We start from the raw sequence: 42,451 nt of genomic DNA, 5'->3' as shown, positions 1-42,451 counted from the left end.
TACCGCCTCGTCGGACACAGCCATTCCCGCAATCTCCCAATCGAATCAATTGGGAACCCACAGATTCAGTACTTGCACCAAATGTCACGCGCCAACTCACCCGATTGCCCTGGACCGACAAGCCTTGCGCCTTGGCAACCGAACGTGCTCCCCTCAAGATGCGACTGCCTCACCGTGCGACGGCCTCACCGTGCGCCTCTCTCTCCCTGCCTCCTGCAGCGCCTCCCCTCATGGGGCGCCTCCCTCTCCCCCTCTTGGTGAGCCGCCCTCTCCCCCCCTCATGGAGAGCCTGTCGAACCACGAGGGGAACGCTCCAACCACCACGCCTGACACCCCTCGTGGTTCGACAGGCTCACCATGAGGGGTTCCGCAAACGCCTGACTCTGCAAAAGCGCGCTGGACACGCCCGGTAGGCACCCAACCCCGCCGCCACACACATGCCCGCCCCAATCCGCCCCTTATCGGAAGTCCTGAACGCGCCGAACGGCTCTTCCCCCACGAAAACCCGCCCCTCTCATCGCGGAACGAACCGCCCGTCGTCCAGCATCCGCAGCGTCATGCCGACATCCATGGCCTGCGTCCCGGCCTCGTCGCGCGCAATCGCCGCCAGCGCCTGCCGCGCGGCTTCGGGAGCAATCGTCAGCGTTGCATGGGCGGCGTTCAGCCGGACCTGCACATTGCCATCCGCCAGCAACGGCAGCAGCGCCCGCCGCCCGTCCCCGGCGCGATCATTCAGCGTCGTCTCATACGCCAACAGCCGCCGCGCCAGCCGGTTGAACGCCCCGGCGTCATCCGCCGCGATCGCCCGATCCTGCGCCAGTCCGGCCTCCCGCCAGGCTGCAACGATCGCCGCAATCTCGTCCGACCCGCCGCGCCTGCCCATTCCCACCTCCCGCACGCGCCCCGTAGGCCCGCACCGAAAACCGAGACTTTCACCCCTCGTGGTTCGACAGGCTCACCATGAGGGGTTCCTGAAACGCTTCACTCTGCGGAAACGCGCCAGACAAACCCACCACCGACAGACACCCAAAACCTCAACGCCGCGCGCCAACTCCTCCCCCCTCATGGTGAGCCTGTCGAACCACGAGGGGAACGCTCCAGCTTGCCCCGAGCGCGCCTCGTCCTTCGACAGGTTCAGGATGAGGGGCTACTCTGCTGGGGCTGCCGATCATCCGCGAAATCCACGAAAGCCCAATACAAACCTGCACCGCCCCATGACCACCATCCACCTCCTCACCCCCGACGACCTTCCCACCATGCGCACCATGCTGGCCCTGTTCGGCAAGGTATTCGACGAGCCGGACACGTACGGTGCGTCCCCGCCGAGCGACGAATGGCTGGCGCAACTCCTGGCGCGCGACACCTTCGTCGCCCTGGCGGCGATCAGGGACGGCGCCGTGGTCGGCGGTCTGGCCGGCTACATCCTGCCGAAATACGAGCAGGCGCGCAGCGAGGGATACATCTACGACTTGGCGGTGGACGCCGCCCATCGACGCCAGGGGATCGCCACGCGGCTCATCGCGGCCATGACGCGTGAGGCCAAGGCCCGCGGTGCTTGGGTCGTCTTCGTCCAGGCCGACCGCGGCGACGACCCGGCCATCGCCCTCTACACCGGGCTTGGGCAGCGCGAGGACGTGCTGCATTTCGACATTCCGGTCGGCTGATTCCCGGCGCGCACGAAACCTCCCCAAAAAAACTTCTCCCCGCCTGTCTCGCCGCGCGCATCATCGCCACACCGCCGGCCCGCGAAACGGGCGCGAATGATCACCGGGATCGTTCGGGGGCCAAGGGAGCAATCCTGGCGGGCGGTGCCGGTTCAGGTCGCGTCCGGAGCGGCGGAACCGGGCCGGGTGACGGCCGAGCCGGCCTTCCGTTCTGCGGGGAAGGCGGCACGCTGCCGGGCGGGGGGTCATGCTCCTGCCGGCAGCTTCCCGGAACCTGGCGCCCCGGCATGGCCGGCGGCGCCGGGGGAATGGTTCGGCGGCGGGCGGGAATCGAGACCTCGCCCGGTCCTGGGAACCCACCGTGCGGAACGCCGGAGGCGGACCGAACACTTGCTATNGGCGCCCCGGCATGGCCGGCGGCGCCGGGGGAATGGTTCGGCGGCGGGCGGGAATCGAGACCTCGCCCGGTCCTGGGAACCCACCGTGCGGAACGCCGGAGGCGGACCGAACACTTGCTATCGGAGGGTCGGCCTCCGGCGTTCCGTCGCCCGTGACCGGGCGGCCAGACAGGTCCCGCCAGCGCCGCCCGGCGGCCGCGGGACCAAACGGCGCCGTCAGGCTCCGGCCCGGTCGATCCGGGCGCGGACATGCCGCCGCGCGTCCGGCCGGCGCCATCGGCTCGCGCAGGGGCCCGCGCAGGAGACCGGCGCCCGCGGCACGCCCCCATGCGCAATCACCCCGAAAAGCGATTCCGGTTTGCCGGCCGATGCTGTAGACACCGCCGCTTCCACCCCTGCCCTGCCCGTGCCCGCCGGCGATCGGCGCGCCGCCCGATTCCCCCCGCGAGTTGTCCATGCCCCGTTTTCCCGGCCTCGATTTCGGCACCACCAATTCCACCCTCGCTCTGGCCGCGCCCGGCGGCGCGCCGGCGCTGGTGCCGGTGGAGGCCGGCAGCCCGACCATCCCCTCGGCGCTGTTCTTCAGCCTCGAGGATGGCGGCACATATGTGGGCCGCGCCGCCGTCTTCGAATATGTCGACGGCGCCGAGGGCCGCTTCATGCGGGCGCTGAAATCGATCCTCGGCACCTCGCTGATGGCCGAGACCACCCCGATCGGGCGCCAGCGCATGAGCTTCGAGGCGCTGATCGGCCGGTTCCTGCGGCATCTGCGCGAAAAGCTGGAGGCCGAGGCCGCCCGCGCCGGCGACGGGCCCGAGGCCGTGGCCACCGACCGCGTGGTGTTCGGCCGGCCGGTGCAGTTCGTCGACGACGATTCGGCCGCCGACCGCGCCGCCCAGGACCAGCTTGCCGCCGCCGCCCGCGCCGAAGGCTTCGGCCATGTCGAGTTCCAGTTCGAGCCGGTGGCCGCCGCGCTCTATTACGAAAGCACCGTCGCGTCGGAAGAGCTGGCCCTGGTGGTCGACATCGGCGGCGGCACCTCGGACTTTTCGGTCGTGCGCCTGTCGCCCGAGCGTGCGCGGGCCGGTAGCGGCGAGCGGCGGGACGACATCCTCGCCTCGACCGGCGTCCATGTCGGCGGCACCGATTTCGACCGTCTTCTGTCGCTGGCCCGTGTCATGCCGCATTTCGGTATGGGCAGCGCCACCGCCGACGGCAAGCGCCGCCTGCCGGTCTGGTACTTCAACGACATGGCCACCTGGCACCGGGTCAACACGCTCTACACCGCCAAGATCCTGCGCGACATTCGGGGCCTGGCCCGCGAGGCGGCCGAGCCGGACAAGCTCGCCCGCTTCGAGCATCTGCTGGTGCATCGCTCCGGCCATCGCCTGGCCGGCGCCGTCGAGGCCGCCAAGATTGCCCTCACCGACGCCGACGGAGCCGTCATCAAGTTGGCCGAGACCGGGCTGATGCTGGAGGCGCCGGCGACCCGCGCCGCCTTCGAGGAGGCCACTGCCGAGCTGGTCGCCCGCATCGCCGCGGCGATCGACGCCGCCCTGGCCAGCGCCGGTGTCGCGCCGGCGGCGATCGAGACGGTCATCCTGACCGGCGGCGGCGCGCAGGTGCCGGCCGTGCGCGCCGCCGCCACCGCCCGCTTTCCGGACGCCCGCATCGCCCGGTCCGATGCCTTCGGCTCGGTCGGCCTGGGCCTGGCCCTCGACGCCGCCCGCCGCTTCGCCTGAGCGGCACCGGGTGTCCGCTGCTGCGGCGGCAGGGCCACAGCGTGCATGTTTCCGTCCGATTTACCCTGGCGGGTCGGCGCCGGTTAACGAATCTCGGCGATGCTGGGCCATCGGAAACATGCGGTGGGATTGATGGGCAGTTTGCTGGCCAGATGGGGCAAGGCGACGCAGTTCCGGGACAAGCGCCGCGCGCGGCGCGTGCGCACGCGGCTGCGGCCCCAGCGCGTGATGACCATGCGCAGGAAAGTATCACCGATTGCGCCATGGTCGACCGCTCCGAGACCGGCGCCAGGCTGCAGTTCCTCGTGGCGGTCGACCTGCCGCGGATCTTCCTGCTGCAGGATCTCGCCGAGGGCACCACCCACGAGGTCGAGCTGATCTGGAGCAGCCCCGGCCAGGCCGGCGTGCGCTACACCATGCACCCGGCCCCCTGACGCCGCGCACGTGACTCCCTGCCCGCCTGTGCTATCTGCCGGGCGCACGCAACGGAGGGAACACCATGCTGACACTCGACAAGGCCCGCATCATCATCGCCGAAGCCATGAAGATGGGCGCCGCCAAGGGCTTCAAGCCGCTCACCATCGCCGTCCTCGACGCGGGCGGCGCACTGGTCGCCCTCGAGCGCGCCGACGGCTCGTCCCGCATGCGGCCCGACATCGCCATGGGCAAGGCCAACGGCGCCATCGCCCTGGGCATGGGCTCGCGGGCGATCTGGAAGCGGGCCGAGCAGCAGCCCTATTTCATCCAGTCGATGAACGCGCTCGCCAAGGGCGTGCTGGTCCCGGTACCGGGCGGTGTCCTCGTCCGTGGTGAGGGCGGCGTCATCCTCGGCGCCGTCGGCATCACCGGCGACACCTCCGACAATGACGAGGCGGCCGCCACCGCCGGCATCGAGGCCGCCGGCTTCCAGGCCGACGGCGGCTGATCGCCGAACGGCTCCGATGCGGTGAAACGTCTTCGCCGCGTCGGAGCTAGCTGGGCCGGAACCCAAGGTTTTCCTCTGGCCGCCTGAAACAATTCCACTCGCCTCACCGAAGCTTGTGTTGAGCGGGCCGCCTCCGATCGCGCACCAATGGGCACGACAAGAGGGATGGCTGCCCGTGCAGCGACCAGCAAGGGAATGAGACCATGGCAGGAAGAACCGGATTTGCGCTGGCGGGGCTGTTCGCCGCCGCACTCGCCGCAGGGGCCAGCCTCATGCCGGGCGGCGCTGCCGCCCAGAGCACCAAGACGGCGATATTCGCCGGCGGCTGCTTCTGGTGCGTCGAGAGCGATTTCGACCATGTGGCCGGCGTCCTCGACACGACGTCGGGCTATATCGGCGGCGAGAACCAGAACCCCACCTACCAGAACCATCCCGGCCACGTGGAGGCGGTGCGGATCACCTATGATCCGAAGCGCGTCAGCTACGACCAGTTGCTGAACGTCTTCTGGCACTCGGTCGACCCGACGGACGCCGGCGGCCAGTTCTGCGACCGTGGCCATTCCTACACGACCGCGATCTTCGCCACGGATCAGGACCAGCTGCAGAAGGCCAAGGCCTCCAAGGCCGCTGTCGCCAAGGATCTACCGAAGGTGGTCACCCCCATCGCATCCGCCCCGACCTTCTGGCCTGCAGAAGGCTACCACCAGGATTACTACAAGAAGAATTCGCTGAAATATAAATACTACCGCTTCAGCTGCGGTCGCGATGCCAGGATCAGGGACGTCTGGGGCGACAATGCCTTCGAAGGCATCAAGGACGCGATGGGGTAGTCGAACCGCTGCACCCGCTTTCAACGGAGTATCCCGAGAAGCCGGTGAGGTTCACCGCGGCGGTCGCTCACCGGACTGAGGACCATGACTTCGGTGAGCGCACGGACAAAGACTTTCCCGCTGCGGGCGGGGCGCCAGCCCCTGCCCGCGGTCGCCTCACCGCTTCATCGGCTCGATCCAGATTTCGCCGGCCAGGACGTTCTCCGGCTGCGAAATGGCGTAGAGAACGGCACCGGCCACATCATCGGCCTGCATGGCGTCCGGCTTCGGCTGGTCGAAGAACGGGGTATCCACCATGCCCGGTTCGATCAGTGTCACTTTGACGCCGTGCTCGCGCAGTTCCTCGCGCAGGTTCTGCCCATATCCGGTGATCGCCCATTTGGTCGCGCCGTAGATCGATCCCGCCAGGACCTTGCGGCCTGCGATCGAGCCGGTCAGGACGTAATGCCCCTTGGCCGCAACGACCGCGTCATGCGTCGCCTTCACCGTGTACATGGCCCCGAGAATATTGGTGGTCACCATCCGATGCCAGTTGTCTACGTCCCCTCCAGCGGTACCGGATGAATTCGAACCGATGCCGGCATTGGCGAACACCACATCGATCCCGCCGAAGCGGTCAATGACCGCCTCCGCCATCGCCTGCTGGGCGCTGTAGTCCGTCACGTCGCAGGCGACCGCCATCGCCTTGTCCTGGCCGATCTCGGTGACGAGCCCATCGAGCTTGTCCTTGGATCGCGCCGCCAAGGCGACCTGATAGCCGGCAGCGACCGCCCGCCGGGCCGTCGCTGCACCGATCCCTGTCGATGCGCCTGTGATGAGCATGGTCTTCATCGAGAGACTCCGTTTGCAAGAGGCGACAGGGGCATCGCATGCGACATGTGCGCAGTTGGGCCGGTCACATCAATCGGGAAGAGTGGGAGTTGATCCGGCATCTTCAAACGGCCCGTTAATCGTCGCGCCAACTGGTCGCAGATGGAACCGTTATGATCACAGGCGATTATGCGGGAGACCCATAATTCTCGGCTCAGTCCTCTACGAAGCGGAGCGGGCCCACCAGAAGGAGCCACCATGGCCAAAAGCGCAAAAACCAAGATGCACAAGACCATGAACCCGATCTCAGAGAACATCCGCGGGACGATGGTCGACCTCCTGCAGAAGCATCTCGCCACCGCAGTCGACATCACCTATCAGACCAAGCAGGCCCACTGGAACGTAAAGGGCATGAACTTCATCGCCGTGCACAAGCTGTTCGACGAGTTGCACGAGCAGACCGAGGCGTATGTCGACACCATCGCCGAGCGCCTCACGGCGCTCGGCGGCCAGGCCCATGGCACGGTTCAGGCAGCGGCGGAGAATTCCCTGCTGGATCCCTACCCGCTGGATCTCGTGAAGTCCGAGGATCACCTCCGGCGGCTGACCGAGAGCTATTCCAAGTGGAGCGCCGCTGTCGAGAAGGGTATCGAGGAAGCCTCCGAAGCCGGCGACCCGTTGACAGAGGATCTGCTGACGGCCACCGGCCGAGGCCTCGATAAGGCGATCTACTTCATGGAGAGCCATTTCCAGGCTTGAGCCTGGACGGCCTGACGAAGCAGAAAGGGCGGTGTCTGCTGGCACCGCCCTTTCTTTATCTGCCGGTACCGCCCGGTCATTCAGCCGATGGTCTGGCCGGTCTTCTTCCAGTCGGCGAGAAAGGTGTCGAGGCCCTTGTCGGTCAGCGGATGCTTCACGAGGGCCTTGAGCGTTGCCGGCGGGACGGTGGCCACGTCGGCGCCGAGCAGTGCAGCCTCGCGCACATGGTTCGAGGTGCGAATCGAGGCGGCCAGAATTTCGGTTTCGAAGCCGTAATTGTCGTAGATGCGCCGGATATCGGCGATCAGCCCCATGCCGTCGATGTTGATATCGTCGAGCCGACCGATGAAGGGCGAGATGTATGTGGCGCCGGCCTTGGCGGCGAGCAGCGCCTGTACGGCAGAGAAGCAAAGGGTGACGTTGGTCTGGAAACCTTCGTCGGTAAGCTCCTTGCACGCCTTCAGGCCCGCCAGCGTCAGCGGCAGCTTGATACAGACATTGTCGGCGATCGCGGCGAGATGCTTGCCTTCGCGGATCATCTCGTCGGCATCCACCGCCGCGACTTCGGCCGACACGGGTCCGTCGACGATCTCGCAGATTTCGGCGATGATGTCCGACATTGGCCGGTCGGCCTTCATGATCAGCGACGGGTTGGTGGTGACCCCATCGATCAGGCCCGTTTCGGAAAGCTCCCTGATCTCGGAGAGATCGGCGGTATCGACGAAGAATTTCATGGCGCCCTCATTCGGCCTCGGGTGAAAATTCGCCGGATGCATATCAGCCCGGCCCCGGTTTGCGCTACATGCGCCCGACCGCGACGCTCCATATAGGTCGCCGCAGCCGGCGAGAACATGCCGCCCGGCCTTGCAGATGACGAAGGATGCGGCCAGATGATGATTCGGGCCGTTTTCCTTGGCCGGGACCTTCGGGTTTCGACGTCGCGCCTCGGTCCCTAGACTGTCGCGAGGCCTTCGCGATTCGCGGCCCCTTCCGTCGTCGCCCCCGCATGACCAATACGTCCGGACCCCTTCATTTGAACCAGACCGGCCAGCTCTTTGCGACGACCACCGTGCCTGTACTGGTCCCACTGCCGGGCAATCGCCCCTATTCCTATGCGGTGCCTGACGGCATGTCCGTTCGGCCCGGTTCGATCGTTCAGGTGCCGCTCGGCCCCCGTCAGGTCGCCGGAGTCGTCTGGGATGGCGCGACGGACGAGGTCGATCCGCGCAAGCTGCGCGCGATCACGCGTGTATTCGACTGCCCACCCCTCGACCACACGATGCGCCGCTTCATCGACTGGGTGGCCGACTACACGCTTTCGCCGCCGGGGCTCGTTGCGCGCATGGCCCTGCGGGCGCCTGCCGCCTTCGATCCAGAGCCCTGGATCGACGGACTCGCGGTGACCGATACGCCGCCGAGCCGTATGACCGAGACCCGTCAACGGGTCATGGCGACGGCTGCCGAGGCGCCGACCTGGGCCCGGATGGGGCTGGCCCATGCGGCCGGTGTCACTGCGTCTGTTGTCGACGGACTGATCAAGCAGGGCGTCTTTGAGCGCGTTCGCCTGCCGCCGCCCGCGGCGGTTGCCGTGCCGGACACCAACTATGACCGTGCGGACCTCAATGAGGATCAGCGGATCGCGGCCGACGCGCTTTCGGCAATGGTCGCGACCGAGGGTTTCAGCGCGACATTGCTGGAAGGCGTCACGGGGTCAGGCAAGACCGAGGTCTATTTCGAGGCGGTGGCGGCAGCGCTGGAGAAAGGCCGTCAGGTACTGATCCTGCTACCGGAGATCGCCCTTACCCAGAGCTTCATTGACCGGTTTCATGCGCGCTTCGGCGCGCCGCCCGCGGAGTGGCATTCCGACGTGCCGCCCCGCCAGCGCGAGAAGGTCTGGCGCCAGCTCGCCGAAGGTCGCGTCCGCATCGTCGCTGGCGCGCGCTCGGCGTTGTTCCTGCCATTTCAGGATCTCGGCCTCGTCATCGTCGACGAGGAACATGACCCCGCCTACAAGCAGGAGGAACGAACCTTCTACCACGCGCGAGACATGGCGGTTGTCCGGGCTTCGCTCGGAGGATTTCCCGTCATCCTCGCTTCGGCCACGCCGTCGGTGGAGACGCGGGTCAATGCCGCCGCGGGCCGCTACGGCCATGTCCGCCTGACCGGCCGCTTCGCCGAGGCGGCAATGCCGGATCTGTCGCTGATCGACATGCGCAGCACGCCGCCCGCGCGGGGTCGATTCGTTTCCCCCATTCTCGCCAAGGCCATTGCGGAGACCGTCGCGAGAGGCGAACAGGCGCTCCTCTTCCTCAACCGCCGAGGCTATGCGCCTCTGACCCTCTGCCGGGTGTGCGGACACAGGTTTCAGTGCCCCGACTGTTCGACCTGGCTGGTCGACCACCGGCTGCGCGGTCAACTCCAGTGCCATCATTGCGGCTTCGCCGTGCGCCGTCCCGAAGCCTGCCCGGAATGCGGGACGCTCGATCATCTGGTCGCATGTGGTCCGGGTGTGGAGCGCATCGCGGAAGAGATGCTGACAGATTTTCCGGAAGCACGGACCATTCTCCTTTCGTCGGACCTGCCTGGCGGGACGCGCCGCCTGCGCCGCGAACTGGATGCCATCGCTGAAGGGGAAGCCGATATCGTCATCGGCACCCAGCTCGTCGCCAAGGGACACCATTTCCCGATGATGACACTGGTCGGCGCGATCGACGCCGATCTCGGTCTGGCAAATGGCGATCCGCGCGCAGCCGAGCGGACCTTCCAGCTCTTGCATCAGGTGACCGGGCGGGCCGGGCGCAGCGGGGGTCGTGCCAGCCGCGGCATGATACAGACCTGGCAGCCTGAGCACCCGGTGATGCAGGCGATCGCCTCGGGCGATGCGACGCGCTTCTACGAACACGAAATCGCCGAGCGTGAGCGAACGGCCCTGCCGCCCTTCGGGCGCCTTGCCAGCATCATCGTCTCGGCTAACAGCCGCAGGGAGGCCGAGGAATACGGCCGCGAACTGCGTCGCGCCGCGCCTCGGGACGATGCGATCGAGGTTCTGGGGCCAGCCGAAGCACCGTTGGCCGTGCTGCGCGGGCGGCACCGCTTTCGGCTGCTTGTTCACGCACCACGCAAATCGCATATCCAGGCATTCCTGCGTGCCATGATCGCCGCTGCGCCCCGGCCGCGCGGATCGGTGCAGATGCAGGTCGACGTGGACCCGCAAAGCTTTCTATAGAACAAATGGGACAGGCGGGGCGATTACGGACATGAGGGAGGCATCGATGCGTTTGCGGGACGGGTACAATTGGTCGACCGCGGCCGTTATGGCGTGTGCGGTTGGCCTCTGGCTTGTCGCTCCAGCCGGGGCGCAGGACAAACCGTCCGAGGGCGCCGTTCGCCTCGAGACTTCGCCCTTCGCACCGCCCAAGCCCGGACAGACGCCTTCGCTGAATGCGGCCGAGACTCCTCGTGAGTTGACACTCGGGCTGATGCATTGGTTCCCGATCACCAGCCGCTGCACCTTCACCGACCCGAATCGTCATGGCGAGGACGAGGTCCGGGGTGAACCGGCTCCCTTCGTCTTCCTGACCATGGTGGACGGCGGTCACACAGGCCTCGAGCGAGGCTACGTGATGGCGAATGGCCTCGTACGCGAGCTTGAGAAGGGCCGCACCGCCGCGACCAAGGACGGCGCCGTGGTAACGGTGTGGCGCTCGGCCGGCGAACCGCGGATCAACGTCAATCTTTCTATCAGCGTCGTCCGCGACCGGGCAAACGAGACACCGGAATACGAGGGCAGCATGACGGTGTTCTGGGGGGACAAGAAGGAACAGGTGAATATTGCCGGCGAGTGCCGCGGCTGACGACCAGTTCAGGCTATGCTCTGGAACTTTCATCGCGGCGCGCCAGCTTTGCGCCTTCGCGGCTGCGGCATTTCTGCTCAGGACGCATGGATCGTGATTTGAGCAAGAGGCGGACGCCGTGAGTATTGGATTGATCGCTCTGATCGACGACGTGACGGCTCTCGCCAAGGTGGCGGCGGCCTCTCTCGACGATGTCGTGGGACAGGCGGCCAAGGCCGGCACGAAGGCGGCGGGCGTCGTCATCGACGACGCCGCAGTCACGCCGCGATACGTCACCGGCTTCGCGGCCGAGCGCGAACTGCCAATTGTCGGCAAGATCGCCCTCGGATCGTTCAAGAACAAACTGCTCTACCTGCTGCCGATTGCCCTGGTGCTGAGCTACTTCGCGCCTTGGGCGATCACCCCCCTACTCCTGCTGGGCGGGCTATATCTATGCTATGAAGGGGCCGAGAAGGTCTACGAAGCGCTTTTTCCTCACAAGGCCCACGCTCATGAGGAAACGATCGGCGAGGCGGTCAGCGCCAAGACGCGTGAGGATCGCAAGGTCACCAGCGCCATCAAGACCGACTTCATTCTTTCGGCAGAGATCATGGCGATCACACTCTCGGACTTGGGGACCGGTGGCTTCTGGACCCAGGTCATCGTCCTTGCAATCGTCGGTATCGGAGTCACCGTCGTTGTTTACGGCAGCGTGGCGATCATCGTGAAGGCCGACGATGTCGGCGTCGCAATGGCGAGCAGCCAGTCCGGTTCGATCTTTGGCAGCCTGTCCCGCAGAATTGGCCGCGGCCTTGTCATCGGCATGCCGATCTTCCTGAAGGTCCTGACCGTCGTCGGCACCGCGGCGATGATCTGGGTTGGCGGCGGCATCATCGTCCATGGGCTCGAGGGCTACGGTCTTCCCTGGATCGGCCATACGATCGAACATCTTGCGGAGGTTGCGGCACACGCGATGCCAGCCCTTCCTGGCACAGTGCACTGGATCGTTTCGGCCACCGGCGCCGGTATCGTCGGACTGGTCATCGGCGCGGCACTGATTCCTGTCATCGGCTACATCGTCGCGCCGGCCTGGAAACGGATCACCGCGCTCTTTCCCTGAGCGCGGACGCATCGGGCGAACGACCTACAGAGTCGCCGGCCAGTTTGCCGTGCCTTCCACCGTCGCCAGCGCATCGGTATAAGCTGCCAGCCTTGCCGATCACGCCGATGGAGACCCGATGGATTTCGCCCTGCCGCAGACCAACGCCGACTTGCTGCCATTCGCGGCAGCCTGCGCCACCATCCTCTTCGGCCTCGTCGCACTTTTCGCGCCGCGAATCACCCTGCGGCTCCTGCGCCTCGAAACCCGTCAGACGCATCCCGAGGCGGTGGCGGAGGCACGCGCCACCATTGCGGGCTTCTGGCTCGGGGTCGGCATCGTCACTGCGGCATTCTACAATCAACCGTTCGTGCAGATGGCGCTGGGTGCCGGCTGGCTGTTCACCGGTTTCGGTCGCTTTGTATCCATCCTGTCGGACCGCGGCGCGACGATCTTCAACTGGGTGATGCTCGTCCTCGCGCTGGCACTGGCCGCCGCTGCCTTGGCGCCGGTCTTCGGGTTCATCCCCAACTGACGGGATAGCGGGCCTAATTGGGGCGCAAAGCCTGCGGAAGTCGTGTTGTGGCCGGGAAAGCCTCATGCTAGAGGGTCCCCTGTCTTCGGAAAGGCAATGCGGCTTGCTCGCTCGCCCTTCGGTATTCAATTAACGGTTTCAAGATTTTGGGGCGATCTCGCTTCGGGGCGCAACGAATAGCTTGAACGGAACGCGAAAGAGAAACGGTCGTCCGTGGCACAATCATCCTCTCCCGTTTCGGGGGTCGCAGACCGCTACGCCCAGTCCCTTTTCGAACTCGCACGTGATAACGGCGCGGTCGAAACCGTCGAGTCCGAGCTCGATGCCTTCCAGGGGCTGATCGACGAAAGCGCCGACTTCCGGCGGCTGGTCGAGAGCCCGGCCTTCACATCGGATGAGCAGTTGAAGGCGATCGGTGCCGTGGTGGCGTCGGTGAAGCCCAGCGAGCTCACCGGCAATTTTCTGCGTGTCGTCGCGGCCAACCGCCGCCTGTTCGCCCTTCCCGGCATGGTCCGTGGCTTCCGCAAGATGGCAGCTGATCACCGCGGCGAGATCGTTGCGGAAGTGACCAGCGCCCACGCTTTGTCCGACGAGCAGCGCAGGCAGCTCTCAGAGGCAGTCGGCTCCTATGCCGGCAAGACCGTGACCATGCGCGAAAGCGTCGACCCGGCAATTCTCGGCGGACTGGTTGTCCGGATCGGGTCGCGCCAGATCGACACCTCGCTTCGCACCAAACTCAATTCGCTTAAGCTTGCACTGAAAGAGGTCGGCTGATGGACATCCGCGCCGCGGAAATTTCCGCAATCCTCAAGGACCAGATCAAGAACTTCGGTTCCGAGGCGGAAGTCTCGGAAGTCGGACAGGTTCTGTCGGTCGGTGATGGCATCGCCCGCGTCTACGGGCTCGACAATTGCCAGGCCGGCGAGATGGTCGAGTTTCCCGGCGGCATCCAGGGCATGGCCCTGAACCTGGAAGCCGACAATGTCGGCGTCGTCATCTTCGGCTCCGACCGGGCCATCAAGGAAGGCGACACCGTCAAGCGTACCGGCAACATCGTCGAAGTGCCGGTCGGCAAGGGCCTTCTCGGCCGCGTCGTCGACGGCCTCGGCAACCCGATCGACGGCAAGGGCCCGATCGAGTCGACCGAGCGTCGCCGGGTCGACGTCAAGGCGCCGGGAATCATCCCGCGCAAGTCCGTGCATGAGCCGATGTCGACTGGTCTGAAGTCCATCGACGCACTGATCCCGATCGGTCGCGGCCAGCGCGAACTGGTCATCGGCGATCGCCAGACCGGCAAGACCGCCATCCTGCTGGACACGTTCCTGAACCAGAAGCCGGCGCACGACGAGAACCGCGAAGCCGACAAGCTCTATTGCATCTATGTCGCTGTCGGGCAGAAGCGTTCGACCGTCGCGCAGTTCGTCCGCACCCTCGAGGAGCGCGGCGCGATGGAATATTCCGTCGTCATCGCTGCGACCGCATCCGATCCGGCGCCGATGCAGTACATCGCCCCGTTCACGGGCTGCGCCATCGGCGAGTTTTTCCGCGACAACGCTATGCACGCCGTGATCGGCTATGACGATCTGTCGAAGCAGGCCGTCGCCTACCGCCAGATGTCGCTGCTGCTGCGTCGTCCGCCCGGCCGCGAAGCCTATCCCGGCGACGTCTTCTACCTGCATTCGCGTCTTCTGGAGCGCGCCGCCAAGCTCAACGACGAGCTCGGTGCCGGTTCATTGACCGCCCTGCCGGTCATCGAGACCCAGGCCGGCGACGTGTCGGCCTATATCCCGACCAACGTGATCTCGATCACAGACGGCCAGATCTTCCTCGAGACGACCCTGTTCTTCCAGGGCATTCGTCCTGCGGTGAACGTCGGCCTCTCGGTCAGCCGCGTCGGTTCGGCGGCACAGATCAAGGCGATGAAGCAGGTCGCCGGCTCGATCAAGGGCGAGCTCGCCCAGTATCGCGAGATGGCGGCGTTCGCGCAGTTCGGCTCCGATCTCGACGCCGCGACCCAGCGTCTCCTCAATCGCGGTGCGCGCCTGACGGAACTGCTGAAGCAGCCCCAGTTCTCGCCGCTCAAGACCGAAGAGCAGGTGGCGGTGATCTTCGCCGGCACCCAGGGTTATCTCGACAAGCTTCGGGTCGACCAGGTCGGTGAGTTTGAGGAGGGTCTGCTCACGTCCCTGCGCAACGAGCACAAGGACGTGCTCGACCAGATCGCCACCGAAAAGGCGCTCTCGGACGACCTCCGTGCCAAGTTGAAGTCGGCGATCGACAGTTTCGCCAAGAGCTTCGCCTGAGCCAGAAAACCTGCCTGAGCTTCGCCCATTCGGGCGAAGCCAAGCCAGCGGGAGATAGCGCCAAGCCATGGCATCCCTGAAGGATCTGCGGAACCGCATCGCGTCGGTGAAGTCCACGCAGAAGATCACCAAGGCCATGCAGATGGTCGCGGCGGCCAAGCTGCGCCGGGCGGAAGAAGCTGCGCAGGCTGCGCGGCCCTATTCCGACCGCATGGCCACGGTCCTCGCCAACATTGCGGGTGCCATCGAGGGCGATGGTCCCCCGCTGATGGTCGGCAACGGCAAGGACGACGTGCATCTGCTCGTCGTCTGCACTGCCGATCGCGGCCTGTGCGGCGGCTTCAACTCGTCCATCGTCAAGCTGGCCCGCGCTCATCAGCGCGAGCTGGAGGCAGCCGGCAAGACCGTGAAGTTCATGGTCGTCGGCAAGAAGGGCTGGGACCAGATGCGCCGCGACCTGGCGTCGAAGGTTGTCGAGCGGACAGACCTGCGCGAAGCCAAGCGCGTCGGCTTCGAACATGCCGAGGCAATCGGCCAGACGATCATCGACCTGTTCGAGAAGGGCGAGTTCGATGTCTGTTCGGTCTTCTACTCGGCATTCCAGAACGTCGTCACGCAGATCCCGAGCCGCCAGCGTCTGATCCCCGCGTCAGTCGACACGGATGCCGCGGACGCCACATCCACAATCTACGAATACGAGCCTGAGCCGGGCCAGATCCTCGAGGAACTGATCCCGCGCAACATCAAGATCCAGATTCTGCATGCGCTACTGGAGAATGCCGCGTCCGAGCAGGGTGCGCGGATGTCGGCAATGGATAATGCTACGCGAAACGCCGGTGACATGATCGACCGCCTTTCGGTCTCCTACAATCGGCAGCGTCAGGCGCAGATCACGACGGAACTGGTCGAAATCATTTCGGGCGCCGAGGCGCTCTAGGTATCTGAGAGGAGGCCACCGATGGCTGACAACACAAATAATACCGGCTCGACGGGCCGCGTCGCACAGGTCATCGGCGCCGTCGTCGACGTCGAGTTCGATGGCAACCTGCCGGCGATTCTGAACGCGCTTGAGTGCGACAACCATGGCACTCGCCTGGTTCTCGAGGTCGCACAGCATCTTGGTGAGAACACCGTCCGCACCATCGCCATGGACCTGACTGAAGGTCTGGTACGTGGCCAGCCTGTCACCGACACGGGCGGCCCGATCGAGGTTCCCGTCGGCGACGGCACCCTCGGCCGCATCATGAACGTCATCGGCGAGCCGATCGATGAGGTCGGACCGATCCAGTACGAGAAGAAGCGCGGCATCCACCAGGAAGCCCCTGCCTATATCGAGCAGTCGCCGGAATCGCAGATCCTTGTTACTGGCATCAAGGTCATCGACCTGCTGGCACCCTACGCTCGCGGCGGCAAGATCGGCCTGTTCGGCGGCGCCGGCGTCGGTAAGACCGTGCTGATCCAGGAACTGATCAACAACGTCGCCAAGGCACATGGTGGTTACTCGGTGTTCGCCGGCGTCGGCGAGCGCACCCGCGAAGGCAACGATCTCTACCACGAGATGATCGAGTCCGGCGTGAACAAGGACCCGCACGAGAACAACGGCTCGGCCGAAGGCTCCAAGGCAGCACTCGTCTACGGCCAGATGAACGAGCCTCCCGGTGCCCGTGCCCGCGTTGCGCTCACCGGCCTGACGATCGCCGAGCATTTCCGCGACCAGGGCATGGACGTGCTGTTCTTCGTCGACAACATTTTCCGCTTCACCCAGGCGGGCTCGGAAGTGTCGGCACTTCTCGGCCGCATTCCCTCGGCGGTGGGCTATCAGCCGACGCTTGCCACCGACATGGGCCAGATGCAGGAGCGCATCACGACCACCAACAAGGGCTCGATCACCTCGGTTCAGGCCATCTACGTGCCTGCCGACGATCTGACCGACCCGGCGCCGGCGACGTCCTTCGCCCATCTGGATGCGACGACCGTGCTGAACCGCGCGATCTCGGAGAAGGGCATCTACCCCGCTGTGGATCCGCTGGACTCCAACTCGCGCATGCTGTCGCCGATGATCATCGGCGAGGAGCACTATGATGTGGCTCGCCGCGTCCAGGAAATCCTGCAGAAGTACAAGTCGCTGCAGGACATCATTGCCATTCTCGGCATGGACGAGTTGTCCGAAGAGGACAAGCTGACGGTGGCGCGGGCCCGCAAGATCGAGCGCTTCCTGTCGCAGCCGTTCTTCGTCGCCGAGGTCTTCACCGGCGCGCCAGGCCAGCTTGTACCGCTGGAAGACACGATCAAGTCGTTCAAGGGCCTCGTTGCCGGCGAATACGACCATCTGCCGGAAGCTGCCTTCTACATGGTCGGCTCCATCGAGATGGCCGTCGAAAAGGCCCAGCGCCTGGCTGCGGAAGCCGCGTAGGACTTCTCGACCGACGTCAGGAAAGCGGGCTTTTGATCCGCTTTCCCCCATCCATGAAGTGCTCTGACGTCGCCGTAGGCGCAGAGCCAGACAGGCAAGCGACAGATGGCTGACAGCTTCCAGTTCGAACTCGTCTCTCCCGAACGGCTGCTCCTGTCGGAAGCAGTGACTGCCGTTAACGTACCGGGTGCAGAAGGCTACTTTACGGTCATGGCGCACCACGCCCCGGTCATGACGACGCTGAAGCCCGGCGTGGTTGTGGCAACGCTCGAAGGTGGCGCGGAACAGCGGATCTTTGTTCGCGGCGGATTCGCCGACGTCAACGAGGCCGGTTTCACGCTTCTTGCCGAGCGCGCCACGCCGGTCGAGGAACTGGACAGCGTCGAGCTCGACAGCCAGATCCGCGACGCCGAAGAAGATGTCGCAGACGCCGAGACGCCGGAAGCCAAGGCGAAGGCTCAGCATGCACTGGAGCAGCTCAGGGAAGCCCGCAGCGCCATCGGCGTCTGATAGGCCAACCGCATACGACAGACATGAAAAAGGCCGGCGCAATGCCGGCCTTTTTCATGTCTGCTATTTGTTCGAGTTTCTTGATGGCGTGAAGCTCAGGCCGTCAAATGCCGGAAGGCGTCGAAGACCTTGCCGTAGACCTCGCGCTTGAAGGGGACGATGAGTTCGAGGACTTCCGCTGCCGGCTTCCATGCCCAGTCGTCGAACTCGGCGGCGTGGGCGTCCGGCGGTGGATTGATGGCGATCTCGCTCTCGTCCCCCTCGAAACGGAACGCAAACCAGCGCTGGGTCTGCCCTCTGAACCGTCCCTTGAAAGCGACTCCGACCAGTTCGGGCGGCAGGTCATAGTCGATCCAGTCAGCCGCCTCATGGAGCAGCGAGACGGAACGCATGCCGGTTTCCTCATAAAGTTCCCGCCTGGCGGCTGGCAGCGGTTCTTCACCCTTGTCGATGCCCCCCTGGGGCATCTGCCAGAGCTGCGTCGCTCCGGACATCTCGCCCTGATCCTCGATCAACCGCCGGCCTACCCAGACAAGGCCTTCGCTGTTCAGCACCATGATGCCGACGCAGGGCCGGTAGGGTAGGTTCTCGAATTCGATCGGCTTCATGTTCACCCGTTCCGCGTTAGCGGGAGCAGCCGCTCCCCTCTCCCGCTGTTATCGTGCGGCCGTCGCAGGGAACAAGGGCTGCCAGAATTGCGCGCTGCGAACGGTGGCGGATTAGGCCGGTGTGATTAACGGTATCAGCGCCGCTCGGGGTCGTTGGCGAGTGCGGAAAGTGGCACGATCTCGACTCCGCGGCCTCTCGCCTCGCCAATCCATTCGGCAATGCTGGCGACACTGACGTCGAAGGCGGAGGCAACACCGATCGCGGCCCCCTCGGCACGAGCAATGCGTTCCAGGGTATCGAGCTGGCCACGAATGTCGACAGGGTTCTGGGTCCGATCGATGACCAGATCGGACACCGCCGACGGCACGTTCTGAAGTTGCGCAGTATCTGTGGCGACCGAGCGCAGGGAAGAGGCATCGTCGAGATACATCAGACCGCGACGGCCGAGCTCCGCGATCAGTTGTTCCATGGCCTCGGGGTCACCGGTGAAACGCCCCCCCATATAGTTCATGACGCCGACATAATTGGTGATGGCGGAGAGTGAAGCGTGAAGAGCCGCAAAGTCGCCGGCGGCGGCGTCAGCCACGGTCAGCGTGTTCTCGCCCGGATCGGCCTGTGGATAGCCCACCGGTTCCAACGGAACCTGCAGAACGAGTTCATGGCCTGTTCGACGAGCCTCCTGCATCCAACGATCGAGACTGTTGCCGGCTGGCGAGAAGCCGAAAGTAACGCCGGCAGGCAGCGTGCCGATGGCGTTCATCGTTCCGGTCTGGCTGATACCGAGACCACCCACCACGATGGCGATGCGGGTGCCGGGCTTGCCGCTCCAGGCGCCCGCATAGACGTCGAAAGGGCGTCGTCCATCCGTGCCTCGAACGGGCAGCGGGCCATAGGCACTGTCTTCGATCAAGGCGTCGTCAGGAAGATGCGCGGTACTCGGGCTCTGCCTGAGAATCTCCGGATCTTCGACCCGAAAGCCGACACCGCCGCGCGGTGACGGCGGGGCAGTATCCAACCCAGAGATCACCACCGGAAGCGGTTGTCGAGTAACAGGTGCAGTCGCCGGCACCGCGGCGCCTGCCGCCTCGGTGGACGGCGCGGCATATCGGTCGACCATCCGCCGCTCGGGCTGGCCGAGGAGCGCGATTGCAACCGAGCCGGCCAGGATCGTCGATGCCAGGCACGCCAGACCCACCGTGGAAGCAGCCGGACGGCGCCGCCGGACGATGCCGTCGTCAAGGTCGAGACCGAGGGGCTGGTAGAGGGAGCCACGCATACCCCCGTCTATCCGGCGAAGCTGGATCGGAGCTCACTGCACTGCAGAACGAGCGGTGTACGGTCCCCCAACCCCATTACGCAGAAGGCCCGGCCGTGCACAACGCACGACCGGGCCTGATCTGTTGCCAGCGCGGCGGCGGTAAGTGCCGCCCGCTATCTACTCAGTTGGCGGCGTTCGCTTCCTGCTTGGGCGGGAACATCGCATTCGACTTGACGCCGTTCAGGAGGTCCAGCGCGTACTGCAACTGCAGATCGTCTTTCTCCTCCGGCGGCACGTAGTCGAGCGAGCCGGAGCCCTCATCGGTTTCCTCGTTGCCGGTGATGTGGCCGCGCAGCGAGGATTCGCCCCGTGTCAGGTCGTCCTCCGCGTCGAGGCCCATCTGCTCGCGGATTTCCGGCGGCAGCGGCTGTTCGACGCCGATGTCCGGATCGATACCCCGTCCTTGGATCGAGCGGCCGGACGGCGTGTAGTACAGGGCCGTGGTCAGCCGCAGTGCGCCGTTTGCGCCGAGCGGGATGATCGTCTGCACCGATCCCTTGCCGAAGGAACGCGAGCCCACGATGGTCGCGCGGCGCTGATCCTGCAGGGCGCCGGCCACGATCTCCGAAGCCGAAGCCGATCCGCCATTGACCAGGACGACCAGCGGCTTGCCGTTGATCTCGTCGCCACTGCGAGCGTTGTAGCGACGGGTCTCGTCGGCGTTGCGCCCACGGGTGGAGACGATCTCTCCCTTGCCCAGGAATGCGTCTGAGACCGATACCGCCTCGTCGAGAAGGCCGCCCGGATTGCGACGCAGGTCAAGGACGTAGCCCTTCACCTTGTCGGCGCCGATCTTCTCCTCGATATCGGCGATGGATTCCTCCAGCCCGATCGTGGTCTGCTCGTTGAACTTCATCAGCTTGATGTAGCCGATGTCGCCCTTCACCGAATGTCGCACGGACGGGACCTTGATCTCGTCGCGGGTGACGGTGAGGCGCACCGGCTTATTGGCGCCTTCGCGGATAATGACGAGATCGACGCTGGTGCCGATATCGCCCTTCATCCGGTCGACGGCCTCGGCGAGTGTCAGACCGCGAACCTGCTCGCCATCAATCTCGGCAATGAGATCGCCAGCGAGAATACCCGCCTTGTCGGCCGGCGTGCCGTCGAAGGGAGACACGACCTTGACCAGTTCGTCCTCCATGGTGACCTCGATACCGAGACCGCCAAACTGGCCTCGGGTTTCGGTCCGCATGTCGGCCGCCTGTTCCGCATTCATGTAGCTCGAATGCGGATCGAGCGAGGTGAGCATGCCGTTGATGGCCGTCTCGACCAGCTTCTGATCGTCCGGTTCATCGACATACTGGGCGCGAACCCGTTCGAACACATCGCCGAAGATCGCGAGCTGCCGATAGGTGTCGGAGCCCGCAGCATTGGCGGCACCGGCATTCTGACCGACCACGGTCATTGCCGTTGCCCCCATCAGCGCCCCGGCAAAGAGTATCGAGAGCTTACGAATCATTCCTCGTCCTTCCAGAGGGTTGGTCGATCCACCATGGTGACGGATCCACCGGCTTTCCGTCTTTTCGGAACTCGACGTAGAGCGCGGGCTCCGAGACGCCGAATTCGGCGACTGCAATACTCGCGAGACGCTTGGCTCCCATCGTCGCGACGGGTTCCCCGGCCGAAACGAACGAGCCCGGTTCCACATCGATCCGAGCCATTCCAGCCAACACCACATGATAGCCATCGCCGGCGTCAAGGATCAATAGCTGACCGTAGGAGCGAAAGGGTCCAGCGTAGAGGACAGTCGCATCTGCCGGCGCGGTGACCACGTCCTGCGTCCGGGCGGCGAATGAGGCTCCTGTGGTCTCGCGACCGATGTCGTCCTTCTCCCCGAATCCGATGAGCTGCTTGCCAGCCACCGGTCTCGACAATCGTTTTTTCATTGTCGAAAATGCGGCAGATGGCGCGAGTCGCGGCGCCTGACGCCGAAGTGAAGCGATATCGTAGCTCGGCGCGGACGAATTGGCGACGCCAGGCCGAGACGCTTGTTGCGTCGAAGGCTCGAGTGCAGCCACTTCCATCTCCTCTTCTGCGCCTTCTTCCAGCACTTCTATCTGGGCGCTCTCCCCCCCACGATGCTGATCGATTTCGGCCGAAGCGAGTGCCGATCCGTCGCCTGGGACCTCCTGCGGCGCTTCGTCGCCGGGCCTCGGCACTTCAGCATCGGCTGTCGCAATCGCTTCGGAGCCCTTGTCAGCGTCCAGCCGGGCCAAGCGCCGGGTCTTCGCTGCCTCCAACTCGCGATCGAGACGCTCCGCCTCGAGCCGAACAGCCTGTTCGCGGGCTTGGCGGTCTGCGGCAAGGCGGGCCGCGGCTTTCGCCTCGGCCTCGGCGGCGAGGCGCTTGGCCTCCGCTACCCGCTCGGCCTCCTCGGTCGCCCTTGCCTGCTCGACGTCGGCTTGCAGCGAGGCGATGAGGTCCTTGAGGTCGGTCGCCTGCGCTGCAAGATCGGCCGCGCGAGTCGCCTCAGCTGCCCGGCGATCGCGATTGGCGGCCTCCAGCCGCTGCTTCTCGGCGATCAGCCGCTCCAGCCGCTGTTCTTCCTCCCGATGTCGGATCAACTGCGAGGCAAACCGCTGCTTTTCAGCGGCGATCGCTGCCCGGACCGTGGCCAGCCGTTCGAGATCGGCGATCAGGACGGTGGTTTGCTCGTGAATGGCAGGAACGACGGCTCCGAGCAGGATGGCACTGCGAACCGAGCCAAGCGCGTCGTTGGGCTTGACCAGCAACGCGGGCGGCGGTTTGCGCCCCATTCTCTCCAACGCCCCGAGCACCTGCGCGAGGAGGCCGCGACGCTCGCGCAGGGAGACCTTGATCGTCCCTTCCTCGGTCGCCAGCGCATCGACGCGCTCTTCGGTTGCGGCGATCTCGCGGCTGACGGTCTTCTGCGCCTCGGCCGCCGCGATCATCGCCGCACGCACTCGGCCCCGGTCTTCGGCGAGCGCTGCAATCTCCGCGTCCAGCGTGCGGATGGTATCCTCTGAAAGCTCGATGCTCTGGGACAGGGCGGCCAGGTCGGCGGCCGTCTGGCGTCGCTGGCGCTCCAGAAGGTCGGAGCTAGCCGGCTTGACCGAGCCGACGTGGACCGGATCCAGGCCAGATCGATCGGATGACGCCGATCCATCCTCCGGCAGGGCAGCGGATGAAATGGGATAGAGCGCAGCACAGGCGCACAGCATCGCGGCAGTGATCCGCCACCACCGGTGCCCGCTTCCCTCAGCGCCTGTCCGTCCTTCGATCAAGACTGCCCTTTCCCACGCGCATCGCTGGAATGTCATAGCTGATTTGGAAGATAGAATCAGGCCGTTAACAAGCGATCAACCATCGTCGCCCGGCTTGGCAGGCGCCGATGTGACGCCACACCTCCTGCGCCGCTGGATCAGCTGCGATGATAGGGATGGCCGGCAAGGATCGTCGCGGCTCGATAGAGTTGCTCGGCAATCAGAATGCGGGCGATCTGATGAGGATAGGTCAGGCGACCGAGCGACAGGGAAAGGTCGGCCGCAGACCTCAGCGTCTCGTCGTGGCCGTCGGGCCCGCCGATGAGGATCGCGGCGTCGCGGCGTCCGGCATCGCGAAAACCGGCCAATGCGGATGCGAATTCCTCCGACGACAGGGTTCTGCCGCGTTCGTCGAGAACGATGCGCACACTGCCTTCCGCTAGAGGCACCGTCAGCCGTCCTGCCTCGTCGCGCTTGCGCTCCGAAACGGTGGACAATCGTGATTCGGGAAACTCCGACAGGCCGGAGAAATCCAGCCCCAGCGTACCGCCAGTTTTTTTGAGACGATCGAGATAGCGATCTGCGAGCTCTCGCTCCGGACCGGCCTTCATCCTCCCGATGGCCGCAATGCTCAGCCGCATCGCCCGAGCTCCCTCTCGGCCGAAGCCTTCTTGTCGTAATACTCCTTGCCGCCGGCAGCGAGCTGCCAGCGTGCCAAGGAACAGCGGCGCCCCGTTCGGGAGGCGCAGAGACTAGTGTACCGTCGATTCCCCAGTGTCGCCGACCGTCCACATCTTCTCGATATTGTAGAAGCTGCGGACTTCGGGACGGAAGATATGGACGATGATGTCGCCCGTATCGATCAGTACCCAGTCGCCGTTCTGCAGGCCTTCGACCTTCATATGTGACCCGAAGCCTTCCTGCTTTAGGTCGCGGAGAAGATTGCCGGCAACGGCGCTGACATGACGGTTCGATCGACCGGAGACGATCACCATGTGATCGGCCAGTGCCGATTTGCCCTTCATGTCGATGGAGACGATGTCCTCGCCCTTCGAATCTTCCAGACTCGAAGTCACGAGATCGATTGCGGACCGGCCAACCGTTGCATCGGTGGCGGGCGCGTCAGAAGGAGAGGTCTGAAAGACGTCCTTCGCTTCAGCCGCAGGTCTCAGTGTCGTTTTCCCTTTCCACGGGCGCGGACCGCAGCCTTGATTGGCCGAGATCTACCCGCATCTATGCAGCCATACGTGTCCGTTTCAAGACGTGGCCCGGAACTTCCGTGCCTATGGTTGCGCTTAGCGTCGATCGGAAACCGATCAGCCATCGTGAGTCTCAGGCAAGGACAACAGCACGTCCCTGCCCCTTCAAGCGGTCAGCCATGTCCGACATGCGTGTCCTCTATCCACCGACCGACACCCTCAAGCCGGTCGCTGACAACCTCTGGATTGTCGACAGCGGACCGGTGAAGCCGTTCGGGCTGGCCCTCCCTGTCCGCATGACGGTCGTCCAACTCGCCGATGACAGCTTGTTACTGCACTCACCGACGCGAGTGACCGACGCCTTGCAGGCGGAGCTGGAGGCGATCGGAGACGTGGCTCATCTGGTCGCGCCAAGCAGTGGACACTGGCTCCATGTGCAGGAATGGCAGAAACGATTTCCAAGGGCCCTCGCCTGGGCGACGCCGGGTCTGCGAAACCGCATTCCGGTCCGCCGTTCGGGGGTGCGTTTCGATCGCGATCTCTCTGCGGGGATCGAAGGTTGGCCGCGTGAGATCGAGCAGATCCTTGTCCCCGGTATTGGCGGCTTTGCCGAAACCGCCATGTTCCACCATGCAAGCCGAACTCTGCTGCTCGCCGATCTCGTCCAGAATCTGCAGGCGAACAGGCTGCAGTGGCTGGCGCGTCCGCTCGCGAAGCTTGCAGGCGTGACCGCGCCCCGTGGCCGGGCGCCGGTCTATCTGCGGGCGATCGTCCGGGCGAAGGGGGAGGTTGCGAGAGAGGCTGCCCGCCGTCTCGTCGACCTCAACCCGGAACGCGTGATCTTTGCGCACGGCGCCTGGTTCGATCGCGACGCGACGGCGCGGCTGCGGCAGGCTCTCGGCTGGCTGCTGTGATAGCTGCATGCATGTTGGACCGGCAGGCGTGCAATTTGTGCCGAAACCGACTATCTGGCGGGAGATGCATGCGCGGATGGCGGCAATCCCGAGGCGACCGGTCGGCTGAACCGAGCGACGATCGACGCGCCATCCCTGCCTTTCATGATCAGCCCTCCCACCATGTGGGCCAACATCGTTTTGACCTGGAGAAGTTTCTCGTGAGCGCGACCGCCGACACCCTGCCGCCTGAGGCCAATGCTCCGGCCATGCGATCCGATCACACGACCCGGCGGACCTTCGCCATTATCTCGCATCCGGACGCCGGCAAGACGACGCTCACCGAGAAGCTGCTCCTGGCCGGCGGCGCGATCGAGATGGCCGGTGCGGTCCGCTCCAAGGGTAACGGCCGTCGCGCTAAATCCGACTGGATGGACATCGAGAAGAACCGCGGCATTTCTGTCACGTCATCGGTGATGACCTTCGAGAAGCACGGGATCACCTTCAACCTCCTCGACACGCCGGGCCACAGCGACTTTTCCGAAGACACCTATCGCACGCTCACGGCCGTCGACAGCGCGATCATGGTCATCGATGCGGCCAAGGGCATCGAGGCACAGACGCGCAAGCTGTTCGAGATCTGCCGCCTGCGCGACATCCCGATCGTCACCTTCGTCAACAAGATCGACCGCGAGGGCCGTGACCCGTTCGAACTGCTCGACGAAATCGAGGAGCAACTCGCTCTCACCGTTGCGCCGGTGGTCTGGCCGGTCGGCCAGGGGGGACTGTTCAGGGGTTGCTACGACCTGGCCGCCAACGACTTTCTCGTCGCCGGTAGCGACAAGACCGTGCATTTCGAAGGTGGGCTCGACGATCCGGGTCTCGCCAAGGTGATGCACCCCGACACCTATGCCGGCTTCCGCGAAGCAGCGGCCCTCGCCTCCGAAGGTTATGCCGATTTCGATCCGGTGGCGTATCGCCAGGGTCACCTGACGCCGGTGGTGTTCGGCAGCGCGCTGCAGAACTTTGCCGTCGACCGGCTGATGGACCTGATTGCCGCCCACGCTCCGGCGCCGCGCCCACAGCCATCGGATCAGGGCCCGATCGCGCCCGACGGGGACAAGGTTTCCGGCTTCGTCTTCAAGGTGCAGGCGAACATGGACCCCAAGCACCGCGACCGCGTCGCCTTCGTGCGGTTCTGCTCGGGCCATTTCAAGCGCGGCATGAAACTCGATCACGTGCGCTCGGCAAAATCGCTGGCAGTCTCCAACCCGATCTACTTCTTCGCCCAGGAACGCGCTTTGACCGAGGAAGCCTACGCAGGCGACGTGATCGGAATTCCGAACCACGGCACTTTGCGCGTTGGTGACACGCTGACCGAGGGCGAGAATTTCCGCTTCACCGGCCTGCCCGCCTTTGCGCCGGAAGTGCTGCGCCGCGTGCGGCTGGAGGATTCCATGAAGCTGAAGCAGCTTCGCCGAGGCCTCGAGGATCTCGCCGAAGAGGGCCTCGTGCAGGTCTTCCGCTCGTCGATCGGTTCGGACTGGATCGTCGGAGTCGTTGGCCCGCTGCAGCTCGACGTCCTCGCATCGCGCATTGCCGGTGAGTACAAGGCAGACGTCAGCTTCGAGCCGGTGTCCTTCAATGTCGCCCGCTGGATCCGCTGCGAAAGTGATGCGACGCTGCTAGCCTTTATCAAGGACAACATCACCCATGTGGCCCGCGACCGCGATGAACGGCCAGTCTATCTGTGCCGCGACGAGTGGGACCTGCGCTACATCATGGATCGCAACAAGGACATCGTGTTCGATTCCACACGCGAGATTGTCGGACAGTAGTTCCGGGGTATTATTCACCGGATGTCGCCGCAGGCATATCCGGCGAGACCTGCCGATCAGCCCATGAACTGGCCGCCATTCACCTCCAGCACCTGACCGGTCACATAGCCCGACAGGACCGGGCTTGCCAGGAAGACGTAGGCCGGCGCGCAATCCTCCGCGCTCCCCAGCCGCTTCAGCGGAATCACGGCAGCCGTGGCGTCGAGCTTTTCCTGCGTCGAGTAGCGACGGTGAAAGTCGGTCATGATCGTTCCGGGCGAGACTGCATTGACGCGGATATTGTCCGGAGCTAGCTCGCGGGCGAGCGCGCGGGTCCAGGTCGATATGAACGCCTTGGAGGCAGAGTAGAGCGACGAGCCAGGACTGCCGCCGATCGTCGCCGAGATCGACGACGTGTTGACGATGGCGGCCCCTTCCGCCGCCTTCAACGCCGGCAGCAGGGCGGTCGTCAGCGTGACAACCGAGCGCACGTTGAGATCCACGACCTGATCATATTGCGCCTGGGTGACTTCGCCCGCCGCGACACGTCCACCCATCGTACCGGCATTATTGACAAGGACATCGATGCGCCCGGCGACTTTTCCGAGGACTGCACGCGCCAGCGTGTCCGCACCATCATGCCCGGACAGATCTGCCGTCAGCAGTATCAGCCGGGCCCGATGCGCCTCAGGCAGCCCGGCAAGAAGATCAGCCTCGGCGTGTTCCATGCTGCGGCCTGCATGGGCGACGACTGTCGCTCCCGTTGCAAGAAAGAGGCGAGTGACCGCCGCGCCGATTCCCCTCCCGGCGCCGGTCACGACAATGGTCTTGCCCGAAAATAGTGCCTCGTCGAATCCGTTCATGGCGATCCCTTCCCTGTCTGTCGCATCATGGCGCAGCGCGCTGGAAAGCGCCGTGACCCCCTCAGGGCGTCGCCTTGAACCCCGTTCGCCGTACGGCGAGGATGATGCCCGCTACGGCCACCACCATCCAGCTGAGGATCAGAAGCGAACCACCGATCGGCGCGGCATTGGTGAAGAGCCGATCGTCCCAGGCGACGCGCGCCGCAAGGTCGCCGGAAAAGCACAGCGTCCCAATGATTGCCAGGAATCCCGCTGACCCTGCGAGGCGCGGCAGGTAGCTTCGCAGCCCAGCGAGCGCGAGTAGCGTCGGCGCATGGACGACCGCAATGGCTGCTGCGATGGCAGCAAGTTGCGCGTCTCCGCCGCCATGCGCAGCAACGGCCGCACCGGCGATGCCTGCCGCGCCGAAGAGGCCGGCGAAGACGACAAGGATTCCGGTCAGCATGCAGGCTCCGCTCGTCCCGACTTCAGGCCTGCCCGTCAGCGCGATCGGCCGGATCTTGCGTGTTCGGCCGAGCCGAACCTTTCGAGTGTGGCCGGATCGGGGGCATCTCGTCCAGCACCGACTGCGACCAGAGCGGGTAACCCACGGCGTAAGACGCCTTGGCGAGGAGGTGCGCCGACAACGGCGCGGTGAGGAGGAAGAACGCCACCGCCATCAGCGCCCGCAGCGCCACAGGCGTCGAATCCGCCGTGAGTGCCAAGGCGATCAACAACATGCCCGATCCGACTGCGCCGGCCTTGGAGGCCGAATGCATGCGCGTGTACAGGTCCGGAAGCCGCACGATACCCAGCGCGGCGATTGCCGCGAAGGCCGACCCGGCGAGCATCAGAAGCGCTGAGGCGATGACGACGAGATCATCTATCATTTCGTCTCCCCCTGTTGCCGTGCCGCGCCGTGCCCCGATCGCGGTTCCTGGAACGGCAGTGACTGAATTCGCTCTTCCTCGGTCTTGCCGCGCGCCTGGATGAAGCGGGCGAAGGCGACCGTGGCGAGAAAACCGACGAGACCGAGCGCAATGGCAATGTCGACATAGAGCGTGAAGCCGGTATCGATGCCGATCACTGCGATGAAGCCGATCGCCACGCTGGTCAGCATGTCGAGGCCGAGCACCCGGTCCGGCAGTGTCGGCCCGACCATGATGCGGATGACCGTCAGGAGGAACGCGACACCGAGCAGCACGAGGGCGACGTCGATCGAGAATGTGAACAGACTCTGGGCGAAATCATGAAGGCTCATCGAAACGCCTCCAGGATCTTAGCCTCAAAGCCATTGGCGATATCAGCACGGGCGGCAGCGGGGTCCGAGCAGTCGATCGCGTGGACATAGAGGATGGAGCGGTCTTCGGACACGTCCACGGCCAGGGTTCCCGGCGTCAGCGTGATCAGATTGGCAAGGAGCGTGATCTCGAAATCGCTTTCGACCTTTAGCTGATGAGCAAAGATGCCGGGCTTCAGATCCATGCGCGGCTTCAGCACAAGGACGGCCACGCGCCATGCCGACTTGATCAGCTCGCGGAGAAATAGCAGGAACAGCCCAAAGATTCGCCTCGCACGACCGACATAGCCGACAGTGCCGACCTGCTCGCGGATCAGGTAAAGCGCCGCCGCGCCAAGCGCGAAGCCGAACAGCAAGTTGATCAAGGTGAACGAGCCGGACACGACCACCCAGATCAGGGCGAGGACCAGGTTGAAGAGCGAAAGCCTCACGACACGCCTCCGAACACCGACTGCAGATAGGTCGCCGGATCCAGCACGCCCGCCGCCGCGGCGTCGGTTAAGCGCGCCAGCCATTCCGGCCAGATGCCAGCCGCCACGACGAAGCCCGCCAGCGCCAGCAGCGGGATAAGCGACAGCGGCTTGTCCGGCCCAGGCGCCTGGAAACGCTTCCTCTCGATCTCGCGCGCATCGGAGGCGTTGCCCACGGCTGCCATGGCCGGCAGTGGCCGCCAGAAGGCGAGTGCGAACACGCGCGCGCTGGCGATGGTCAGGAGGAAGCCCGAGAAGAGAATGGTCGCAGCCAGCCACGGCAGATCGGCGACGATCGTCGCGCGCACCAGCGCCACCTTCGGCCAGAAACCGGAGAAGGGCGGCAGGCCCGAGACCCCGAACAGGAAGACCAGCATCAGCGCGGCCAGCATCGGATAGCGTCGCCACAGCCCGCCCATTTCGGCAAGCGACGAGGAGCCGTTGAGCTGGGCGGCGACACCTGCCGCCAGATACAGCGCGGTCATCACCACGATCGAATGAAGCGCGTAGTAGATCGCACCGGACAGCCCGGTCTGGGTAGCCGATGCCATGGTTGCGGCTGCAGCGACAGTCGCCTCCCCATCCGCTTGAGCCACCATAACAGACGCGACTTGGGGGATGGCGAGGCCGGCCAAGATCGTGCCGATGCCGGCAACTACCATGTAGTTCAGGAGCCGCCGCAAATCGGTCTGCGCCAGCGCGCCAAGTGCGCCCAGAAGCATGGTTAGCCCGGCGATCCAGGCGATCAGCGGTGCCAGCGCCTGATGTTCCGGCGGAAACAGCATCATCAGGACACGGATGATGCCGTAGACGCCGACCTTGGTCAGGAGACCGGCGAACAGCGCCGACACGACGAAACGGGGCGTGTGATAAGAAGCCGGCAGCCACGCATTCAAGGGGAATGCCGCAGCCTTCAGCGAGAAGGCAACCAGGTACATGACGGCGATGACATAGACTGCGCTGTCGCCCTGCATCTCGCCGGCCTTTACCGCGATATCGGCCATGTTGAGGGTACCAAACACGCCGTACAGATAGGCCGTGGTGATCAGAAACAGCGTGGTGCCGACCAGATTGAGGAAGCAGTACTTGGTCGCCCCGTCCAGTTGTTCGTGCTCGGAGCCAAGGATCAGGAGACCGAAGGAACCGATCAGCAGCACTTCCAGCCAGACGTAGAGGTTGAAGACGTCGCCGGTCAGGAACGCCCCGGAGACGCCGCCGATCATCAGGAACAGGAACGGATAAAAGCCGTAGCGCCGCTCGGTCGATGAGATGGAGGCGACGGCGTAGATGCCGCAGGCCAGCGCCACGAAGCCCGTAACGGTAACGAACAGCGCCCCCATGAGGTCGACGGTGAAGGCGATCCCGAAGGGCGGCTTCCAGCCGCCCATCATCATCGTCTGCGTGCCATCGTTGGCGACCTTCACCAGCAGGGCGAGGTCCACGGCGAAGAGCAGCACCAGACCGGGGATCGCGATCCACGGCTGCCGCTTCGTGCGCTTGCGCATCATCAGCAGCCCTGCCCCGAAGAGCAGGCAAATCACCACCGGCAGCACGATCAGATAGTCCGAAGCAGCGACGGGACCTGCCGTCATCGCCTGCACCTTGAGGGCCGCGAGATCGCCGTATTGCGCCCCCGTATCGACTGTGCCTGTCGCTGCCATGTCAGTAACCCAGAGGCGGCAGCCCCTGGTCCTCGGGTTCCGCTATGCGCATCTGGTCCGTGTCGTCCGTGCCAAGGTCCTGGTAGGCGCGATAGGTCAGCACCAGGAGAAAGGCAAAAAATGAAAAGGAAATCACGATCGCGGTGAGGATAAGCGCCTGTGGCAATGGATTCGCAATGACCCTATCGGGCAGCGCCAGTTCGTTCGGGATGATCGGCGGTGCGATCGGACCGACGCGCCCGGCCGTGAAGATCAGAAGATTGACGGCGTTGCCCAGAAGCACGACGCCAAGCAGCATCCGGATGATGTGCTTCGACAGGAGCAGATAGAAAGCGACGGCAAAGAGGCAGCCGACGACGAAGGCGAGTGCGGTCTCCATCAGTCTGTCTCCCTTTCCTCGAGCGCGAGTCCGATCGTGCTGATCGCGCCGACGACGACGAGATAGACTCCGATGTCGAAGAACAGTGGTGTCGAGATTCCCACATCACCGCCGAGGATGGCCGGGAAGCTCCAGACACCTGTCAGGAACTCGACGCCGGTTACCAGTGACACCACGCCAGCCAGGACCGCCAGCATGAGACCGCAGCCGGCAATGGCCATGGGATGAAAATACATGGCCCGCCGGACCGGCGCGACGCCGCAGGCGATGCCGTAGATGGCAAAGGCCGACGCTGCGATCAGCCCGCCGATAAAGCCGCCCCCAGGTTCGTTGTGCCCGCGCAGCAGCACGAAGATCGAGAACAGCACCATCAGGCTGGTCAGATACGGCGCGGTGAAACGGAAGATAACCGTCCTCATGGCGTCGTCTCCATCGGGTCAATAATTCGTCGATTGCGGCGGCCGACCTGGATGCGGATCAGGGCCAGAACGCCGAGCCCCGTGGTCATGACCACGGCGATCTCGCCCATCGTATCGATCCCGCGGAAGTCGACCAGGATAACGTTCACGATGTTTCGGCCATGGGCGATGGTGTAGCTGTACTGCTCGAAGAAATCCGACAGCAGGGAGTCGAACGGCCGCTGCACCACGGCGAGCAGAAACAGACCAAAGCCGGCACCGGCGGCAGCCGCAAGGGCGGCATCCGGCAGCTTCTCGCGAGTTGGCCGATGATCGGTAGGCGACAGCTTCAGCCGGGTGATCGCGAGGGCAAGGATGACCACCGACAGGGTCTCCACCATGAACTGGGTGAAGGACAGGTCCGGCGCCCCCATCAGCATGAAGATCAGCGCCACCGCAAAGCCCTGGATGCCGAGCGAGACGATGGCGGTCAGCCGGTTCTTGGCGACGACCACGGCGAAGATGCCGCACAGAAGCAGCGCCAGCACCATCCATTCGTAGTAGCGCACCTGTGGGAAGGCCGGCATGGCGGGCCAGCCACCGGTGTAGAACATCGCGCCGAAAAGGGCCGCGGTCATCACGGCGACGGTGGCGGTCATGTAATAGTCGAGGCGGCCCGACTGCAGGAAATGCGTGATGGCGAAAGCGCCGCGGATCAGGCCGCGCATCGCCTGGTCGAAGCCCTTGTCGGGCCCCCAGCCGATCGCCGCCAGAAACGCCGACAGCCCGGCCCGCAGTCGATCCGACAGGAGGTAGATCGCCGCGCCCAGGGCGACCGTCGCCAGCGACAGGGCGAAGGCAAGGTTCAGATGCGGTATCCAGCCGATCTCGATCGCCACCGGCTCGCCCACCGCCGCCGAGGCCATCGGTGACGAAAAGAGCGCGTGGTAGACGCCATAGAGCAACCCGCCGACGAGACCGAGCACGCCCAGAACGAGCGGCCCGATCCAGATCGTCAGGGTACCCTCGTGGGGATGATGGATGGTCTCCGGCATCCGGCCGATGAACGGCTTCAGTGCGACGATGAAGGCGGCCGCAAACATCAGTGCATTGCCGGCAATCGCCGCACAGATCAGCGCGACATGATAGGGGTCGCCATACTCCAGCGCATGGTAGATTTCTTCCTTGGCGAGGAAGCCGACGAACGGCGTGACTCCGCCCATCGACAGGGCGCACAGCAGGGCCGCCGCGAAAGTGATCGGCATCGCCCGACCGAGGCCGCCGAGATGGTCGATCTCGCGGGTGTGGGCGCCGTGATCTACGGAACCGGCGACCATGAACAGGCCGCCCTTGAACAGCGAATGCGCGATCAGATACAGGACCGCGCTGATGATCGCCGTCTCTGTGCCGACGCCGATCAGCATGACGAGGAGGCCGAGCGAGGCGACCGTCGTGTAGGCCAGCGTGATCTTGATGTCGGTTGCCCGGACGGCCAGAAGCGCGCCGACCACCAGCGTCACCGAACCGAAGAGCGGCAGGATGGTGGTCCACAATGCCGTCTCGCCGAGGGCTGGATGCAGGCGCAGCAGCAGATATACCCCGGCCTTCACCATCGTCGCCGAATGCAGATAGGCCGAGACCGGTGTCGGAGCCTCCATCGCATTCGGCAGCCACACATGGAACGGCATCTGCGCCGACTTGGTGAAGGCGCCAGCCAGCACCAGGATCAGGATGGGCACGTAGAAGGTGCTGTCGCGAAGGGCGTCACCCGCAGCCAGAATGTCGCTGAGCGATGTGAGCCCGGTGAGCTCACGAATGGCGATCAGGCCGGCCATCAGCGCCAGGCCACCACCGCCGGTTATCACCAGCGCCTGGATTGCGCCTCGGCGCGCGGCGCCCCGCTCATGGTCGAAGCCGATGAGCAGGAAGGAGGTGATCGATGTCAGCTCCCAATAGACGATCAACGTCATCAGATCGTCAGACATGACGAGCCCGAGCATGGCCCCCATGAACATCAGCATGAAGGACAGGAAGCGACCCTGATCCCGGTGCCCGGCGAGATAGCCACCGGAATACAGGATGATCAGCGTGCCGATGCCGGTGATCAGCAGCGCAAAGGTCGAGGACAGGCCGTCCAGGCGGAACGAGAAGCGGACGTCGAAGGACGGAATCCAGTCGAGACCGAATAGGAAGACGCGTCCTGCCGCCACCTCCGGCAGCGCGCCGAGAAAGATCACGAAGGCCAGGGCAGGCGCGAGGGCCAGAACCCAGCATGAATGCTGCTTCAGGATGCGGGTGAGTACCGGTGCCAGGGCCGCGGCGAGGAATGGCAGGGCGAGCGCGAGAAAACCGCTGTTGGACTCGATCCCTGTCATGCGCTGCCCCGGCTCCCCGTTCCAATTCGGTGGCGAAGCCGTCGCATCGCCTTGTGATCTTCCCCCTCATACGAAGCCGAGCCTGCCGCGGCAAGGCAACGCACCTGACCAAGTTTTGATCGAGCCATCCTTGACGTCAGAGCCATCCTCGCCGTCGAAGCTGCCCGCGCGGGTTGCGGCCTGCGGCCGCTATGCCTAACTGGCTATCGAAACGGTGGGCACGGCTCGCCTCGACGATTGCAGCGAAGCACCCAGGGGGCGCCGATTGACGCCGGAAAGCGATCTGCCGGTCACGCCGGTTTTGCTCCGGACTTCCTCACCGCTACACTTGTTTTCGCCAGCACCTCCTGCCCAGCAGCCAAGCGACGCGTTCCGTTCCCCCTCTTCCAGACATCTGCAAGACAGGCTCGATGACCGATACCGTGACACCGCCGACCGTCCCCGTTCCGCCAAGTGCCGAACGCCGTCCCGAAACCGACATCCGTCATGGTCGGGAACGCTCAGACGAATATGCCTGGCTGCGGGCGCATAACTGGCAGGACGTCTTCAAGGACTCGGCGGTCCTCGACCCGCAGATCCGGGATCATTTGGTGGCAGAAAATGCCTACCAGGAAGCGGTGATGGCCGGCACGCAGGATCTGCGCGAAATGCTGGTCAGGGAAATGCGTGGGCGCATCAAGGAGGACGATTCGTCCGTCCCGGCGCCCGACGGACCATGGGCCTATGGCATATCGTACCAGACAGGCGCGGAATATCCGCGCTTCGTGCGGTGCCCGCGGGGCAGCTCGGCCGACCCCGAGGCCGTGCTCCTCGACGGACAGATCGAAGCGGCCGATCGTGCCTATTTCTCGCTCGGCGGCATTGCCCATTCGCCCGATCACCGCTGGCTCGCCTGGTCGCATGACGACAAGGGATCAGAATTCTACACGCTGTCCATTCGCGACCTCGAAAGCGGCAAGGACCTCGAATATACGATCGAGGATTCGAGCGGCGGCGCAGCGTGGTCTGCACGGTCCGAAGGGTTCTTCTATACGCGGCTCGACAGCAATCACCGCCCAAGCCGGGTCTTCTACCATCGCCTGGGCAGCGACCCGGTGGATGACCGCCTGATCTATGAGGAGACCGACACGGGCTTCTTCATGGATGTGGGCAAGACCCAGTCCGGCGAGTTCATGGTCATCGACATCCACGACCACGAAACGTCGGAATGCTGGATCCTTCCGGCCAACAATGCCGCCGCCGAGCCGCGACTGATCGCCGAACGCGAGACCGGCGTCGAATACGATGTCGATGAAGGCGGTGGCTGTCTTTACATCCGTACCAATGCCGGCGGCGCCCCGGACTTCAAGATCGTCACGGCGCCCACCGATGCCGCCCGGCGCGCCGACTGGACCGACTACGTTCCACACGAAAGCGGTCGGCTTATCCTCAACCATATGATCCTGAAGCGCCACCTCATCTGGCTGGAGCGGCGGGACGGATTGCCGCGGATCGTGGTCAAGCGTCTGTCGGACGGCGAGGAACACGCCATCGCCTTCGATGAAGAGGCGTACTCGCTCGGTCTTGCAGGATCCTATGAGTACGACACGGACACGATCCGCTTCAGCTATTCGTCGCTGACCACCCCAGGCCAGACCTTCGACTACAATGTCGCGACACGCGAGCGCACGCTCCTGAAGACGCAGGAGGTGCCGTCAGGCCACAACCCTGCGGACTATGTCACCCGGCGGATCATGGCCCCTGCCAAGGACGGCGAAACAGTGCCGGTCTCCCTGCTTTATCGCAAGGACACGCCGCTGGACGGTACGGCACCCTGCCTGCTCTACGGCTACGGCTCCTACGGCATCGCCATTCCCGCGTCCTTCAACGCCAACGCATTGTCGCTGGTCGATCGCGGCTTCGTCTATGCCATCGCCCATATCCGCGGTGGCAAGGACAAGGGGTTTGCCTGGTACGACGCCGGTCGCAGACGCAACAAGGCCAACACCTTCACCGACTTCATCGCCTGTGCAGACCATTTGGTGGCCCAGGCCTACACGCGGCACGACCGTATCGTGGCTCATGGCGGCTCCGCTGGCGGCATGCTGATGGGTGCCATTGCCAACATGGCGCCGGAGAAATTCGGCGGCATCATCGCCGTCGTTCCCTTCGTCGACGTCCTCAACACCATGCTCGACGACACACTGCCGTTGACGCCCCCGGAATGGCCCGAATGGGGCAACCCGATCCTCTCGGGCGAGGACTACGAAGTGATCGCGTCCTACAGTCCCTACGACAACGTCCGCCGGCAGGCCTATCCGCCGATGCTGGTGTTGGCCGGACTGACCGATCCGCGTGTGACCTATTGGGAGCCGGCAAAATGGGTCGCACGGCTGCGCGACATGAAGACCGACGAAAATCCCGTCATCCTGCGCACCAACATGGATTCCGGCCATGGCGGGGCCTCCGGTCGCTTCTCCAAGCTGGAAGAAGTCGCCTTTGTCGACGCGTTCGCGCTGCGGCTGATGGGCAAGGACACGCTGCCGGCTTAATGATGCAAAAACAGCCGTGGACGATGGCAACATTGTCCACGGCCGTCTCGCAGTGTGTGATTGCGATCAGCGCTGGCACTCTGCTGGCACGTCGAGCTACTACTCCGACGTTGACCCGGCGGTCGGGGCCGAAGCGCTGTCGACAGAAGGAATCGCCTTGAGATAGGCGGCTATCGCTTCGCGGTCGTCTTCGGGCAAACGGGCAATATTCTTCTGCACCTCGACCATCGCGCCTCCGACGGTATCGAAATCGGGCGTGAAACCACTCTCAAGATAATAGACGATGTCGCTGGCCGACCAGTTGCCGATCCCCGAGGTCGACGGCGTGATGTTGGGTACGCGCCCTTCGCCTTCCGGATTGGGCGCCCCGGCAAGCCATCGCACCCCTTTCATCCCGCCAGCTCCACCCAGGCTGCGTGGCGTGTGACACTGACCGCAATGGCCGGGGCCCTCGACGAGATATTGGCCCTCATGCGCAGCGGCCGGCGCGTCGGGCGGCAAGTCCACTACAGGGCCGCCCTTATCCAGGAAAGCGAGCTTCCACAGCCCGATGCCGCGCCGCAGATTGTAGGGGAAAGCGAGATCGTTGGGCGGTGCCCTCTCCGCAACCGCCGGTAGCCTCTGCAGGAAGGCCCACAGATCGGCGACGTCGCTCAGCCGCAAGTTCACATAGGACGTGTAGGGAAACGCCGGATAGAGATGGCGCCCGGCCGGATCGACCCCACGCTGCATGGCATTGGCGAAATCGTCGAAGGTCCAGCGACCCATGCCCGCATCGGGGTCAGGAGAGATGTTCGGAGCGTGGAAGGTGCCGAAATCCGTCTCCAGCGGCGCGCCGCCGCCTAGTTTCAGACGGTCGTCACCTTCGGACTTGGGCGGTGCATGGCACGACGCGCAGCCGCCCGCCCAGAAGATCCGCTCGCCCTTGGCCGCATCGCCAGCCGGGACGTCCGCCAGCGTTGCGGCATCCAGCCGCTGGGGCATCGTCAGGAGGTAGAATCCGCCAGCGCCGATCACGATGATAAGAAAGATGCCCGTCAGGATGCGGTCGAGCATCGCACCGATCCCGGTTCATTCCGCTTACAGGAAAGGCAGCCGGTCCTGCTCAGGTGCAGATGGCCGCCGCCCCCGGGGGGCATGCCCCTCCCCTACTTGTCCTTATCGATGCGGAAATCCTCGTGGCAGCCCTTGCAGTTCTGCGTCACCATGCCGAAGGTCTGCTTGAACGCCTCGATGTCCTGAGGCGCAGCATCCATCGCCGCCTTCGTATCTTCCTGGAACTTGACGAGCGCCGCCTGGAATTCGTCCGGCTTCTCCCAGATCGCAGGCGCGGCTTCGGTGTCGTTGCCCGTCTTGCTGTCCTCGGGAAAATAGTCACCGAACTTCATGGCCACATCGTGCATCTCGGAGAAGATGGCGGTGGCCTTGGCAGTCTCGAACGGTGCCTCGCCCTTCAATATCGCGCCGCCGGCCTTGGCGGAATCGCCGTTCTCTTCCATCAGGTCCTGCCGCGTCTCGATCGGCTCGACATTTTGCGCATGGGCGGGCAAGAGCGCAGCGACGGATATGGCCGTGGCCGCAGTTGTGGCGACAAGCTTGTTCTGTGGCATGGAACCCTCCCAAAAATCGGCCAAGACGGCCTGTTGATAGGAAGTTGAAACCAGTTTTACCGGACGCGCAATCGTCAATCCCTCCAGCCGCCGTCACGAAAATGTGGGCCGGTCAGGAAAAGGCCCCGCGGCGTGAGCCGCGAGGCCTTTGGTCTGCACCAGCCAGGTACGGCGGCTATGATCCCGTGGATCAGGCCGTGGCCGTCTCGTAGCTTTCGAGCACGTGATCCCAGTTGATGAGATTGTCGACGAATGCCGACAGGTACTTCGGACGCGCGTTGCGGTAATCGATGTAGTAGGAATGCTCCCACACATCGACGCCAAGGATCGGCACGGCGCCGTGTACCAGCGGGTTCTCGCCGTTCGGTGTCTTCATGATCTCGAGCTTGCCGTTCTTGACGGCCACCCAGGCCCAGCCGGAGCCGAACTGGCCAGCGCCGGCGGCTTCGAAATCGGCCTTGAATTTATCATAGCCGCCGAGATCGCTTTCGAACGCGGTCTGCAACTTGCCGGGCAGGCTCTTGCCGCCACCGTTCGGCTTCATCCACTTCCAGAAATGAATGTGGTTGTAGTGCTGGCCAGCATTGTTGAAGAGCGGCTGGTCCGTTCCGTAGGACTTCTTGACGATCTCCTCGAGCGACAGATCGGCCATGCCGGCCTTCTCCGCCAGCTCGTTGCCCTTCGTCACGTAAGCCTGGTGATGCTTGTCGTGGTGAAACTCGAGCGTTTCGGCAGACATGTAGGGTCCCAGCGCGTCATAGGCGTAGGGAAGCTCCGGAAGCGTGAATGCCATGGTCCGTCTCCTTCGGTTGGTTGTTTCAGGGCGCGCAACGGCTCAACTCGGCGAGTGTTTCCGTGGCGCGCAAAAATCGGCGAGAACGAAGCTAGTGCCAACGGTCGCATTTGCCACCGCTTTATGGTCCGCGCTCCTTATGCCGCAGCGCGGGCGAATGACCAGTAGAGCTCTCGGGCCTCGGCATAGACGGCGCCGGCCTGCAATTGCCGATCCTCGATGCCGACGACCGGAACCACCTTGGAATGGTTACCGGTCGAGAAAATTTCGTCCGCGTCGCGGAATTCAGCGACGGTGAGTGTCGATTCGATCACCTCTCGCCCAGCTTCGCGCAGGAGCGCGATGATGCGCTGGCGGGTAATCCCGTTCAGGAAGCAGCCGTTCGGGATCGGCGTGAAGACGACGCCGTCCTTGACCATAAAGAGATTGGATGTGCCTGTCTCCGCTACGTTGCCGAGCATGTCGAGAACGAGCGCATTGTCGAAGCCGCGCGACTTGGCTTCCATGATCGCGCGTCCGTTATTGGGATAGAGGCAACCCGCCTTGGCCAGCGTCGGCATGGTCTCCGGTGTCGGCCGGCGGAAGGGGGACACACCGAGGGTGAAGCCGGACGAGGCAATCATCGCAGACTCGTACAGGCACAGGCAGAAGCGCGTCGTCGCCGCGTCGGCCGGGACGCCCATGTAGCCGCCGTCCTCAGCCCAGTACATTGGTCGGATATAGACCGCCGTCTTGCCGTCGAAATCCTGCAGGCCCTCATGCGTCAGCCGCACAATCTCATCCGCTGCCATCGTGGCGTTCAAGCCAAGCGCTTCAGCCGACCGGTTGACGCGTGCACAATGCCGATCGAGATCCGGTGCGAGGCCCTCAAACCAGCGCGCCCCGTCGAACACCGAACTGCCGAGCCACATCGCATGGCTGCGCGGGCCGATCAGACCCGGATTTCCGTCGTGCCACTGGCCGTCGAAGAAGGTGCGCGTACGAGAAAATTCCTGCGGCATGGCCGGCTCCGGATTGGCTCTGTGTCAAGCGTCGGAAGCACCAAGTCTCCCGGCCACCGTCCATAGCGCAGGCGCAACGCCGCGTCACCCGCTCCGGCAGAGTGCTGCGAAAGCAATCACGAGGCTCTCGCAACCTTCCCATCCCACGCGCTCGCCCATATGACCGGACGGGGCCCTGCAACCCGAGGGAGACGTCCTTGTATTCAGTCTACGTGTTCGATGCCTATGGCACGCTGTTTGATACAGGCGCCGCCGTGACGCGCCTCGCCGGCGAGATCGGCGAGGACGGACGCCTGCTGGCGGACATCTGGCGTCGCAAGCAGCTGGAATATTCGTGGGTTCGCAGCCTGATGGGCGGCGCACACAGGAATTTCTGGGATCTGACCGAGGATGCACTCGACTACGCGTTCCAGAAGGTGCCGAGCGCAGATGCCGCTCTGCGTTCCCGGCTTCTGGAAGCTTATCGGGATCTCGACACCTTCGAGGAGGTACCGTCGACACTCCGCGCTTTGCGCGATCGCGGTGCGCGCCTTGCGATCCTGTCCAACGGGTCACGCGACATGCTGGCCCGAGCCGTTCGCTCTGCCGGTCTCGACGACGTGTTCGATGTCGTGTTTTCCGCCGAGGACTGCGGGACATTCAAGACGTCACCAGCCATGTACGATTTGGTGACCACCCATTTCCGGCTTTATCCGGACGCGGTGTCCTTCCAGTCCTCCAATCGCTGGGATATCGCCGGCGCTGCGGCCTTCGGCTTCCACACGGTATGGATCAACCGCGGCGGCGAGCCTAACGAATATCTTGATCTACCGCCTAGTGGCGTCCTGCCGGATCTGAAGGGTCTGCCGAAGCTGGTATGAGCGTCGCTTCCGCTTCTACTTCAAACACCTGTGATGTTCCCGGAACCTCTGCGCGTCGAAAAAGTTTTGTCCACAAATCACCGAATGCGCTTTGGGCAACCCGAGCGCCAATAAAAAACTAAGGCTGGACGACAATGGACAATTCCACACATTTCACGCGGCGCAGGCTGCTCATCGGTTTCGGCATCGGCACAACGGCTCTCGCCGCCGGCTGCACCTCCGGACCGCGCGCCCGGATCGCATCTGTGGCTCCCTATCCGGCCCCGCAAGGCCGAGCCCCGGCCCGTTATCGTGCGATGTATGATGCGGTCGTGGACAACGGCTACCGCATCCCGGCGATCGACCTAAGCCGCGTTGATCCGGTCTACTACCGGCAAGAAGTCGCAGATCCGACCGGCGAGAAGCCCGGTACGGTCGTCGTCGATACCGCAAACAAGTTCGCCTATGTGGTTGAGCCCGGCGGCCGTGCCATGCGCTACGGCGTGGGGGTCGGTCGCGAAGGGTTTGGCTGGTCGGGCCGCGCGAAAATTCAGTGGAAGAAGAAGTGGCCGACTTGGACGCCGCCTAAGGAGATGATCGCTCGCAAGCCGGAGTTGGCGGAGTATGCCGATGGCATGGAGCCCGGCATCGACAATCCGCTGGGCGCCCGCGCGCTCTATCTGTTCCAGAACGGCAAGGACACACTCTACCGCCTCCACGGTTCTCCGGAATACTGGACGATCGGCACGTCCGGCTCGTCCGGCTGCATCCGCTTCATGAACCAGGACATCATCGATCTTTACGAACGGGTGCCGTCAGGTTCGCCGGTCGTCGTCCGCCAGGGCGGCCTCATCGCCTGATCGACGGCCTTGGAGGATACCGGGAAAGGGCGAGCGGCCAACCCGCTCGCCCTTTCCCGTGTCTAGCTTCCGCCGACGTGGCACCGCGACCAAGCCCTCGGTCAGGGCTACCAGAATTTTTCTCCACCGACCGGTAAACGATAGTTCATCTGGAGAGGGTGGAGGGTCGGGCCGCATCGTACGTGTGAAAGGAGATCAGATGCGGCACATCATCATAACCGAACTGAAGCCGCCCGCTGGTGGCCGTCGAGTTGCTGACCATGCAATGTAATATTTTATGGGTGCTATCGCCCGGCCGCCCACTCAGGACAGGTTGCGGCGCTCGCGCTCCATCATGTCGATCCGGCTTTCGAGGTTCTCCTCACGAACCATGCCGGGGATCAGAAACAGGTCGATGATTTGCCCGATGCCGAGAAGCCCGAGGGTCACGAGCCACAACAGCCCCGTCCAGGGTCGGCCGAGATAGAACCGGTGCAGCCCGCAAATCCCGGCAAAGCAGAGAAGCCAC

43 protein-coding genes (1 of these 43 running past the window's edge) are annotated in these 42,451 nt (G+C 64.4%); 20 read left to right on the top strand and 23 right to left on the bottom strand.

What is annotated here, in order from left to right:
• Positions 1 to 514: 514 nt before the first annotated feature.
• Positions 515 to 883, bottom strand: a complete 369-nt coding sequence (locus VQ042_RS04080) for a DUF2019 domain-containing protein (RefSeq protein WP_331815841.1) — start codon at positions 881 to 883, stop codon at positions 515 to 517.
• Positions 884 to 1,214: 331 nt separating this feature from the next.
• On the opposite strand from VQ042_RS04080, the gene VQ042_RS04075 reads away from it, so the two are divergent.
• The 5 genes from VQ042_RS04075 to msrA all read left to right on the top strand — a co-directional run bounded on the left by VQ042_RS04075 (position 1,215) and on the right by msrA (position 5,559).
• A complete protein-coding gene (locus tag VQ042_RS04075) occupies positions 1,215 to 1,664 on the top strand; it encodes an AAC(3)-I family aminoglycoside N-acetyltransferase (protein ID WP_331815839.1) in 450 nt (149 codons plus the stop codon).
• 853 nt (positions 1,665 to 2,517) lie between these two features.
• Positions 2,518 to 3,804: an Hsp70 family protein gene (locus VQ042_RS04070; protein ID WP_331815837.1), complete on the top strand. Its 1,287-nt coding sequence runs from the start codon at positions 2,518 to 2,520 to the stop codon at positions 3,802 to 3,804.
• Positions 3,805 to 4,067: 263 nt separating this feature from the next.
• Complete coding sequence (locus VQ042_RS04065; protein ID WP_331815835.1) at positions 4,068 to 4,238, top strand: hypothetical protein; 171 nt, start codon at positions 4,068 to 4,070, stop codon at positions 4,236 to 4,238.
• A gap of 65 nt (positions 4,239 to 4,303) precedes the next feature.
• Complete coding sequence (locus VQ042_RS04060) at positions 4,304 to 4,729, top strand: GlcG/HbpS family heme-binding protein (RefSeq protein WP_331815833.1); 426 nt, start codon at positions 4,304 to 4,306, stop codon at positions 4,727 to 4,729.
• A gap of 203 nt (positions 4,730 to 4,932) precedes the next feature.
• Positions 4,933 to 5,559 carry a peptide-methionine (S)-S-oxide reductase MsrA gene (gene msrA, locus VQ042_RS04055; protein WP_331815831.1) on the top strand — a complete coding sequence of 209 codons (627 nt, stop codon included), beginning with the start codon at positions 4,933 to 4,935 and terminating at the stop codon, positions 5,557 to 5,559.
• A 156-nt stretch (positions 5,560 to 5,715) separates the two neighbouring features.
• Here msrA and VQ042_RS04050 read toward each other — a convergent pair whose 3' ends face one another.
• Positions 5,716 to 6,390 (bottom strand): SDR family oxidoreductase, encoded by a 675-nt coding sequence (locus VQ042_RS04050; protein ID WP_331815829.1) that lies wholly within the window; start codon positions 6,388 to 6,390, stop codon positions 5,716 to 5,718.
• A gap of 237 nt (positions 6,391 to 6,627) precedes the next feature.
• Between VQ042_RS04050 and dps the strand changes: the two genes are divergently transcribed.
• Positions 6,628 to 7,128: a DNA starvation/stationary phase protection protein Dps gene (gene dps / locus VQ042_RS04045; RefSeq protein ID WP_331815827.1), complete on the top strand. Its 501-nt coding sequence runs from the start codon at positions 6,628 to 6,630 to the stop codon at positions 7,126 to 7,128.
• 80 nt (positions 7,129 to 7,208) lie between these two features.
• Here the strand turns inward: dps and fsa are convergent, their stop codons facing one another.
• A complete protein-coding gene (fsa, locus tag VQ042_RS04040; protein ID WP_331815825.1) occupies positions 7,209 to 7,862 on the bottom strand; it encodes a fructose-6-phosphate aldolase in 654 nt (217 codons plus the stop codon).
• Positions 7,863 to 8,134: 272 nt separating this feature from the next.
• On the opposite strand from fsa, the gene VQ042_RS04035 reads away from it, so the two are divergent.
• The 9 genes from VQ042_RS04035 to VQ042_RS03995 all read left to right on the top strand — a co-directional run bounded on the left by VQ042_RS04035 (position 8,135) and on the right by VQ042_RS03995 (position 17,821).
• Complete coding sequence (locus VQ042_RS04035; protein WP_442880020.1) at positions 8,135 to 10,354, top strand: primosomal protein N'; 2,220 nt, start codon at positions 8,135 to 8,137, stop codon at positions 10,352 to 10,354.
• Positions 10,355 to 10,400: 46 nt separating this feature from the next.
• Positions 10,401 to 10,982 carry a hypothetical protein gene (locus tag VQ042_RS04030; RefSeq protein ID WP_331815821.1) on the top strand — a complete coding sequence of 194 codons (582 nt, stop codon included), beginning with the start codon at positions 10,401 to 10,403 and terminating at the stop codon, positions 10,980 to 10,982.
• Positions 10,983 to 11,100: 118 nt separating this feature from the next.
• Positions 11,101 to 12,081, top strand: coding sequence for a DUF808 domain-containing protein (locus VQ042_RS04025; protein ID WP_331815819.1), 981 nt, complete (start codon positions 11,101 to 11,103; stop codon positions 12,079 to 12,081).
• A 118-nt stretch (positions 12,082 to 12,199) separates the two neighbouring features.
• Positions 12,200 to 12,595, top strand: a complete 396-nt coding sequence (locus VQ042_RS04020) for an AGROH133_08824 family phage infection protein (RefSeq protein ID WP_331815817.1) — start codon at positions 12,200 to 12,202, stop codon at positions 12,593 to 12,595.
• A gap of 213 nt (positions 12,596 to 12,808) precedes the next feature.
• Positions 12,809 to 13,369, top strand: coding sequence for a F0F1 ATP synthase subunit delta (locus tag VQ042_RS04015; RefSeq protein WP_331815815.1), 561 nt, complete (start codon positions 12,809 to 12,811; stop codon positions 13,367 to 13,369).
• A complete protein-coding gene (gene atpA / locus VQ042_RS04010; protein ID WP_331815814.1) occupies positions 13,369 to 14,898 on the top strand; it encodes a F0F1 ATP synthase subunit alpha in 1,530 nt (509 codons plus the stop codon). The genes VQ042_RS04015 and atpA overlap by 1 nt, the downstream gene beginning before the upstream one ends.
• 67 nt (positions 14,899 to 14,965) lie before the next feature.
• The gene (locus VQ042_RS04005; RefSeq protein ID WP_331815813.1) at positions 14,966 to 15,835 is read left to right on the top strand and encodes a F0F1 ATP synthase subunit gamma; all 870 of its coding nucleotides are present in this window, start codon (positions 14,966 to 14,968) and stop codon (positions 15,833 to 15,835) included.
• A 21-nt stretch (positions 15,836 to 15,856) separates the two neighbouring features.
• A complete protein-coding gene (gene atpD / locus VQ042_RS04000) occupies positions 15,857 to 17,311 on the top strand; it encodes a F0F1 ATP synthase subunit beta (protein ID WP_331815812.1) in 1,455 nt (484 codons plus the stop codon).
• A 105-nt stretch (positions 17,312 to 17,416) separates the two neighbouring features.
• Positions 17,417 to 17,821 (top strand): F0F1 ATP synthase subunit epsilon, encoded by a 405-nt coding sequence (locus VQ042_RS03995; protein WP_331815811.1) that lies wholly within the window; start codon positions 17,417 to 17,419, stop codon positions 17,819 to 17,821.
• A 95-nt stretch (positions 17,822 to 17,916) separates the two neighbouring features.
• Here the strand turns inward: VQ042_RS03995 and VQ042_RS03990 are convergent, their stop codons facing one another.
• From VQ042_RS03990 to rsfS, 6 genes are all read right to left on the bottom strand, one after another.
• Entirely contained in the window at positions 17,917 to 18,429 is a 513-nt protein-coding gene (locus tag VQ042_RS03990) for an RNA pyrophosphohydrolase (protein ID WP_331815810.1), read from the bottom strand.
• 134 nt (positions 18,430 to 18,563) lie between these two features.
• The gene (locus VQ042_RS03985) at positions 18,564 to 19,706 is read right to left on the bottom strand and encodes a divergent polysaccharide deacetylase family protein (protein WP_331815808.1); all 1,143 of its coding nucleotides are present in this window, start codon (positions 19,704 to 19,706) and stop codon (positions 18,564 to 18,566) included.
• Positions 19,707 to 19,869: 163 nt separating this feature from the next.
• Complete coding sequence (locus tag VQ042_RS03980; RefSeq protein ID WP_331815806.1) at positions 19,870 to 21,210, bottom strand: S41 family peptidase; 1,341 nt, start codon at positions 21,208 to 21,210, stop codon at positions 19,870 to 19,872.
• Positions 21,200 to 22,996 (bottom strand): murein hydrolase activator EnvC family protein, encoded by a 1,797-nt coding sequence (locus VQ042_RS03975; RefSeq protein WP_331815804.1) that lies wholly within the window; start codon positions 22,994 to 22,996, stop codon positions 21,200 to 21,202. The genes VQ042_RS03980 and VQ042_RS03975 overlap by 11 nt, the downstream gene beginning before the upstream one ends.
• A 137-nt stretch (positions 22,997 to 23,133) precedes the next feature.
• Positions 23,134 to 23,616 (bottom strand): 23S rRNA (pseudouridine(1915)-N(3))-methyltransferase RlmH, encoded by a 483-nt coding sequence (gene rlmH, locus VQ042_RS03970; protein WP_331815802.1) that lies wholly within the window; start codon positions 23,614 to 23,616, stop codon positions 23,134 to 23,136.
• Between the two features lie 111 nt (positions 23,617 to 23,727).
• Positions 23,728 to 24,147 carry a ribosome silencing factor gene (gene rsfS / locus VQ042_RS03965; protein WP_331815863.1) on the bottom strand — a complete coding sequence of 140 codons (420 nt, stop codon included), beginning with the start codon at positions 24,145 to 24,147 and terminating at the stop codon, positions 23,728 to 23,730.
• 206 nt (positions 24,148 to 24,353) lie between these two features.
• On the opposite strand from rsfS, the gene VQ042_RS03960 reads away from it, so the two are divergent.
• On the top strand, positions 24,354 to 25,088 hold the full coding sequence (locus tag VQ042_RS03960) for a DUF4336 domain-containing protein (RefSeq protein ID WP_331815800.1): 735 nt from the start codon (positions 24,354 to 24,356) through the stop codon (positions 25,086 to 25,088).
• 248 nt (positions 25,089 to 25,336) lie between these two features.
• Positions 25,337 to 26,905, top strand: coding sequence for a peptide chain release factor 3 (locus VQ042_RS03955; protein ID WP_331815861.1), 1,569 nt, complete (start codon positions 25,337 to 25,339; stop codon positions 26,903 to 26,905).
• 56 nt (positions 26,906 to 26,961) lie between these two features.
• On the opposite strand, the gene VQ042_RS03950 is transcribed toward VQ042_RS03955, so the two are convergent.
• The 9 genes from VQ042_RS03950 to VQ042_RS03910 all read right to left on the bottom strand — a co-directional run bounded on the left by VQ042_RS03950 (position 26,962) and on the right by VQ042_RS03910 (position 34,309).
• Positions 26,962 to 27,747: an SDR family NAD(P)-dependent oxidoreductase gene (locus tag VQ042_RS03950; RefSeq protein ID WP_331815798.1), complete on the bottom strand. Its 786-nt coding sequence runs from the start codon at positions 27,745 to 27,747 to the stop codon at positions 26,962 to 26,964.
• Between the two features lie 61 nt (positions 27,748 to 27,808).
• The gene (locus VQ042_RS03945; protein WP_331815796.1) at positions 27,809 to 28,192 is read right to left on the bottom strand and encodes a DUF423 domain-containing protein; all 384 of its coding nucleotides are present in this window, start codon (positions 28,190 to 28,192) and stop codon (positions 27,809 to 27,811) included.
• 22 nt (positions 28,193 to 28,214) lie between these two features.
• The gene (gene mnhG / locus VQ042_RS03940) at positions 28,215 to 28,616 is read right to left on the bottom strand and encodes a monovalent cation/H(+) antiporter subunit G (RefSeq protein ID WP_331815794.1); all 402 of its coding nucleotides are present in this window, start codon (positions 28,614 to 28,616) and stop codon (positions 28,215 to 28,217) included.
• The gene (locus tag VQ042_RS03935; RefSeq protein ID WP_331815792.1) at positions 28,613 to 28,987 is read right to left on the bottom strand and encodes a cation:proton antiporter; all 375 of its coding nucleotides are present in this window, start codon (positions 28,985 to 28,987) and stop codon (positions 28,613 to 28,615) included. Before VQ042_RS03935 ends, mnhG begins: the two co-directional genes overlap by 4 nt.
• Positions 28,984 to 29,457 carry a Na+/H+ antiporter subunit E gene (locus tag VQ042_RS03930; RefSeq protein ID WP_331815790.1) on the bottom strand — a complete coding sequence of 158 codons (474 nt, stop codon included), beginning with the start codon at positions 29,455 to 29,457 and terminating at the stop codon, positions 28,984 to 28,986. The genes VQ042_RS03935 and VQ042_RS03930 overlap by 4 nt, the downstream gene beginning before the upstream one ends.
• Positions 29,454 to 31,157 (bottom strand): proton-conducting transporter transmembrane domain-containing protein, encoded by a 1,704-nt coding sequence (locus tag VQ042_RS03925; protein WP_331815788.1) that lies wholly within the window; start codon positions 31,155 to 31,157, stop codon positions 29,454 to 29,456. The genes VQ042_RS03930 and VQ042_RS03925 overlap by 4 nt, the downstream gene beginning before the upstream one ends.
• Position 31,158: 1 nt before the next feature.
• A complete protein-coding gene (locus tag VQ042_RS03920) occupies positions 31,159 to 31,536 on the bottom strand; it encodes a Na+/H+ antiporter subunit C (protein ID WP_331815786.1) in 378 nt (125 codons plus the stop codon).
• On the bottom strand, positions 31,536 to 31,955 hold the full coding sequence (locus tag VQ042_RS03915; RefSeq protein ID WP_331815784.1) for a Na+/H+ antiporter subunit B: 420 nt from the start codon (positions 31,953 to 31,955) through the stop codon (positions 31,536 to 31,538). The genes VQ042_RS03920 and VQ042_RS03915 overlap by 1 nt, the downstream gene beginning before the upstream one ends.
• A complete protein-coding gene (locus tag VQ042_RS03910) occupies positions 31,952 to 34,309 on the bottom strand; it encodes a putative monovalent cation/H+ antiporter subunit A (RefSeq protein WP_331815782.1) in 2,358 nt (785 codons plus the stop codon). The genes VQ042_RS03915 and VQ042_RS03910 overlap by 4 nt, the downstream gene beginning before the upstream one ends.
• A gap of 410 nt (positions 34,310 to 34,719) precedes the next feature.
• On the opposite strand from VQ042_RS03910, the gene VQ042_RS03905 reads away from it, so the two are divergent.
• Positions 34,720 to 36,840: a S9 family peptidase gene (locus tag VQ042_RS03905; protein ID WP_331815780.1), complete on the top strand. Its 2,121-nt coding sequence runs from the start codon at positions 34,720 to 34,722 to the stop codon at positions 36,838 to 36,840.
• A gap of 99 nt (positions 36,841 to 36,939) precedes the next feature.
• Here VQ042_RS03905 and VQ042_RS03900 read toward each other — a convergent pair whose 3' ends face one another.
• The 4 genes from VQ042_RS03900 to VQ042_RS03885 form a co-directional block, all read right to left on the bottom strand.
• Complete coding sequence (locus VQ042_RS03900; RefSeq protein WP_331815778.1) at positions 36,940 to 37,896, bottom strand: cytochrome c; 957 nt, start codon at positions 37,894 to 37,896, stop codon at positions 36,940 to 36,942.
• A gap of 92 nt (positions 37,897 to 37,988) precedes the next feature.
• Complete coding sequence (locus VQ042_RS03895; protein WP_331815776.1) at positions 37,989 to 38,450, bottom strand: c-type cytochrome; 462 nt, start codon at positions 38,448 to 38,450, stop codon at positions 37,989 to 37,991.
• A gap of 190 nt (positions 38,451 to 38,640) precedes the next feature.
• Positions 38,641 to 39,243, bottom strand: coding sequence for a superoxide dismutase (locus VQ042_RS03890; protein WP_331815774.1), 603 nt, complete (start codon positions 39,241 to 39,243; stop codon positions 38,641 to 38,643).
• A gap of 137 nt (positions 39,244 to 39,380) precedes the next feature.
• Positions 39,381 to 40,244 carry a branched-chain amino acid aminotransferase gene (locus tag VQ042_RS03885; RefSeq protein WP_331815772.1) on the bottom strand — a complete coding sequence of 288 codons (864 nt, stop codon included), beginning with the start codon at positions 40,242 to 40,244 and terminating at the stop codon, positions 39,381 to 39,383.
• 197 nt (positions 40,245 to 40,441) lie between these two features.
• Between VQ042_RS03885 and VQ042_RS03880 the strand changes: the two genes are divergently transcribed.
• Positions 40,442 to 41,104, top strand: coding sequence for a haloacid dehalogenase type II (locus tag VQ042_RS03880; protein ID WP_331815770.1), 663 nt, complete (start codon positions 40,442 to 40,444; stop codon positions 41,102 to 41,104).
• A 134-nt stretch (positions 41,105 to 41,238) separates the two neighbouring features.
• Complete coding sequence (locus VQ042_RS03875; protein ID WP_331815768.1) at positions 41,239 to 41,943, top strand: L,D-transpeptidase; 705 nt, start codon at positions 41,239 to 41,241, stop codon at positions 41,941 to 41,943.
• Between the two features lie 303 nt (positions 41,944 to 42,246).
• Here the strand turns inward: VQ042_RS03875 and VQ042_RS03870 are convergent, their stop codons facing one another.
• On the bottom strand, positions 42,247 to 42,451 hold the 3' portion of the coding sequence (locus VQ042_RS03870) for a TM2 domain-containing protein (protein WP_331815766.1). It continues 35 nt past the right edge of the window; the window shows 205 of its 240 coding nt (coding positions 36-240); its start codon lies beyond the right edge, outside the window; its stop codon occupies positions 42,247 to 42,249.

This window comes from Aurantimonas sp. A2-1-M11 (assembly GCF_036549475.1).
In the GTDB taxonomy this organism is placed as follows: Bacteria; Pseudomonadota; Alphaproteobacteria; order Rhizobiales; family Rhizobiaceae; genus Aurantimonas.
The sequence above is the reverse complement of the archived record's forward strand: the minus strand, read 5'-3'. Positions and strand labels throughout refer to the sequence as shown.

What these genes read in the sequence shown, in the direction of transcription:
- VQ042_RS04060 (WP_331815833.1), top strand. Translation starts at nt 4,304, where the DNA reads ATGCTGACACTCGACAAGGCCCGCATCATCATCGCCGAAGCCATGAAG.
- VQ042_RS03955 (WP_331815861.1), top strand. Translation starts at nt 25,337, where the DNA reads ATGCGATCCGATCACACGACCCGGCGGACCTTCGCCATTATCTCGCAT.
- VQ042_RS03985 (WP_331815808.1), bottom strand. Translation starts at nt 19,706, where the DNA reads ATGCGTGGCTCCCTCTACCAGCCCCTCGGTCTCGACCTTGACGACGGC.
- mnhG (WP_331815794.1), bottom strand. Translation starts at nt 28,616, where the DNA reads ATGATAGATGATCTCGTCGTCATCGCCTCAGCGCTTCTGATGCTCGCC.
- atpA (WP_331815814.1), top strand. Translation starts at nt 13,369, where the DNA reads ATGGACATCCGCGCCGCGGAAATTTCCGCAATCCTCAAGGACCAGATC.
- atpD (WP_331815812.1), top strand. Translation starts at nt 15,857, where the DNA reads ATGGCTGACAACACAAATAATACCGGCTCGACGGGCCGCGTCGCACAG.
- VQ042_RS03990 (WP_331815810.1), bottom strand. Translation starts at nt 18,429, where the DNA reads ATGAAGCCGATCGAATTCGAGAACCTACCCTACCGGCCCTGCGTCGGC.
- VQ042_RS03960 (WP_331815800.1), top strand. Translation starts at nt 24,354, where the DNA reads ATGTCCGACATGCGTGTCCTCTATCCACCGACCGACACCCTCAAGCCG.
- VQ042_RS04020 (WP_331815817.1), top strand. Translation starts at nt 12,200, where the DNA reads ATGGATTTCGCCCTGCCGCAGACCAACGCCGACTTGCTGCCATTCGCG.
- VQ042_RS04075 (WP_331815839.1), top strand. Translation starts at nt 1,215, where the DNA reads ATGACCACCATCCACCTCCTCACCCCCGACGACCTTCCCACCATGCGC.
- VQ042_RS04065 (WP_331815835.1), top strand. Translation starts at nt 4,068, where the DNA reads ATGGTCGACCGCTCCGAGACCGGCGCCAGGCTGCAGTTCCTCGTGGCG.
- rlmH (WP_331815802.1), bottom strand. Translation starts at nt 23,616, where the DNA reads ATGCGGCTGAGCATTGCGGCCATCGGGAGGATGAAGGCCGGTCCGGAG.
- VQ042_RS03900 (WP_331815778.1), bottom strand. Translation starts at nt 37,896, where the DNA reads ATGCTCGACCGCATCCTGACGGGCATCTTTCTTATCATCGTGATCGGC.
- VQ042_RS03945 (WP_331815796.1), bottom strand. Translation starts at nt 28,192, where the DNA reads ATGCTGACCGGAATCCTTGTCGTCTTCGCCGGCCTCTTCGGCGCGGCA.
- msrA (WP_331815831.1), top strand. Translation starts at nt 4,933, where the DNA reads ATGGCAGGAAGAACCGGATTTGCGCTGGCGGGGCTGTTCGCCGCCGCA.
- fsa (WP_331815825.1), bottom strand. Translation starts at nt 7,862, where the DNA reads ATGAAATTCTTCGTCGATACCGCCGATCTCTCCGAGATCAGGGAGCTT.
- VQ042_RS03905 (WP_331815780.1), top strand. Translation starts at nt 34,720, where the DNA reads ATGACCGATACCGTGACACCGCCGACCGTCCCCGTTCCGCCAAGTGCC.
- VQ042_RS04005 (WP_331815813.1), top strand. Translation starts at nt 14,966, where the DNA reads ATGGCATCCCTGAAGGATCTGCGGAACCGCATCGCGTCGGTGAAGTCC.
- VQ042_RS04080 (WP_331815841.1), bottom strand. Translation starts at nt 883, where the DNA reads ATGGGCAGGCGCGGCGGGTCGGACGAGATTGCGGCGATCGTTGCAGCC.
- VQ042_RS03925 (WP_331815788.1), bottom strand. Translation starts at nt 31,157, where the DNA reads ATGGCAGCGACAGGCACAGTCGATACGGGGGCGCAATACGGCGATCTC.
- VQ042_RS03995 (WP_331815811.1), top strand. Translation starts at nt 17,417, where the DNA reads ATGGCTGACAGCTTCCAGTTCGAACTCGTCTCTCCCGAACGGCTGCTC.
- VQ042_RS03915 (WP_331815784.1), bottom strand. Translation starts at nt 31,955, where the DNA reads ATGAGGACGGTTATCTTCCGTTTCACCGCGCCGTATCTGACCAGCCTG.
- VQ042_RS03890 (WP_331815774.1), bottom strand. Translation starts at nt 39,243, where the DNA reads ATGGCATTCACGCTTCCGGAGCTTCCCTACGCCTATGACGCGCTGGGA.
- VQ042_RS03950 (WP_331815798.1), bottom strand. Translation starts at nt 27,747, where the DNA reads ATGAACGGATTCGACGAGGCACTATTTTCGGGCAAGACCATTGTCGTG.
- VQ042_RS04035 (WP_442880020.1), top strand. Translation starts at nt 8,135, where the DNA reads ATGACCAATACGTCCGGACCCCTTCATTTGAACCAGACCGGCCAGCTC.
- VQ042_RS03920 (WP_331815786.1), bottom strand. Translation starts at nt 31,536, where the DNA reads ATGGAGACCGCACTCGCCTTCGTCGTCGGCTGCCTCTTTGCCGTCGCT.
- VQ042_RS03875 (WP_331815768.1), top strand. Translation starts at nt 41,239, where the DNA reads ATGGACAATTCCACACATTTCACGCGGCGCAGGCTGCTCATCGGTTTC.
- VQ042_RS03980 (WP_331815806.1), bottom strand. Translation starts at nt 21,210, where the DNA reads ATGATTCGTAAGCTCTCGATACTCTTTGCCGGGGCGCTGATGGGGGCA.
- VQ042_RS04050 (WP_331815829.1), bottom strand. Translation starts at nt 6,390, where the DNA reads ATGAAGACCATGCTCATCACAGGCGCATCGACAGGGATCGGTGCAGCG.
- VQ042_RS04070 (WP_331815837.1), top strand. Translation starts at nt 2,518, where the DNA reads ATGCCCCGTTTTCCCGGCCTCGATTTCGGCACCACCAATTCCACCCTC.
- dps (WP_331815827.1), top strand. Translation starts at nt 6,628, where the DNA reads ATGGCCAAAAGCGCAAAAACCAAGATGCACAAGACCATGAACCCGATC.
- VQ042_RS03885 (WP_331815772.1), bottom strand. Translation starts at nt 40,244, where the DNA reads ATGCCGCAGGAATTTTCTCGTACGCGCACCTTCTTCGACGGCCAGTGG.
- VQ042_RS04030 (WP_331815821.1), top strand. Translation starts at nt 10,401, where the DNA reads ATGCGTTTGCGGGACGGGTACAATTGGTCGACCGCGGCCGTTATGGCG.
- VQ042_RS03935 (WP_331815792.1), bottom strand. Translation starts at nt 28,987, where the DNA reads ATGAGCCTTCATGATTTCGCCCAGAGTCTGTTCACATTCTCGATCGAC.
- VQ042_RS03895 (WP_331815776.1), bottom strand. Translation starts at nt 38,450, where the DNA reads ATGCCACAGAACAAGCTTGTCGCCACAACTGCGGCCACGGCCATATCC.
- VQ042_RS03910 (WP_331815782.1), bottom strand. Translation starts at nt 34,309, where the DNA reads ATGACAGGGATCGAGTCCAACAGCGGTTTTCTCGCGCTCGCCCTGCCA.